Origin of the sequence: Arthrobacter sp. StoSoilB13, from assembly GCF_019977255.1 — a bacterium.
In the GTDB taxonomy this organism is placed as follows: Bacteria; Actinomycetota; Actinomycetes; order Actinomycetales; family Micrococcaceae; genus Arthrobacter.
Genome location: NZ_AP024648.1, coordinates 1,035,522 through 1,093,192 on the forward strand (window position 1 = coordinate 1,035,522; position 57,671 = coordinate 1,093,192).

Below are 57,671 nucleotides of genomic sequence, written 5' to 3' on the forward strand. Positions count from 1 at the left end.
GCCCTATCGGGTTTCCCAGTGGCATGATGGGCAAATGAGCCGAGTGACGTGCGATCTGACCATCTCCCTGGACGGCTTCGTCGCCGGTCCCAACCAGCGAATGTCGGAGCCACTGGGCGACGGCGGAGAGCTGCTGCACCGATGGATGTTTGAAGAGGCCGAAGCCAACGCGGCCCAGGTTGAAGAAATCCTCGCTGCCGGTGCCTTCATCATGGGCCGGAACATGTTCGCGGGCCCCGGGCCGGACATGTGGGACGAGGAATGGCGGGGCTGGTGGGGTGAGGAACCGCCCTATCACGCGCCGGTTTTCGTCCTGACCCACCATCAGCATGAGCCGTTGGAGATGCAGGGCGGCACCACCTTCCATTTCGTGACCGACGGGATCGAATCCGCCCTTGCCCAGGCACGGAAGGCCGCAGGAAGCAAAGACGTAGCCATCGCCGGCGGGGGCCCCGGACAGCCCGCCAATACCTTGACGCAGGGCTGATGGACGAGTTGCGGCTCCACATTTCGCCCATGATCCTGGGTGGAGGCGAGCGGTTGTTGGACGGCGTGGGCAATCTCAAGCTTGAACCCACGGAAGTGGCCGGCACCAAACTCGTCACCCATGTGCGGTATAGCGTGGGCCGTTAAGAGGCCGCGTCACGGCCGCTAAGACGTCCCGTCAGCGCTGGAGCTTGCACCCACATCCAGCCCATTCATCATTCACCTTGAGCCGAACGGCCTCACCACCTAGTCTTTAAGCAACAAGTGCGCATGGGTGCACATGTGTACTTATAGATGAGGTCGGATTTCGATGTTGTCGGTTTTGCGGAACCCAACGTACCAGCGGCTGTTTTCTGCGCAGATCGTGGCTTTGGTGGGAACTGGCTTGTTGACTGTGGCTCTTGGGCTGCTGGCGTTTGACCTGGCTGGCAGCAATGCGGGTGCCGTGATGGGAACGGCGCTAACCATAAAGATGCTGGCTTATGTTGGTCTCGCCCCAGTGATCAACGCCTTGGTGGATCGCCTTCCGAAGAAGCCGGTGCTGGTCAGCGCGGACCTGGTCAGGGCTGCCATGGCTCTGTGCCTGCCGTTCATTACCGAAGCCTGGCAAATCTACGTCGTGATTTTCCTGTTGCAATCGGCATCCGCCACATTCACGCCGGTGTTCCAATCCCTGATTCCCACTGTGCTCAAGGATGCAAGAGACTACACGCGGGCCTTGTCTTTGTCGCGGCTTGCGTACGACATGGAAGCCCTCGTCAGCCCCGCAGCGGCGGCCATGCTGTTGAGTATCACCGGCTACAACAACCTGTTCCTGGGCACAGTCGCCGGGTTCCTGGTTTCCGCTGGCCTGGTGGCCATGACTGCCATTCCCCCCTCTCCGGCTGGCTCCACCACCCAGGGATCTCTCTGGCACCGCACCACCTTGGGTGCCAGGATATTTTGGCGGAACCGGAGACTCAGATCCCTACTCGCCCTGAACGTAGTGGTGGCAGCACCCACAGCGCTAGTACTGGTCAGCTCCGTTGTCTATGTGCGTGAAATCCTTCACCGGCCTGAGGCAGATTTGGCATTTGCCCTCGCCTGCTTCGGAGTGGGCTCAATGATTGTTGCTATCTCGGCACCCAGGATGCTGGAACGGTTCGGGGACCGGACGGTCATGCTCACGGGTGCCACGCTGATTCCGACGGCGATGATTGGGGCCACGACCGTCACCCTTACGGCGGAGCCTGAAGCGGGATGGTGGCTGTTGCTGGGATTGTGGTTCCTGCTGGGCGCAGGCAATTCGACCATCCTCACCCCGGCCTCGCGCCTGCTGCGCGAAGCATCCACGGAGCAGACCCGGCCCTACCTATTCACTGCCCAGTTCTCGCTCTCGCATGCTTGCTACATCCTCAGCTATCCCTTGGCTGGCTGGCTTGGTGCTGCCGCCGGTTTGGGTTGGGCTGCGGGGGCGCTGACAATTCTTGCGATACTAGGCAGTGCAGGAGCTTTCCTGTCCTGGCCACGGCATGACGCCGGGGGAGCAGGTGCACCCGATCTGAAGGAGCGCTACGTTGAGCAGCCAGCCGAGCAGCCCGTTCCCTGACCCTTCGGAGGCGCCCTCGCTGTTCCACCTGGTCACCCCCCACCCGGAACTGCTCGAGAGCGCTGCCGGTACCTTGCGGATGCTGGCCGAACCAACCCGCCTGCACCTGCTCTGGCAACTCGCCCAAGGCCCGAAGTCCGTTACAGAACTCGTCGACGAAGCACTTGTTCCCCGGACGGTGGTCAGCCAGCATCTGGCCAAGCTCCGTCTCAGCGGACTGGTCGATACCCGCAAAGACGGGCGGCACGTGATCTACTCCCTGCACGACGGCCACCTGCTGCGCCTGATCCAAGAGACCATCAATCACGCCGATCACCGGATAACCGGCGAACCCACCCACGACTAACCTCGACAGGAGTCGCGGGCCAGCTGGACACGACACAGATCCCGCCCGGACACGTGTCCGGGCCGGATTCGTCTTTGAGGCCTCTTAAGGTAACTCCGCTTCCTCAAGCTGGGCCCGACTTTCTGCGGGGAGCTGTGGTTGCTTTCGGCCCCGTGCTGTCATCTCGATGATTGCCAAGGCCGCCAGGGTGAGAATCGCACAGGCGGCAAAGACGCCCTGGTAACCAAGGGATGACACGGACCCGACGGCGATGATCGGACCGGATGCGATTGCGCCAAGGCGACGGGTGTTGGTAAACAAGCCCGATGCCAGTCCCGGTCGGGGGATGATTTGTTGGAACAGTGTCAGGCCCACGCCGGCCACCACCCCGAAGAACCACGCGTGGAGAACCTGAAGAGCGATGAGCGTGGCGGGGTCGGCCACAAAGGTCATTCCTGCGTAGTACGCCAGGCCGGCCAAACACCCTGAAGCGATGAGGGCTTTCCCTGAATACTTTCGGCTCAAACGCCCGACGAAGAGTAGCGCGGGGATCTCCAGGGCTGCTGAGGCTCCCAAAGCGACCCCGGCCCAGATGAGTCCTTGCCCCATGCGCTCATTCACGAACAGGGCCATGATGGTCACAGCCGCACTATCGGTGGCTTGGAGCACGATGAAGCCCACCACCACGCCTATCACGGCCAACTTCGCCGGGATAGGCCCATCATCTCCCGCCCTCTCATGAAGTAGCGTGCTCGCCGCCCGGGCTGCTTTACGGTGAAGGGCCGCGGCACCGGTTGCCGTGAGATTGAGGAGCGCAATTGCCGCCAGCGCCAGCAGAATCGCCCGGCTGCCGAAGACACCGACGATGTACGCGGCAAGCGGGGGTCCCCCTACCCACGCGAAGGACACTATTGCCCGGGTGTTGACGACATCGTTAGGGCTTGCCCCCGAGTGTTTCAGGTGTGCAAAGAGAAGCGACATGCCAACGCCCGAGGGGCCACCCAACGCAATCAGGGCGGTCACGGCAACGGGAAGGGTGGTGGTGAGAGCCAGTAGGGGCCGGAAGGGCCAGTGCAAGAACACCACAAAACAGCATGGGCCGTATGTAGTCGTTTTTCCGGTCCGCGTAAGCCGGTATGAGCAGCGAGGCAACGAACCCTCCAGCGTTGTAGACAGCAAGAACCCAGCCAACATCCGCAGGCGTAGCGTCGAACAGATCCACCAGGATCAACGCGAGTGCCGGAGTGAGGAAAGCAAATTGCAAGCCCCACAACAAGGCCATTGAAGAAGTAAGAACGTGTTTCACGGGCAGCACTTTCCACGGCATCTTGTTTTAACCGGCCGATGCCGGCGGTGCTGTTTGTGTGCGGCCGTCTGCGGCAGTCACCGGATTGGCGGTGCTGCTCCAGCTGGCGAGGAAGGCCAGTTGTTCTTCAGCTTGGCTGGCAGGCTCAGCCGTGTAGGCGATCAGTGTCAGTCCATCGCCGGGCAGCTCCAGGGCGTCACCCGTCAGTTCGACTTCACCAACCAACGGGTTCCTCATCCTCTTGTGGGCTGACCTGTGGAAACGCACATTATGCCGGGCCCAGCGCGTGGAAAATTCAGTGCTCCCGGCTGCGAGATCGCCAATCAGGCCATTCAAGTAGCGGTCGCGGGGACGACGACCGGACTCCACGCGGAGGGCGGCCGCAAAATCATCCGCGACAGTCTCCCATTCGACGAAGAACTCCTTGGAGCGGGAATCCAGGAACATGAACCGGGCAAGATTCAGCGGCAGGGTCGCCGGGGCAAGGATGCCGGTATAGAGGGCGAAGCAGAGGCTGTTGGCGGCGACAATATCCATCCTGGCGTTTCGGACGTAGGCCGGAGTGCTGGTCATTCCGGAGAGTATCCGTTCGATGCTGGGACGGATCTCGGCCCGTGGTGTGCGGTTGCCGGAATTCCGGGGCGGCGCCGCCGCCTTGGCCAGGTCCAGTAAATGCGAGCGTTCAGCCTCGTCCAGTTGAAGGGCACTGGCCAGGGAGTCAAGGACGGAATCGGAGACGCCCCTGAGGTTTCCGCGTTCCAGGCGGGCATAGTATTCGGTGCTGACGCCCGTCAGCATGGCTACTTCCTCGCGTTTTAGCCCCGCTACCCGGCGCGTCCCACTGTAGGCGGCCAAGCCCGCTTGGGCCGGTGTGATGCGGGCCCGCCGTGTCATGAGGAAGTCGCGGACTTCTTTGTTGTTGTCCATCGTCCAAGGCTACGTGCGGCCAAATGCCCGTAACAGGCACTGCCAGTACACCGCACAGCAGGTACTCCCTCCCTGGGAAAGGGCTGCTTTTCTTGAAGGAGTCCCATGCCGCGATCAAAGCCAGCGGGCCAACACACTCCTACAGGCAACGTCCAGGACGACAGCAAACGCGCCTTGGCAGGGCCCCGCCCAGCACATGGCCAACTATCCCGAAATGTGATTGACCCGCGCCGTGGAGTTGCGCACCACCAACTGCGGCATGAGGCGTTCGTCGGCGATAGGGGCATCCGGATTATTGAGCCGCTCCAGGGCTACTGTGCCGGCGGTCCGGCCCAATTCAACGGCATGCAAATCCACGGATGTGAGGTCGATGCCGTGCAGGTGTGCTGTCCTGGAATTGTCGTAGCCCACAAGGGACAAATCTTCGGGAATCGAGAGTCCCCGTGCGTAGGCCGCTTCACGGACGCCGAGGGCCAGCTGGTCGTTGTGGGTGAAGATTGCAGTGGGCCGGTGGTGCTGGTTCAGTATTTGTGCGGCGGCCCCGCTCTCCTGCGTCCGGCGTGAAGTCCTCTGCAGCAACCGTCTGCGGCGTGAGTCCGGCGTCGTGCATTGTCTGCTCGTAACTCCGGCGGCGGACGACGTGGCCGTCGTAGACCGGGCCAGAGAGATGGGCGATGCGCGTATGCCCGAGGCCAAGTAGATGTTCAGTTGCCGCCCGAGCCCCCGCAAGGTCATCCGAGTAGACACTGTCCACGCCGGGCACCGGCCGGGTCACACTCACCAACGGGACGATCCGGGCCATCTCCTGCACGTGTTCGTCCGAGTCCAGCAGCGTCGCGGCGATGATAATTCCGACCCGGGCCTCAATAAGCGATTCCAGCGCGCCGGGATCCACACCGTCCACGGACCGCGAAACGCTCAGGATGAGCCGGTTGTTGTCTTGGGGGAGCGCTGTGCGAACGCCGCTGAGGACATCAGCGTAAATCTCGTTGCGGATATCCAGCAGATAAAGCCCGACGGCGGAACGGTGCTTGCGTGCCAGATCGGCTGCTACCGCGTTGGGCCGGTACCCGAGACGCTTCGCGGCCTCGAAGATGGCCTGCTTCGTCTCGTGGCTGACACCTGGCGCGCCGCGAAAGGCGAAGGACACCAAGGTGCGGGACACGCCCACTTCGCGCGCGACGTCGCTTTGCGTGGCGGGGCGGTGTTGAGGGTCAGGAGCCATAGTTCATCCTCCCACGGGCAAAGCGGGTAAATTTATCATTTGTTAGTTTGACCTTACATTTAAGCCTTTCGCGCGTTAGTCTGGATTCAGCGCGGGCGAGTATGGCCCGCAACACACTGACAAAGGAGTCCTGATGTCTGCTACGCAAACGCAGAGCAAAGGAACCGGCAATGCCGCCCTTCCCCCGCTAACCAATGGCCCACACCGTAAGCGGCTGGGCCTTGTTGCCTTGGTGGCAACGTTCGGCGGCCTGCTGTTCGGCTACGACACGGGTGTCATCAACGGCGCACTGAGGCCAATGACGGCCGACCTCGCCCTGACGCCACTCACGGAAGGGATCGTCACCAGTTCGCTGTTGTTTGGCGCAGCTGCCGGAGCAGTCGGAGGTGGCCGCCTCTCCGATAGCTGGGGCCGCAGGAAGACGATCATCCTCCTGGCCGTGCTGTTCCTCATTGGTACCTTGGCCTGTGTCTCGGCGCCGAGCTTCGAGGTAATGGTCATTGGGCGCATCATCCTCGGCCTGGCCGTAGGCGGTGCTTCCACTGTGGTGCCCGTCTTCCTTGCCGAGCTGGCGCCCTACGAAATCCGTGGTTCCCTGGCCGGGCGGAACGAACTCATGATCGTCATCGGCCAGCTGGCTGCGTTCGTTGTCAACGCCATCATCGGCAATGTCTGGGGCGAAGTTGAAGGGGTCTGGCGGATCATGCTCGCTGTTGCCGCCCTTCCCGCCATCGCACTGTTCTTTGGCATGCTGCGGATGCCGGAATCTCCTCGCTGGCTGATCTCAAAGGGCAGAAACCCGGAGGCCTTGGCGGTGCTGAAGACCATTCGTTCGGACGATCGCGCCGAGGCAGAAATGGCAGACGTAAAGCACCTCGCGGAGGAAGAAAGGGCATCGAGGGCTACCTCTTGGGGTGCACTGAAGGACAAGTGGATCCTGCGCATCATTCTTGTGGGCATCGGGTTGGGTGTGGCCCAACAGCTGACGGGCATCAACTCGATCATGTACTACGGCCAATCCGTACTCGTTGAGGCCGGATTCGACTCCAACGCCGCCCTCATCGCCAACATCGCGCCCGGTGTGATCGCCGTCGTCGGCGGTGTCATTGCACTGACGCTGATGCAGCGCGTTAACCGCCGCACCACGCTGCTCCTTGGTTTCACCTTGACCACGGTCTGCCACTTCCTTATCGGCATCGCGTCGATCGTCCTCCCCGTGGGCAATGCAGCCAGGCCGTTCGTGATCCTTTTCCTGGTGGTGGCGTTCGTGGGATCGATGCAGACGTTCCTGAACATTGCGGTCTGGGTGATGCTGTCCGAGATCTTCCCGTTGCACGTCCGCGGCTTCGCCATCGGCCTGTCCGTCTTCTGCCTCTGGATCGCAAACGCCCTGCTGGGTCTCTTCTTCCCCACACTCGTTGCCGGGATGGGGATCACGGGAACGTTCTTCCTGTTTGGTGTTGTGGGCATTCTCGCTCTGGTATTCATCTACACCCAGGTCCCGGAAACCCGTGGACGTACGCTGGAGGCCCCTGGAAGGGGACGTGACCACCGGCGCCATCTACCTGGTGCACAAGAACTAGCCGGCTTTCCAAGACCGCCGCAGGGGAGCGCCGCTTAATGCGTCGTTCCCCTCCGGCGGTTTTTGCGAATATCTATAGACCGAGGTGCCTGTTGAGCTCGTCCAGGGACTTCACAGTGGCGATGTTGTACCCGTCGGCGAAGGGTTCAGCACCACGGTCCAGCATGACAAGGTCCCGGAAGCCCAGGTTGTACATCGGGATGTGGTCATACAGGGGATGCGAGGAGACGTGCAGGAAGTCCTCCGGCCTGGCATCCAGGGTATCGAGCATGTACTCGAACGCTTGAAGACGCGGTTTGTAGGCCCGGGCCTGCTCAGCGGTAAACACAGCGTGCCACTCTGCACCGAGCTTGGGAATGCTGATGTCCAGGAAACTGTCGTCGGCGTTGGACAGGGCCACGAGCTTGTAGTTGTCGCCTTGGAGCTTCAGCGCAGCCGGCACATCCTCGTGGGCGACGGAGCTGCGTACCGCTTCAGCAAGCTCTGCGCCGGCACCAGGGGTCGGTCCAATGCCAAACCGCTTGCACGCGCGGTCAAAGGCACTCTGAAGGATCTCGACGTAGGGCTTGTAGTCGCCATTGACCTCGTCGAACCGGTACGCGCGGAATACCTTCTTGAAGGCAAGCCACTGTTCTTCGGGGATGCGATCGGCGAGCAAGCGCTGGGTGGTGGGGTAAATGTTGAAATTGATCAGCGTTCCGTAGACATCGTAGGAGATGTACTTCGGCCGAAAGTTCGTGTCTGCCATGATTCGTCCGTTCTTAAGGATCTTGTATTTTTTTGGGGGTAGAGGAGGGGATGCTTAGGCTCAACCCAGAGCCAGTGAGGAGAGCCGTGCGTCTGGTCCGAGGAACCTCGCGGGGTTCATGAAACTGACGTCGGTGGCCGTTGTTCCGTCCAGCACGAGGTCTGCGGCAACGGCTCCCAGCGCGGAGGCCATCTTGAAGCCGTGGCCGGAGAAGCCTGCGGCGGCCACCACGCCTTCCATTCCGGGAACCAGCCCCAGCAGCCCGGTCGCGTCAGGTAAGTGACCATCCGCGCACACGGCAACCCGAAGGGGTTCCGGAACCAGTCCGGGAATGAACTCCCGGACCCACGCCCGGATGGTGTTCAAATGCCTGGGATCCCAGGTAGGAGGCTTCTCCATGGACTCAACCTCATCCAGGAATATGCTCGCGACGACTTTCACCGTCCAGCCGTCAGCACTCGGGAATCCGTAGAACTGGGCTTTGTCCGGCCTGCCGTCTTCCTCGGCCCTCCTGAGGAAGACCGGCATGTCTTCCCTGCAGAATGTTGCCGGGTCCGCAGCGGGGAACCAGGTAAGGATCTGCGGCAGGACGGAAAGGTGGACGCCGAGTTCTTTGCAGAGTGCTCCCGCACCGTTGCCTTGGGAGATGATCACCCGGGAGGCAATGATTTCTTCCTGGTCTGTCCGCACGAGGTATCGGTCACCATGCTTCTCAACGCTCTGTGCTTTCCGGTTTCCGAGGAACCGGGCGCCAAGGCGGGCGGCCTCTGCCAGGGCCACCGTCACGGCCTTCTCCGACTTCAGGTAACCGCCCTCCGGATCAAGAATCGTGACGTCAGTGTCCCTAATCACGTGTTCGGGATACTTTGCCCTTGCTTCTTCGCCCCGGAGAAGCTGGTAGTCAAGGCCGTTGTCTTTCCCCGCTGCAAGGAGGGATGCCAGCCGCGGGTTGTGGTCGTCGTAAATCGTGACAGCGCCGGTGGTGGTGAGTAGCTCGGTACCGGTGGCTTTCTCCAGTTCACGCCAAAGGTCCTGTGACCTCTGCAGGAGAGGGGTGTAGTGCCCGCCTTCTGCGTAAACCTTGCGGAAGATACGGGATTCCCCGGCATAGGCGGAGAAGGGGCCCGGGATTGAAAACCTGTCAATTCCGATGACCCGCTGACCGCGGGAGGCGAGCTGCCAACTTGCCATGCTTCCTACGGAGCCGACACCGACGATGACGACGTCCGTTTCGAGTGCAGTCATGCTTTACCTTGCTTTCCCTTATTGCGCGCCGTTTTTCCGGTTTCGGGTTTCAGTTGAAGAGCTCCACCGTCGGCTGTGCTTCCAGTCACTCGAGCGTACGACACAAAAAGAGGCCGATTAGGGGGCTGTGAGACAATGCATTGTTTCCAAAAACGAAAGAAGCAAGAGATGGACCTTACATCGATCGATGATTTGGAGTTTTTTGAACAAATCTCCCGTTCCCAGAGCCTCACGGAAGCAGCCAGGAACTGGGGAAAGTCGGTGTCAGCCGTCAGCAAACGGCTTGCTGCGCTGGAGTCACGGCTTGGGGTAGCGCTGGTCCGGCGCAGCACCCGCCGACTGACCCTCACCGAAGAGGGACAACGTTATGCGACAGGTGCCGTGGCCATCCTGCAGCAGAAAACAGATCTCGAAGACGCGCTGTCCGTGCAGCATGGTGAGCTCAAGGGGCGCCTCCGTGTGCACTCGAGCCTGGGCATTGGACGCAAGCACATTGCGCCGCTGCTGGGGGAGTTCGTCCGGCAGCACCCCCTGATTCAGATAGACCTGGAGCTTTCGCCGCTGCCTTTGAACATAGCCGGCACGAATTTCGACATCGCGGTCCGCGTTGGAGGATTGTCGGACTCCAGGCTCAAGGGAAAACTCCTCGCGCCGAACCGGAGGATTGTGTGCGCCGCGCCGGGCTACATGAAAGGTGCCCCTCCGCTGCGGACCATCAGGGATCTGGAGCGCCACAACTGCATCGTCCTGCGGGAAAACAACGCCGACTATTCGCTGTGGCGCTTTGGCGGACAGGGGCAGGATTACGTCGATGTCAGAGGCAGCATGATCAGCGACGACGGAGACGTAGTGACCGACTGGTGCATCCAGGGCCTCGGCTTGATTATGCGCTCTACCTGGCACGTCAACCCGCTGATCCGTCAGGGAGTACTCCAGCAGGTCCTCCCGGACGTCCCGACCCCAAGCGCCGATATTTTTGCCCTTTACCCTGCCACGGCCAAAACACCCCGCCGGATCACTGCGGCCATTGACCATCTGCGCCAGGGGCTGGCCGCGAGGTTGGGGTCCTAGCTTTCCTCACTACAAGGGGAACCACTTCTTTCGTTTTCAGAAAGAATGGGTTGTCTGAGGCGCCCATAATCATTGGCTTTTTGTGCCATACGCTCATTTGCATGACTAACCCCCCGGTACTTGCAATGTTGCACACCGTCCCCGGCTTGGTGAAGGACATGGAAACCCTGGCCTCCGAGTTAGTCCCGGGCCTTCGTGTCCTGCACTACGTGGACGAATCCCTGCTCCAGGACACCATTGCCATGGGAACAACGCCAGGGCATGTTCGACGACGGCTGGTCAACTATGCGCGCTACGCCGAGGAATCAGGTGCCCAGGCATTGTTGGTGAGTTGCTCCTCCATCGGCGAGGGCCGCAATCGCCGCCAAGGACTTTGTCTCCATCCCCGTCCTGCGTATCGACGCTCCCATGGCCGGGGTCGCCGTCGAATCGGGTGACAGGATCGGAGTGCTCGCGACCCTGTCCGCAACCCTCGGACCAACCACCCGCCTTGTCCGGGACTCCGCCGAAAGGCGGAACAAAAAGCCCGACATCACCGCCAGAATAGTCGACGGCGCTTTCCAGGCTCTGCGAGCAGGTGACCGTCAGCTGCATGACAGCTTGGTGCTCGCCGCGTTCTCGGAACTGGCAGCGGACTGCGATGTGATCGTTCTCGCCCAAGCGTCGATGGCCCGCGTCGTTGACCACACCCAGGGAGAGCTGGGAGGACCTCTTGTGCTGGCTTCGCCGGATTCTGGAATGAGCCAGCTCAGCTCTCTTTTTCCTTCCCACGACTCATCAACAGCGCCGGTAACCGAGAAAGATCCGAAGCATGTCTGACATACCAACGCAGGCCAATGCCCCTTGGCTGGGCGTTATCGCCGATGACTTCACAGGAGCCTCGGACGTGGCCGGCACCCTTGCCAGCGCCGGAATGCGGGTAGTGCAGTCCTTCGGCACGCCTGATCCATCAACGAAGCTGCACGATGTTGACTGCATCGTCATTTCACTGAAGACCCGCAGCGTCCCGGCCGCCGCGGCCGTAGAACAGTCTCTGGCCGCGGCGCGTGCCCTGAAATCCCTCGGCGTGCAGCAGCTCTACTTCAAGTACTGCTCCACGTTCGACTCAACTCCGGAAGGCAACATCGGCCCAGTGGCAGATGCCCTACGCGAAGAGTTAGTCCCGGCCGGCATGGTCACAGTCGTTGCTCCAGGAACTCCTGCATTACGACGGACCGTATACAACGGCGTTCTGTTCGCCGGTACGGACCTCCTGCAGGAATCATCCATGCGTCACCACCCGCTGACCCCGATGACCGATTCGAACGTGCCACGACTTCTCCAGGCCCAAACCAACAACCCGGTGGGTCACGTCGGCTATGGCGTTATAGAAGCAGGAGCATCCGCGGTTGGAGCGGAACTCGAAACCCTGGGCAGTCAAGGTGCCGGGTACGTGGTCGTGGACACACTCAGCGACCACCACCTCGCGGTGCTCGGGACTGCACTCCTGGATCACCCGCTCGTCACTGGCGGATCGGGTCTGGTGGGAGGCTTGGCGGCGGCACGTGGGCACCGTGTCACACCGGACTTGGGGAATGCCAGCCGTCCGACCGGTCCGGCCGCAGTGGTCGCGGGCAGTTGCTCGGAGATGACGAACGCCCAAATCCAAGTGTTCCGCCAGGTGCACCCCTGCTTCCAGGTGGATCCTGTCGCCATCGCCGAAGGACGGGACGTAGTGGCCGAAGCGCTGATGTTCGCCCGGGAAAATCTGCCGGGCGGCCCCATCCTGATCCATTCCACTACTTCTCCAGAGGAAGTCTTGAGTGCCCAAAGGCATCTTGGCAAGTCCAGGGCCGCCGAAATAGCCGAAGACGCCCTGTCCGCGATCGCCGAAGGACTCGTCGGCATGGGCTGCCGGCAACTCATAATCGCCGGCGGAGAAACCTCCGGCGCCGTGGTCCGCAGGCTCGGCATTACGACAGCCCGCGTCGGCAAGGAAGTTTCACCCGGCGTGCCATGGCTGAAAACCGAAACCGACCCAGGGCTGTCCATCCTGCTCAAATCCGGAAACCTCGGAGACCCGCGGCTCTTCCTTGATGCATGGGACCATGGTCGATGACCGGCATGGACAGCCGCCAGGAGCTCGTCCGGTTGGCCAGGTCCCTCCACCAAAGGGGGCTGACCCGGGGAACATCCGGAAACCTTAGCCTACGGGTGGACGGCGGAATGCTGGTCACCCCCACCAACGCCTCCCTGGGCGAACTCAGGACCGAAGATCTGGCCATGGTCTCCGGCGCCGGAGAACACCTGTCCGGGGGCCGCCCCTCCAAAGAGGCCTTTCTTCACCTGGCGATGTACAAGGCAAGGCCGCAGGACCATGCCGCCGTCCATCTGCATTCCACCTACGCCACCGCCCTTTCGTGCCTGGCGGACCTGGATGACGAAGACGTTCTGCCACCTTTGACGGCCTACTTTGTCATGAGGGTTGGACGGCTGGTCCGGTTGCCGTATTTCGCGCCGGGCGACGAGGGCTTGGGCGTGACGGCCCAAAAAGCTGCGGCATCGAGCCGTGCCCTGCTGCTGGCCAACCACGGACCGATCGTTTCCGCGCCCTCCCTGCCACAAGCGGTGGACGCTGTTGAGGAAGTAGAAGAAACAGCCCGACTGTTCTTCCTCCTTCAAGGCCACGCGACACGACCCCTCCAACCCGCCCAGGTGGCCCGGCTTTCCGCACCCCGCGTGTAGTTGGTGCTGCCGTTACTGCACGACGGCGAAGCTCACCAGGTTGGCGCCCTCGCCTTCTGCAAGGAGGGCAAGGGCCGTACTGGAGTCCGCCGGAAAGATTTGGTCGGTGATGGTCGCCCTGCCATCCTGGGCGAAGACCTCGACGGAACAGCGGTCCACAAAGATGCGAAGCCGTATCCGGCCATCTTCCAGAGGTACAGCAACGCGATCCACTGAAGGAAATGCCTCGTGGAATCCGACGTTGCCGGATTCGGTGCGGTCCAGGCTGAGTTCCCCCGTCGCCGGGTCGTAGGCCAGTACTGTGCACTCCATACCTGCGGAAAAGCCGCCCGGTGCGACCCCTTGCCGGGGGTCGGCCCGCAGCACGATGCCGACCCTTCCGGCCTGCCCGGGCTCGAACTCGGCATCGATCCTTAGCACGTCCCCGGATACCTCTTCGGGAAGCCACGTCAGGCCGGGTTCCAGCCGTTGCCGGCCCAGTGCCAAATTCTCCGTCGCATGGTCTTCGAAAGGGTCAATTGCCTCCTGTAACAACACGGGACGCCCGCCTCGGGAAACCAGCTTCACTTCGCGAACGAGCGACATGGCGCTGCGCCAGCCGTCTGAGGGTGTCTCAGCGGCGTACTGCCAATTGTTCATCCAGCCGATCATGAGCCGGCGTCCGCCGGGTACGTTGCTGAAGGACACGGCGGCGTAGTAGTCCCGGCCCCAGTCGAGCCAGCCGTACTCGGCCATCCGGGTGTCGTCAGCCTGGAGGCCTTCGGTGACGGTTGTTTCGGAATGGAAGGTCACGCCGTCGAACGTTCCGAGGAAGTACTGGCCGCCGGAGCCGCCGGCGATACCGCCCGGGCTGAGGTTTACCACCAGAACCCACCGGGTGTTGGAGGCGTCGCCGTCCACTGGAAGTTCAAACAGGTCCGGACATTCCCACACGCCTTCTGTGGCGTTCGCCGGGCCGAAGGTGCTGAGGTATTCCCAGGACAGCAGGTCCGGTGAGCTGTAGAGCACGACTTCACGACGGGCTGCCTCGACGGCGACCATGACCCAGTAACTGCCGGCGTCGCCGTCGTACCAAAAGACTTTCGGATCACGGAAGTCCGGGGAGGGCCCTGTCCAGCACAGGGTTTCCCGAGTACTTCGTCCAGGTGGCGCCGTCATCCGTGCTGTAGGCAAGGGACTGCGCCTGGAGGCCGGCCATGGGCGAGCCGGAGGTGTAGGCGCTCGTATAGATCGCCACGAGGGGCGGGTTGTCTGCGGTGCCGAGACCGCTCGTGTTATGGATATCCACCACAGCGGAGCCGGAGTAGATGGCTTCATCGTCATCGCAGGGGATGGCAACTGGCTGCTCATCCCAACGCAGCAGGTCCACCGAGGTGGCGTGGCCCCAGGACATGTTGCCCCACGTATCGCCGTCCGGGTTGTGCTGGTAGAACAGGTGGTAGACGCCCTTGGAGTAGAGAAGTCCGTTGGGGTCGTTGAGCCAGTTGCGCTGCGCGGAGTAGTGCCACTGGGGCCGGTACCGGCAGTCGAGGTCGGCGGTTGTGTGCATAGGAGTATTTCCCTTTCGCATGAGGGACAAGATGGTCAGCCCTTGACGCCGCTGGAGGCGATGCTGTTGATGAAGGAGCGCTGGAACGCGATGAACAGCACCACCACCGGGACGGTAATGAGGGAGGCATAAGCCATGACTTCGCCCCAGGAGACGTTGAGCTGGAAGAAGTATTGGATGCCGATCATGACGGGCCGGAGCTCCTCGGACTGGACCACCATGAGCGGCCAAAGGTAGGAGTTCCAGGCGGGTAGGAACGTCAGGATCGCCACCGTGGCTGTCGCTGGGCCTGCCAGGGGCATCACCACCAGGCGGTAGATTCTGAACCAGCCAGCGCCGTCAATCCTCGCAGCCTCATCCAGTTCCTTCGGGATCGACTCAAAGTACTGGTGGTACAGGTAGATGGAGAACGCATTGGCGATGAACGGGATGATCTGGACCTGGTAGGTGTCCAGCCAGCCCTTGGAGATCTCGAGGCTGAACCCGTTGAGCTCAAAGAACGGCAACTGGTTCACCCACCACACCAGCGGCAGCGCCAGCGTCTGGAAGGGGACGATCAGCGTGGCCAGGATCGCGGTGAACACTATGCGCTTGCCGCGGACCTCCATCCGGGACAGGGCGAAGGCGCAGAGGCTGTTGATGAAGATCCCCAACACCACTGTCACAGCAGAAACGCCGGTGGAGTTGATCAGGAAGCGGGCGGCAGGCACTCGGTCAAATACAGCAGCGTAGTTGTCGAACGAGATATTGCCGATGGGAAGGAAGGCTGCCACCGAGGACATGTCCCCGAAGATCTGCTGGTCCGGCTTGAGTGAAGACACCAGCATGAACACGAGGGGGAATGCGGCGACGACGGCGAACAGGATCCGCACCAGCATGGTCCCTGCACTGCTGAGACTCTTGGATGTGAGTGTCTCTTTCATGTCAGTCCTTCTCTCGGGTCAGGTAGCGCTGCACTGCGGAGATCAGCAGCACCAGGACGAAGAATACGAGGGAGATGGCCGATGCATAGGATGTTTCCTGCTGCTTGAAGCCGGAGCGCACCGCCTCGAAAATGATGGTGGTGGTGGAATCGAGCGGCCCGCCCTGGGTCATGACGCTGACTTGGTCGAAGAGCCCGAGCGCCTGGATGGTGATGGTCACCAGGATCAGGGTTCGGGTATGCCTGAGGCCCGGCCAGGTCACGTAACGGAACTGGTGCCAGCGGCTTGCCCCGTCAAGCTGGGCTGCCTCATACAGTTCCCCGGAGATGCTCTGCAGGCCGGCAAGCCAGATGATCATGTGGAAGCCGGCGGCCTGCCAGATGGACAGGATGATGATGGCAGGCATGGATGTGGCTGGATCGTTGAGCCAGTCCGGGCCGTCAATCAGGCCGAAGCTGGCCGCGGACAGGAACTCATTGATCAGCCCGTCCTTGCGGTACATGAACAGCCACAGCAGGGACACCACCACCATGGACGTCACCACCGGAAGGAAGTACAGGGTGCGGAAGAAGTTCACCCCACGGAACTTCTTGTTGATCAGGAGCGCCATCGCCAGGGCAAGGCCGGACTGGACGGGCACCACTACAACCGCGAAGTAGCTGACATTCAGCAGTGCGCGCCAGAACGTGGGATCCGTGAAGAGGCGGACGAAATTGTCCGCACCCACAAACTCAACGGGTCGCGGTGACACAAGGCGGGCATTGGTGAAGGCCAGGCCGAAGCCCAGGATCGCGGGGAGGAACACAAAGAGCAGAAGCAGGGCTGCGGCGGGCGCAATCATTGCCCACCCGCTCAGCTGCTCGCGCAGGTAGCGCGGCCGGCGGTGGGGTTTGCTGGGCGGTGCCGCCGGGGCGGGGGGCCGCCACGCGGCGGCCAGGACTTGGGGGAATTTGGGTGGTTGTCATGGGGTTCTCCGTAGACAGTCGGGGGCCGGGAGGTCCGACGACGGCGGCAGGGTGAGTGCCGCCGTCGCCCGTCCGGCTGCCGTCGGCTAGTTCTTGTAGCCGCCGTTGGACTTGATGTTGGCGTCAATCGCCTTGACCGCCTTGTCCAGGGCCGTCTTGGGGTCCGCGCCGGCAAGGATGTCCTGGACAGCCTTGCCATATTCGGTGGCGATGAACGGGTAAGCCGGGGTTTCGGGCCGCAACACCGCGTAGTGACGCGAGAACTCCATGAAGATACGGTTGGCACCGCCCTCGGCGAATGCGGGAATCAGGGCCGCGGCTTCATTGGTGGCCGGGATGCCTCCAGTTGCCTTGATGACGGACGCCACGTTTTCAGGCTTCAAGGAATAGGACAGATAGTCCATCGCGGCATCCATGTTGTTGCAGCCGCTGGTGACGCCCCACTGCCAGGAAGCTCCGCCGATCTTGGGACCGTTGCCCAGATCCACGCTGGGCATGACCACCAGCTCATCTCCCAGGGCAGCCCGGGCCTTGTCCCCGGCCCAGGAACCGGTGTAGAGGAGGCCGCTCTTGTTGTTCAGGAAGTCCTGGGTGGAATCTTTCCCGCTCTTCGTCGCCATGAAGCCCTGATCCGCCAGCCCGCGGAACCACTTGGCCCATTCGACGGCCTTATCGCCATTCAGGGCTCCGTCGGCCGACTGGTAGTCCTCGCGGTTGATCAGGTCTCCGCCGAAGGACTGCAGGAACGGCGAGTACGCATAGGGCAGCCATTCGCCGGTTCCGGCAGTACCCATGTCCAGTGGGTAATCCCATTTACCCAGTGCCTTGAGTTTGGTCAACGCGTCCTGGAACTCGTCCTTCGTCCATGGCTTCTCAATGGTGGCGACGCGGACGCCCGCCGCTGCGAGATCGGATTTGCGGGCAAACATGGACAAAGCGACGTCGCCGTACCCAACCGCATAGGTCTCGCCCTGCCACTTGGCAACAGTGCTGGGGAGGTTCTTGGAAAGGTCCGCGGACAGCTTCAGCGGCGCCAGGTACTTGGCCCATGCCCAGTTGGGAACGTTGGGCCCGTCAATGTCCACGATGCAGGGAAGTTTCCCGGCTGACGCCGCCCCTACGACGGAGTCGTTGTAGGACTCCTGCGGGAAGGCCTGCACCTTGATCTGCGCCTTCGCGCCACTGCTTTTGTTATAGGAGTCAACGATCGCCTGGGTCGCCGCCAGTTCCTCCGGGTTTCCGGCGGCGTGGGTCCACATGGTGATCTCTTTGGGGCCGTCGCTTGAGGACGAGGAACTGCCCTTGCTGCAGGCGCCCAGGCTGCCGACGAGGGCCGCCGCAGCTATGCTGGTTGCCAGGATCCGCGTGAATCGTTTGTTCATGATTGTCAATCTTTCTGCTGATTTTGGGTGTGGATGATTGGCCCGGGTCCTTCGGGGCGCAGCCGCTGCAACGGCTGCGCCCCTCTTCTTGCGGACTTCCGGTGTTGTGACGTGGTGTTTCGTGTGGGTTGGTGGTTTATGTCAGCGTGGCGGTGCCACCGAACCCCGTTCGATGACGGGGCAGATGAGTTTTTTCTGCCCCGGCGGCGTGCCGGGTTTTTCAATGTCGTCCAGGAGCCGCGTAACGGCCCAGCACCCCATCTCGTAATGCGGAAGGGCAACAGTGGTCAGCCCTGGCCACAGCGCATCTGCGATGAGTTCGAGGTTGTCCATTCCCACCACTGAGAGGTCTTCCGGGATGCGAAGGCCTGCTGCCGAAGCTGATTGGTAGGCGCCCATGGCCATGCGGTCGTTGAAGCAGAACAGGGCAGTGGGCCGATCAGGTAAAGACAGCAGTTGTGCCGCTGCCTGCCTGCCGCCGACAGTGTCCGAGACCGCGGAGGCGACGAGCCGTGGATCTTCCGGCAGCCCGTTGCGAAGGAGGGCGTTTCGGTAGCCCTCCAGCCGTCCGTGCGTGGCCGGGATGTCGTCAATATTGTTGATCATCCCGATCCTTGTATGCCCTGCAGCAGCCAGGATTTCCACCGCGCTTTCCGCGGCGGCGATTTCATCCGGGACCACTGAGGAGATTGAACTGTCAGCGGAGGCCGCGTCCAGCAGGACCGTGGGGACTTCGTAAAGCTCCTCGGGAACGGTGACGCCCTGATGGTACATCCGGGCGTAAACGATCCCGTCCACCTGGTGTTGCTGGAGGGTTTGGATTTCGTGTTTCTCAAGATCGTTGTCAAGCCCCGAATTGAGCACCATCAGCAGGTAGCCCCGCTGATACGCGGTTTCCTGGGCGCCACGGATCATGGCCCCGGCAAAGGGCGTGGTGGTGATTTGATCACTGACGAGGCCAATGATCTGCGAACGCTGGTTCCGCAGTCCGCTGGCCAGGCGATTGGGGGCGTAGCCCAGATCCTTGGCCACCGCCCGGACGTGTTCTTGCGTTTTGCGGTTCACGCGATCGCTGGTGGCGTCGTTGAGTGCATGGGAAACAGTGGTGATTGAAACGCCGGCAGCCTTCGCCACTTCGCGGATTCCTACCTTCGTCGTCATCGACAGCCCTTTGCAAAACGTTTTGAATGTTGTTTGGATCACATTACCTAAAACGTTTTGCAACTGTCAAGGACAACGGGCACGCCCTTAAAAGCGAAAGGCACCGCAACGTCCTGGACGTTGCGGTGCCTTCTTGAGCGAGGGTCTGCGGGCGGGCTTGCCCCGGGCTAGCGAACCCAGGGAACCTAAGCCCGCAGCCGGTACCCGCGCTTCACGACCGTTTCTATGAGCTTGCCGTCAGGAAGCGAGGAGCGCAGCCGGCTGACTGTCATGTCCAGGGCGTGCACGGAACCGCGGAGGTCCAGGAGGTCCGAGAGCGATTCACGGGACAGCACCGCACCACCGGCGCCCAGCAGGGCCCGGAGCAAGAGCAGGGGCGCTGGAGCGAGTTCCACTACTTCGCCGTTGATCCGCAGGCAGCGTCCGCGGAGTTCGATGGTGGCGCTCTTGGTTTCCAGGCGGCGCACGTGGTTCAAGGACAGGTGCTCCGTCACCAGGCGAATGAGTGCGCCCATGCGGTAACGGTCGGGAATGAGTGGCGTCAGGCCGGCGTCGAGCAGTGGCTGTGCCGTGACAGGCCCGACGGCGGCAACCGTGACGGGCCCTTTGAGTGCTTCAATGAGCTGCCGGTACAGGCCCATCTCATGCGCCGTGCTCCACATCGCGTCCACTGCTGGGGCGCTGGTGAAGGTCAGGACGTCAAGGTTGCCATTGCACACGGCCTCGATCAGGCGCGGGAGTTTGTCCTCGCCGTCGGGCTTGACCCACCGGTATGGCGTCACCGTCAGGACCGTGGCGCCGGACATCCGGAGGCGCTCCAGCTGGCGTACATCGGTGTACCCGTGCAGCTGAACAGCCACCGTCTTGCCCCGGACACCCTCCGCCAGGAGCATGTCCACAAGTGTCGCTGTGGTTTCGTCACTGCTGATTCCGACGTCGGCAAGGCCGGCCGCGCGGACGGCACCGCGCGCTTTGGGTCCCCGAACGAACATGCGGCAGGCCGAGAGTGTTTCCAGGAGTTGCTCGCCGATGCCGAAGGAGTCCGCCGCCTCGCACCAGCGGCGCATGCCGTAGGCCGTGGTGGCGATGCAGATATCCGGCTTGGCGGCGATGATGGTGCGGGTGTCCTCGATGAGGACCATGTCCTCCTGCACGGGCGCGATCTTCAAGGCCGGGGCATGGAGCACGCTCGCACCCCGCCGTTCCAAGGCCTCGATGAGGTCCCTGGAACGGCGATGCGAGGTAACGCCGATGCGGAACCCGTCCAGCGGCGCTTCGGTAGCTTCTGAAACGTCCGTGGCGGTTGTGACGTCTTGGATTTCAAGGGCACGTGCAACAGTCATTGATTTACTTTCAGGCTTCAAGGAGCGAAGCCGCGAGTCGGCTCAGTTCAGCGGATGCTTCGGCATGATTACGGTTGGCTTCAGCCACCCGGACCACCTCGCCTATGACCAGCACGGCCGGGTTGCTGCAACCAGTGGCTGCCGTTTCGATCGTACCCAGATCGGCGATGGTGGTGCGTTGGCCCGGGCGGTAGCCACGCTCCACTACGGCCATCGGCATGTCAGCCTCCATGCCCGCCCGGCGCAAACCGGCGGCAAGCTGCGGGAGGGTTCCGATGCCCATGAGGACAACGATCGTGCCGCCGAGTCCTGCCAGGTGCGTGTGTTCCTTCTCCGTCAGCGGGGCGTGTCCGGAAACCACGGTGAACATGTGGCTTACCTCGCGGTGCGTTACCGGAATTCCCGCTGCAGCCGGAACAGAGATAGCGCTGGTGACACCGGAGATCACGCGGACGGGAACGCCAGCGGCAACGCAGGCTGCCACTTCTTCGCCGCCGCGGCCAAAGACGTATGGATCGCCGCCCTTAAGCCGGACCACGTTCTTGCCCAGGAGCGCAGCTTCCACCATGAGTTTCTCGATGTCACGCTGCGTGACCTTGTGGTGCCCGGGCTGCTTTCCAACGTCCACCAACTCGCCGGACGTCAGGTCGGCCAGCTCCTGATACGGGGCCAGGCGATCGTAAAACACGACGTCGGCATCGCGGAGGGCGTCCACCGCACCAACCGTGAGGAGATCCAGGGCGCCCGGACCACCGCCCACCAGGGTCACATGCCCCTCGATGCCTGGTGCCGGCTCGAAAGCTACCGGAATACCGGCACCGCCGCAGCGTTCAACCAAAGGCTCCCAACCGGCGTCGCCGTCGTCCACCACTGCTACCAGGAACGGACGCTCGGGCAGAGGTCCGTCGCCGGGTGCGCCGGCAGGGGTGCTGAGGCGGTAAACGTTGGCCCCGGCAGCCTCGTAGCGGCGGACGGCCTGGCGGGCGGCTATTTCGGATCCCGTGACGAGGACGTCGCGGCCTGTGAGATCAATGGTGAGCTGCATGGGTTCCCCTACTTCTCTGCGCCGACGGGTTCTGCGCCGACGGGTTCTGCGCCGACAGTTTCGCGGCGGACCGGGATGGTGGAGGCGATGAGCACGCCGCCCTTTTCCTCGTTCGTCGCAGGGCGGATCTGGCCCCGCTCCGGAACGAAGGAGATGGACTCGTCCTTCTGGTTGGGGGCGTTGACGAAGGAACGGAAACGGCGGAGGCGCTCCGGATCCTTCAAGGTCTCAGCCCACTCGTCCTCGTAGGTGTCGATGTGCTTGGCCATGGCCGCTTCAAGCTCCTCGGCGATGCCAAGCGAGTCGTGTACCACTACTTCCTCGACGTGCTTGATGCCGCCGTCGAGCTCTTCCTGCCAACGCGCCGTGCGCTGCAGGCGGTCGGCGGTACGGATGTAGTACATGAGGTAGCGGTCGATGTACTTCAGCAGTGTTTCGTCATCCAGGTCCTTGGCAAGCAACTGTGCGTGTGCCGGGGTAGCACCACCGTTGCCGCCGACGTACAGGTTCCAGCCGTCAGCCGTGGCGATGACGCCGACGTCCTTGCCGCGGGCCTCGGCGCATTCGCGGGCGCAACCGGACACGCCCATCTTCAGCTTGTGCGGGCTGCGCAGGGCCCCGGTAGCGCAGTTCCAGGGCGATGGCCATGGCTACGGAATCCTGGACGCCGAAGCGGCACCACGTGGACCCAACGCAGGACTTCACCGTGCGCAGGCTCTTGCCGTAGGCCTGGCCGGATTCGAAGCCGGCATCAACCAGTTCCTTCCAGATGTCCGGCAGCTGCTCGAGGCGGGCGCCGAACATATCGATGCGCTGGCCACCGGTGATCTTGGTGTACAGGTTGTACTTTTCCGCGACCGCTGCGATGACACCGAGACCCTTGGGGGTGATTTCACCACCGGCAATACGCGGTACCACCGAGTAGGTGCCGTCCTTCTGCATGTTCGCCAAGGCGCGGTCGTTGGTGTCCTGCAGGGAACCACGGCCGGCGTCCAGGACGTAGGCGGAGTGCTGGCTGGCCAGGATGGAGGCGATGGTCGGCTTGCAGATATCGCAACCGGCACCCGTACCGTACTTGGCCATGATGTCTTCGAAGGAGGTAAGTTCCAGGACACGGATAGCGTCGAACAGCTCCTGGCGGGACAGGCTGATGTGTTCGCACAGGGCCTTGGAAACCTCGATGCCGGACTTCTTCAGTTCGCCTTCGAGGAGCTTCTTCAGCATGGGGACGCAGGAACCACACTGGGTGCCGGCACGCGTGCAGGCTTTGACTTCACCGAGTTCCTGGACCGGTGCGTTGCCTTCGCAGGCACCGCACCCATTGATGGTGTCGCGAATGGTTCCGGCGGACACGTTGTTGCAGGAGCAGAGGATTGCATCGTCAGGCAGCTCGGTTTCCGGAGCCTCTCCGCCACCGGCAGCGCTCAGGAAGGCGCCGGGCTCGGCAGGCAATTCACGTCCCAGCAGCGGACGCAGGCTCATGTAAGGCGAAGCATCGCCGACGAAGATGCCGCCCAGGAGAGTCTTGGCATCGTCAGTGGTGACGATCTTCTGGTAAACGCCACGGGCGGGGTCTGCGTAGACGATTTCGAGGGAGTGCTCGGTCTTGGCGAAGGCATCGCCGAAGCTCGCCACATCCACGCCGGACAACTTCAGTTTGGTGGCGGTGTCGAATCCCGGGAAGGTTGCCTCGCCGCCGTGCAGGCGGTCCGCAACGATCTCGGCCATGGTGTTTGCCGGAGCAACGAGGCCCAGGCACATGCCCTCGAAGTTGGCCACTTCACCGATAGCCCAAATACCGTCCACCTCGGTGGCACAGAAATCGTTGATCACCACGCCGCCGCGCTGGCCCAGGCTAAACAGCTGCTCTTCGCCCTCAGCTGCGCGGAAGAGATCATCGCGCGGCTTTACACCGATAGCCACGATCACGAGGTCCGCATCAATAATGCGGCCATCTGCCATCAGGACGCCGGTGACCTGGCCGTCGTCGTCCGTCAGTACCTCGGACGGGAAGACACCGCCGTGGACTTCGAAGCCCTTCGCCTCGATCAGGCGGCCAAGTGCCTGGCCGGCGCCTTCATCCAACTGCGTGTTCATGAGCCACGGCGCACCGTTGATGACGATCGGCGTGGCGCCCAGCTGCTCGGTGCCTGCAGCGGATTCAAGGCCCAGCAAGCCACCGCCGATGGTGACCGCGTTAACCTTGCGGCCCAGTTTTTCGCGGAGCTCCGCAATGGCCTTGTTAATCGCCCAAACGTCCTCGAGCGTGCGGTAGACGTGGGTGTGCTCGGAGCCAGGGATGGGGAGCCGGGCTGCATCGGAACCAGAGGCAACCACCAGGTGGTCGTATTCGTACTTGTTGCCCGCCGCGGTGAGGACACTCTTGGCAACGGAATCAATCTTGACTGCGCGCTCGCCGGTCTTCAGCGTCAGGGCCTCGTGGTCCCACATGGCAGCATCGCCCAGGGTGAGGTCCACGTCGGTTTCCGTCAGCGCCTTGCTCAAGGCAACGCGGTCGTAGGGGAGGTGCGCCTCTTCCGTCAGAACCGTAACCTGCCAGCCTTCAAGACCGCGGTTGTACATTGCGTCGGCGAAACGGTGGGCCGCAGGGGCCGCCTCCGACGACAACGATGCGGCGCGGGTTCTCTGTACTTGAAGTGTGTCCGGTCACTGGTGGGCCTTTCGCAGATGTTGCAGACGGATCTCCGCAACTTGTGCTTCCAGCCTAGGGACGGGCAGTTTCGCTTCAGTTTCCCCTTTGTTTCGTGATCTTAACTTCTGCATCACGAACGCATTTCGCAAGGTGTGAGGTCTCTTTTACGCACCGGACACAAATGCGGACCCCCGATGAAACACCCGCGCCCTAGCTTTGAAGAGTGGCCGCAAGCGTGGCCCGGTCCGGGGGAGTGAAGGTGGAAATTGCCAGCGCCCGGACACAGTGAGAGGGGCTGAAATGACCGTAATTCTGGACCGTGCCGACGAGCTGACTACTACCGCCGTTGGCGAATGGCACCGTGTGTGCGCAGTGGATGAACTCGAAGTGGCCTGGGGCGAAGCGGCATTGATCGAGGGCCGCCAGGTAGCGTTGTTCCGCATCGCACCCGGCGAAGTCTTCGCCGTCGCACAGCAGGACCCGGCCACCCTGGCCAACGTCATGGCCCGCGGCATTATCGGGTCCCGCGGCAGCCGGCCGACCATTGCGTCGCCGCTGCACAAAGAGGTTTACGACCTCGAAACCGGTGAGTGCTTCACCGACCCCAACCTTAAGCTCGCAACCTTTGCCACCCGCCTTGTGGATGGCTACATCGAGGTTGAACTCTAAAACGCCGGACTCCGGCGGCTACAAACCCAACGCCTCGCGGACATCCCCAAGGACATCGTCCAGGGATGTCCGCGCTGCTTGGCGTGCAGCAGGAAGCTCTGCCGCCGACTCCACAGCCTGGATCACCTCCAGGTAACACTTGAGCTTTGGTTCGGTGCCGCTGGGCCGGATGATCACGCGGCTCTGGTCCCGTGTGAGATACAAAAGCCCGTCCGTGGGCGGCAGGGATTCGCTGCCTTCGGCAAGATCGGTGAAAACCTCGACGGCGGAGCCTCCAAACGCTTCCGGCGGGTTGACGCGTAGTCGGTTCATCATGGCGTCCAGGAGACCCAGGTCCGCCACGCGGATGCTCAACTGGTCACTCGCATGAAGCCCGTGCACCAGGTACAGCTCATCCAGGGTGTCGAAGATCGTCTTGCCCTCGGCCTTTGCGGTTGCCGCCAATTCCGCGATCAGCACCGCCGCCGAGATGCCGTCCTTGTCCCGGACCAGATCCGGTGCCACGCAATAACCCAGCGCTTCCTCGTACCCATAGGTGAGCCCCGGGACGCGCGAAATCCACTTGAAGCCCGTGAGCGTTTCCTCATGGGCATAGCCCGCCGCAGCCGCAATGCGTGACAACAGCCGCGAGGACACGATTGAGTTGGCGAAGACGCCTGCCCGGGGTTCTTCGCCGGCACCGGCGGCCATACGCGCAACGATATGGGCGCCCAGGAGCGCACCCACTTCGTCCCCGCGCAACATCCGCCAGGCTCCCGTTGCGGGGTCAACCGCAGCGACCGCCGCCCGGTCGGCGTCGGGATCGTTGGCCAGGACGATGTCCGCACCTAGGTCCGCAGCAGCCGCAAGAGCCAGGTCCAGGGCGCCGGGCTCTTCCGGGTTGGGGAATGCGACCGTGGGGAAATCAGGGTCCGGCTCGGCCTGTTCCGCCACGAGCGTGACATTTGCGAAGCCGGCTGCGTTCAGCACGGATACGGCTGTTTCACCACCCACGCCATGCATGGGGGTCAGGACGATCTTCAGGTCCCGGGCGGGGAAGTGCTCTGCATCCACCAAGCCTGCCATCGCGGCTTGGTAGTCAGCGGTGATGGAGGTGGGCAGGACAGTCCAGCCATCGTCTGCCAGCGTGATCGACTCCAACGCGCCCACGGCCTCAATCTTTTCGGCAATCTGAGCATCGTACGGCGCCACGATCTGGGAACCGCGCCCGCTTTCAGATACTGCATGGCGTCCCAGATAGACCTTGTAACCGTTGTCCTGCGGCGGGTTGTGGCTCGCTGTGACCATGACACCGCCGTCGCAATCCAGTGACCTGACCGCGTAGGCGAGCAACGGCGTCGGAAGCGCTGCCGGCATCAGGAAGGTTTCAATGCCTGCTGCCGTAAAGATTGCGGCCGTCTCTTGCGCGAAGATGTCCGAGTTGTAGCGGGCGTCAAAGCCGACGACGGCGCTCGGCCGGGTACCCGGCGCAGCTGCGGCTACCACTTCGGTCAAGAAAGCAGCCAAGCCGGCCGCCGCCCGGCGGACCACCACCCTGTTCATCCGGTTGGGACCTGGTCCGAGGGCAGCTCGAAGGCCGGCGGTGCCAAACTGCAGGGTGCCATTGAAGCTGTCGCCCAGTTCCTGGACTGCTCCTGCGTCACCGCCGCTGGCGAGGTCGGTGAGCTCAAGGAGAGCTGCCGACGTCGTGGGGTCCGGATCGTGGGAAGCCCATTCGCGGGCGTCGGTGAGCAGCTGGTTAAGGGCGGCATCGCTTGATGTCATAGGGACAAAACTATCCTCATTGCCCACGTCAAAGGCAACGCGGGGTCAGATACGGCCCATAAATCTCGTCGTAATGGGCCGTATCTGACCCCGCGTTGCTTTTAGAGCGAGCGGGATTGGACAGTGAAGTCGGTGTTCCCATCCATGCTGAACACAGAAGATCCTGTGTTGTCCCAGTCCGGGAAGAAGATGTCCGAAATGACTGCCGCACCATCCTGGGCGAAGACCTCCACGGACGAGGAATCCAGGAGGATACGCAGGTGGACCTTGCTGTCGCTGCCGGAGGAGGGAAGGGCAACCTCGTGATAGGGGCTGAATTTCTCCGAGAAATTGCTTGTCCCGGCCTTCGAACGGTCGACCTTTACCGTGCGCTTTTCCTTGTTGTAGGAGATACGCAGGCTGGCGCTGCCATCAGCCGATCGACGAAGGAGAATACCTGCTTCCCGCGCGGAGGTAAGGTCCATTTCAAGGTCAATGAGCTGCGTACGGGCGGAGAAATCGGCGCCAAGATCCTGCGCCTCCGGCCCGACGGTGAGGTTTTTGCTCTTCACCTCACCACCGGAACTGTCAGCCATGGTGTTAAGGGCCTGGGTGGCGATCGCCGAGCGGAGCTCCAAGCGCTTTTCGCCCCGTACCAGGGTGAGTTCGCGGGGGATTGCCATGGACCCGCGCCACGGCGTGGTGGGAACGTGTTGGGCGTAATCCCAATTGCCCATCCAGCCAAGGAGCACGGGCTTGCCGCCAGGTGCTCCGGAGATGGAGTTTGCCGCGTAGTAGTCGGCGCCATGGTCCAGCCACTGGGATTCGGTGAGCGGAGCATCGGCGGGCGCGGCGTTTTCAGCCGTAAAACGGGTGCCGTCGAATTCGCCGACGAAGTACTGCATGCCTGAGCCGCCCGCGATGCCGCCGGGGTTGATGCTCAGCAGCATGACCCACTTCTTCGCAGTGGAGCCTTCTACGTCCATCTGGACAAGTTCCGGCACCTCCCAGAGTCCGCCCTGGGCGCCGACCCCGGAGAAATCACTGAGGAAGTCCCAGTGGAGAAGATCCGTGGATTTGAACATCTTCACTACCTGCGCATCCGCCACGACTGTGGTCATCACCCAGTATCGGCCGGGCTCGTACCAGGTGATCTTGGGGTCGCGGAAGTTGTTGTTGGTAGGCGCGAGGTTCAGGACCGGGTTGCCCTTGTACTTCTGCCAGGTGCTTCCGTTGTCCAGGCTGAAGGCCACGGACTGTGCCTGGGCACCTTGGGGGAGTGCGCCGTTCTTTCCATATGCACTGGTGTAGAGGGCCACCATGGGTGGGTTCTGCGCGGACCCCAGCCCGGACGCGTTGTTCTTATCCATCACGATCGAACCGGAGAAGATTTCCTCCTGCGGGCTTGCCTCCATGGCAACAGCCTGCTGTTCCCAGTGCACCAGGTCCGTGCTGGTGGAGTGGCCCCAGGACATGTTGCCCCACGAGTTTCCCCGAGGGTTGTACTGGTAGAAGGCGTGGTAGGTCCCATTGTGGTAGACGAGGCCGTTGGGATCGTTGAGCCAGTTCTTTTCAGCAGTCAGGTGGGCTGCCGGCCGCCATGGATCCGAAGCGGATGGCCGGTGCCCGCCCGGGACGGGGGCCGACGTCGGGCTTTCAGGTGCTGGAGCAGTGCAGGCAGCGGCGGAAAAGGCGACCACGACGGCGGCACTTGCGGCCAGCAGATGACGGCGGGACAGGCGGGGATTGGGGTAAGTCATGGGGAGAGATCCTGGGGTTGGGGAGTGGCAGGGGTGCCGGCCCTTGTGGAGCCCGCACCCCCGCCGTGGCCTAAAGGCCGGGGTGTTGCGGCCTACTTGTAGAGGCCTTCGCCGCCAACGCGGAGGTTGGTGGGCAGGTAGCCGAACGGGCCGAGGCCGTTCTTGCCGAAGGTGCGGTCAACCTGCGTCACGCCACCCTGGAAGTTCATCTTCACGGTGGGGGACAGGGAGCCGCCGCGGACGCCGTCCACGTTGTCGATGAACGACTGCACGAGGCCGCCAGGCTGTACGTAGTGCGAGTAAGCCTGGAACTGACGGCCGTTCTGGCGCGGGTCCGGACCCTCCGGCGCGTTGGCCGGCATGTTCAGGTCCGTGGGGGAGCCCAGGGCCAGGCCGCTGTTGTTCACCGGCTGGAAGTCGGAGCGAACGCCGTTGCCCACGAAGCCGTAGACGCCGTCCGGGGCCGCGCATGCCATCTGCGTAGGTGAACTGATGGCTGATGGTGAACAGGTAGTACTTGTTCTTGCCGTTTTCGTTCTGGATGTAGATCTGCGGACGCTCAGTCTGGTCGTTGACGCAGTTGGCGGACAGGATCGGGGGCAGGAAGCTCCACTTGGTGAGGTCCTTGTTGTCTGCAACTGCCAGGCCCACGTTGGCGGTCTGGTACCAGGCGCCGGTGGTGGTGTTGACCTGGTTCACGGTCTCGGCGTGAGGATCGCCCGGACGGTAGCCGAGGTCTTCCTGCTTGCACTTGTAGTCGCCGCGGTTGCCGCCGGTGTTGCCTTCGAAGACCATGAAGGTTTTGCCCGGGTGCGCCGGGTCCGCGAAGGTGTACGGGTCACGGAACGCGAAGCCCGGGTTCTGGGCCTTGTTCTGGTACATCTTTCCGTCCGGCTCCAGCAGCTTGGTGTGCTCGAAGCCGTCGAAGGTCACGCCGTCCTGGTTGGCGTGGATGTTGCCCAGGGCCTTGGCGATGACAGCATCCGGAGCGATGCCGCCGCCACCGGCGTTGCGCTCAGCGACGTCGTAGAACGTGGTTGCAGTGTAGAAGACGTTGATCTTGTTGCCCTGCATGAGGCGCGTCGAGCCGGACCACTCGGTGTTGCCGATGGACGTGTTGTCCAGGAACAGGTGTCCGCCGTAGTTCCACTTGTCCTTGGCCGGATCGGCGTTGGTCTTGCGGAAGAAGTACCCGATACGGGCGTTCCAGTGGCGCTGGTCGAAGCCGTAGCCGGCGTGCCGGTCAGCTACCAGGGAGAAGATGACGTCCCAGCCCTTGTAGCTGATCTGGTTCGCGTTCTCGTCTGTCAGGGACCAGGTGTCCCACACCCAGACGTCGTCGTTCATGGCGGGGAAGTCCTTGGGGATTTCCGGCATGGTGACGTCCGGGCTCATGGAGTTCTGGCCCGGAGCAACGTTGGTGTTGCTCTGTGCCATGATCTGCTTGGCGTCTGCCCGGGTCCATTTGGACGTGAAGTCGGCGGCGGGGTCGTACGCCTCCTGCGTGTGGACGGAGGGCAGTGGGAAGCCGGGCGTGGGTGCCGGCATGGTGTTCGACGGCGGGTCGGCCGGCAGGTTGGCCTGCGCGGCCGGGGTCACCAGCAGGATGCTGCCGGCAACGCTGGCTGCGGCTGCGAGGGCGGCTGCCTGTCGCAGACGGCGGCGCGGCCGTGTTGGGGTTGAGTGCGTGTTCATGCTTGCTCTTCTCGCGGAGTGTTGGACTTCGTGGAGTGCTATCAACTCCGGCGTCCGTCGATCCGCTGAAGGCGTCTTCGAGGGACGCCATCGTTTCGAGGTGCGGCGATCCCTTATGGGGTTCTCGCCGCGGTGGTTCCAGTACGTCGACTTACCGGAACGACTCCCACGCTAAACACGTGTGAGGGGTCAAATCAAACAACATTTCACGGCCTTAAATCACTTGTCAGACATATGTGTGCAAGCGTTTACATTCTCCAATGCGCGCGCTTGCCACAACCCGGCGCCTCGATCAAATATGTCGAAATAAAACTGACTTATTCTGAGAATTAACTGTGCGTTTACGCGGGGTCCGTTTGACTTGACGCCCCGCATTTCCTGGCTTATGCGGCAGTCCCCAGCGGGAAAATCCTTCTAAAAGTCCAATCGGTGGACGTAAAATGTGGTAGCGATTCCGGCCACCCCTGCGAGCCGGACCCCGCCTGGTGTGAGCTGGTGCAGCATGTGTGAGTTACCGAAGCGGCGTTGGCGGTCCTCCCTGACTCCATTGCGGCTGGTCCTCGCGCTCCTTGCGTTGGCAGCGATCGTGGCAGGCTGGCTGGTTCCGGATCTTTTGTCCGCCGTCCCCATCGGGGCAGGCCTGTTGACCCTGGCCGTTGCCGTCCTCATGCCCGCCATCCGGGAAATCGAACTGGGGGCTTCCCCCAGCATCAAACTCGCGCCCGCCCTCAAAGACCGCGAAGACGAGCTCCGCAGCGTCTTCGAACGGCAGAGGGGAGACATGGAGTACTGTGCCCACTTGCTCTGCGACAACCCGGAAACTGCACGCCGCTTGCTGGAGGCGGCGTGGTCCCAGTCCACCAATGCGTGGAAGGGGCCGGTGACACCCCAGTTGCGCGTCTACACGCTGTGCGTCTTCGTGGAGCTGCTGAAGAAGCACGAACATTGGCTGCAGAGTCGTGCCGGCCAGACGAAGAAGCCTAAGGCCGGCAAGTCTCCCTTGGCGCGGTTGCCGTACGACGAGAGGGTCGCCGTCGTGCTTCATGTCTTCGCGAACCTGACCGTTGGCGAGATTGCCGGGATGACTGATCGTCCCGCCCTGGAAGTGGGCAAATCCTTGGCGGCCGCCGAAGAGAAAACCAACCGCCTGGCGTTGGAAGAAGGCCGGCCGTGAGGGACGCGCTGCGGGAGCGGTTGTTGTCCGAGGCCGCGCTTCATGCGCAGACCCACCCGGCCGATCTGGACCGGGCGTTGGGCGAAGGCATGTCCACGATCCGGCGAAGGCTGGTGCGAACCTGGGTGGTGGTGATGGTGGCCGCGGTGCTCGTGGCGGCCGGGCTGGTGGCTGTCCGCGTGCTCCTTGACAGGCAACCAGCAGTGCTGGAATCCATCGCGGTGAGCGCTCCGGCGAGCTCCCTCCAACCCGGGGCCATTCTTCAGTTGTCCGCGGAAGCGACCTACAGCGACGGCACGCGGCGCCCGTTACAGGATGGCGTCGAGTGGGCCTCGGACAACCTCGCGGTGGCCGAAACCACTGCCGATGGCCAGGCGACGGCGGTCGCGCCGGGTGTCGCTGGCCTGACAGCAACGCTCGACGGCGTCTCCGGACGCTTCGAGCTCAAGGTCACCCCGCCGGGAACGGCCTCGCTCACGGCCCTGCGCATCACTCCGGGTGACGCTGAAACAAATCCTGGAGGCAAGGTACCGCTCGTCGCCGAGGGAACGTACAGCGATGGGTCACTCGGAAGGCTCAACGTCACAGCTATTTGGGCGTCCCGTGATCCTGGCATTGCGACCGTGGACGGCGACGGCCTGGTCACCGCCGCAGCGCCGGGCACGGCCATCATCTCCGCGTCGCAGGATGGGTTCGAAGCCACCGCACGCATCACCGTCAACCCGGCACCGCCGGCCAAGCTCTCCGGCCTGGCGATTGAGCCCGCCGAACTCACGATCAAACAAGGGCAGACGCACCAAATGACCGCAGTAGCCTCGTACACGGACGGGTCCACCAAACCCGAGTCCAACGTGACCTGGTCCACCAGCAACCCGAAGATCGCAACAATCTCCGCCTCCGGACTCCTGACCGCGCAGGGCATAGGGCAAGTGCTCATCGAAGCCAAGCACGTGGACGCGGATGGCAAGGAATGGAAAGCGCAATCGAAGGTGACCGTGGAGCATGCGGTGATTCGCGTCGTCGTGGGTCCTGCTGGCCCGCACGCACTCGAGCCCGGCGCCACCGTCCAACTGACCGCCACCGTCACGTACAGCGACGGCAAACCCGGGAAGCCGGTCATTGCATGGGCGTCAAGCCGCCCGGTCATCGCCACCGTCAGCAATGGGTTGGTGCGGGGAGGCCCCGTGCAAGGTCAGGTGACCATCACGGCCACGGTGGAAGGCGTGTCCAGCAACGGGGTAGTGGTCAGCGTTGGTCCAACGATTCCGACCCAGGGGCCGGTAAAGGGCTAGCGCTGCCTTAGAGCTTCGCGATGATCTCCGCCAGCAGCGTGGAAATACGCTTGCCCGCCGCTTGGCCGGCTTCGAGGACCTCGGCGTGGCTCAGCGGAACCGGGCTGATGCCCGCGGCAAGGTTGGTGACCAGCGAGATGCCGAAGACCTCCATGCCTGCATGGCGTCCGGCGATGGCTTCCAACGCCGTGGACATCCCCACGAGGTCAGCGCCGATGCGCTTGGCGTACTGGACCTCGGCAGGCGTCTCGTAGTGGGGGCCGCTGAACTGGGCGTAGACACCCTCCTGCAGTGAGGGATCCACCTCGCGGGCCAGTTGCCGGACGCGTGAGGAGTAGAGGTCCGTGAGGTCCACGAACGTGGCGCCCTCGAGCGGGGAGGTGGCGGTCAGGTTGATGTGGTCGCTGATGAGAACAGGCGTGCCCGGGGTCCATTCCTCGTTGAGGCCACCGCAGCCATTGGTGAGGACCAGCGTCTTGCAGCCCGCGGCTGCGGCAGTGCGCACGCCATGGACCACGGACCGGACACCCTTGCCTTCGTAGTAGTGCGTCCTGGCTCCGAGGACCAGAGCGCGCTTGCCTTCCTTGGTCAGGACGGAGCGGATGGTTCCAACATGGCCCACAACGGAAGGTTGATGGAAACCGGGAACCTCCGAGGCATTCAAGGTGGCGGTGGTTTCGCCAATGAGATCGGCAGCTTCGGCCCAGCCGGAACCGAGCACCAAGGCTACGTCGTGGGACTCTACGCCGGTCTCGGCGGCGATGAAGTCCGCCGCGGCCCGCGCAGCTTCGAAGGGGTCTGTGTTCATCAGCTCAGTGTTACTCACTGGTACAAGCTACCTTGCGTGTGCGGCAATTTGGTAGGGACCCGTCCGCGCCGGCGGGTGAGGCTTGGCTGACTGGCAGCCTGCCGTGCAATGAGCGAGAATTGAGGATTGTGACCACCCAAGTTGACTTCAGTTCCCCCCGTATCGCGATTCTGGGAGGTGGTCCCGGAGGATATGAAGCCGCCATGGTGGCCGCGTCCCTTGGCGCAAAAGTCACCATCATCGAGCGGGCAGGCCTTGGCGGCTCCGCCGTGCTGACCGACGTCGTGCCTTCCAAAACCCTTATTGCCACCGCCGACCTCATGACCCGCGTCGGTGAGGCGGACGAGTTGGGCGTCAAATTCGACGGTGACGGTGGCGGCTCCAAGCCCCGCGCCGACCTGAAGCACATCAACGATCGCGTCCTGGATCTGGCCCGTGGACAGTCCCACGACATCCGCACGGGGCTGGAGCGCCTCGGCGTTGAGATTGTGATCGGTTCCGGCAAGTTGCTGGACAACAACACCATTGAGGTGCTGACCCTTGAAGGCGTCCGCACCATCGACGCCGATGCCATCCTGCTGGCGGTGGGGGCGCACCCGCGCGAACTCCCTACCGCCAAGCCCGACGGCGAACGCATCCTCAACTGGGCCCAGATCTACAACCTCGACGAATTGCCCGAGGAACTGATCGTGGTGGGCTCCGGTGTAACCGGTGCTGAGTTCGCATCTGCCTACAACGGCCTCGGCTCCAAGGTCACGCTGATTTCCAGCCGCGACCAGGTCCTCCCCGGTGAGGACACGGACGCTGCCAAACTGCTGGAAGGCGTGTTCGAGCGCAGGGGCGTACGCGTGTTGTCCCGGTCGCGCGCCAACGCAGTTGAGCGGACGGACGACGGCGTGAAGGTCACCCTTGGTGATGGATCGGTGGTTACGGGCTCGCACTGCCTGGTGTGCGTTGGTTCCATCCCCAACACAGCGGGAATCGGGCTTGAGGAAGCCGGGGTGACCTTGACGGAGTCCGGGCACATCAAGGTGGATGGTGTTTCGCGCACCACTGCCCCCAACATCTACGCTGCCGGCGACTGCACCGGCGTGTTCGCGTTGGCGTCCGTCGCTGCCATGCAGGGCCGCATCGCGGTTGCCCACTTCATGGGTGATGGCGTGAAGCCGCTCAAGCTCAACCAGGTGGCGTCCAACATCTTCACCTCCCCGGAAATCGCTTCGGTGGGCGTTTCCGAGGCCGACCTCGCCTCCGGCAAGTACCAGGGCGACGTCGTGATGCTCTCGCTGCTCAGCAACGCCCGCGCCAAGATGCGCAACACCAAGGATGGCTTCGTCAAGATCATCGCCCGCAAGGGTTCCGGCACCGTGATCGGTGGCGTGGTGGTTGGCCCCAACGCTTCCGAGCTCATCTTCCCGATCTCCGTGGCCGTCACGCAGAAACTGCACGTGGACGACGTCGCCAGCGCTTTCACGGTGTACCCGTCACTGACAGGGTCCATCTCGGAGGCAGCGCGGCGCTTGCACGTGCACATGTAGCTGCAGGCCCCTTGGGCGTTCTGTGTTCTTAGGTGCGCAGGGCGGCGACGGCTTCCGCCAAGGACATGCGCAGCGCTGGGCCGTGCCCCGGCAGGATCACATTGGCTTGGATCTTGCTCAGTGAGCGTGCCGCTGCGAGGGCGGTCTCCGGATCCGAGTGGTACATCCGGTGCAGCATCTGTGGGCCGGACTTCGAACTGATCGGGTGGCCACTGGCAAATGTGTCACCTACGGCGATGGCCTGCGCCCCGGGGATCAGTAGGGCAACGTTGCCTGGGGTGTGACCGGGCAAGAGGATCGCTTCTGGTTGGCCAGGCAGGCTCCGGAGCCTGTCCTCATCCCATGCCTCGGCACGCGTTGCGGGCTCGGCTTGGAGGGCTTTCGCTTGGATGACATGGAGCAGCCAGCGGAAAACACGTGGCCGCCACGCCCGTGCCAGCACCTGGCCGATGGTGACCTGATGCTTTTCCTTGCCCTGCACGTGGGCCAATTCCTCGGGGGAACACAGGATGGGCGTGCCGAACGTCCTGGAGAAGTACGCAGCCGAGCCCGTGTGGTCCACGTGGCCGTGGGTGATGAGCATGGCTTTGGCATCAGCCGGCTCAAGCCCGAGCCCGGTGATCGATTCGAGGACCAGGTCCCTATCGGCAGGGTATCCGCTGTCGATCAGTAGGAACGCGGACCTGTCCGCGGAGGCCGGGGCATCCCGGAGAATGACCCAGTTGGACGCAGGTCCTTCAACAAAGTGGACGCCGGGCGCGGGTTCGGAGATCTTCACCCCGAAAGTCTAGAAGCCCCGGCAACGAATTCGCGGGAAGCGTGCGAGCACGCAGGGAAACTTCCCACGAACCCGCAGCTTTCCCGCGAACCGAGCGAGCTACTCAGGCGGCAGCCGCTTGGAAATGTTTTTCGATGAGCCCCTTGATGTCCTCGTGGCATCCTCCGCAGCCTGTGCCGGCGCGTGTGGCCTTGGAGACCTCGCCAACAGTGCTGCAACCTTCCAACACGGAATCCTCGATGCTGGCGGCACTGACCCCGGCACAACGGCACACCGTGCGCTGGGGATCGTTGCTGGTGGCGCTGCCTGAACCCAACTGGTCAGGGCCGTCCAGGCGAAGCAGCAGGGAACGGTCCGCCGGTAGCTCTGAGGAACGTTCGAAAAGGACGACGAGCTCAGCAGCGGTCCGCGGCATGCCCACGGCCACCAAACCCTCCAACACGCCGCCACGGGTGGTCATCTTGACGTAGCGGCCGTGCTCGGGATCGGCCCACTGGGAGATTTGGCGGCGTGCCCGGCCGGATGCGGCCCCGGCTTCAAGCAGCTCTTCGTCCCACGGATCGGCCTGGTTGTCGCCGGCAAGGGCAAGGTTGATGCCCCGCGCCTTCAGGACCACAACGCCCGGCTTTTCCGTGGGCAGGGCGTCCAGCGCATCCGCGGCTTCCTGGCCGTCTTGTGCCAGGACCACCAAATATTCAGCAAGCCACTCGGCCTGACGCCAGCCCGGGCCTATCAAGCCGGAGGGGCCGGTGGCAGTCCGGCAATCAAGGCAGGAAGCGTCAAGGCAGCGGACCTCTGCACAATCGCCGATCGCGAACATGTGCGGCTCGTGGTAGGTGCGGAGATGGTGGTCCACCAGGATCCCAGCGCCGGTCGGAAGGCCACAGCCTTCAGCCAGCTCGATCCGCGGGCGGACTCCACAGGAGAGGACCAGCAGGTCGCCGTCGATCGCCGAGCCGTCTTCCAGCAGCAGCGCAGAGAAGCTTCCGCCGGGGCCAGCGGTTTCCACGCCGGTAGACCTCGCATTGCCGGCCATCCGGACGCCGCCCGCACGAAGGCTGCTCGTCAGGACGGAACCGCTGCCGCGGTCAATGCTGCGGCCCAAAGGGAAGGGGCCGTTGTGGACCACGGTTGCCTGGGCCCCTTCCTCCGCGGCGGCGAGGGCGGTTTCCAGGCCAAGGACGCCACCACCCAGGACCACGACGCGCTTGCCGCCGGCCACAGCTTCGCGGAGTACCGCGGCATCGCGAAGATCGCGCAGGGCAGTGACACCTGGCGGAAGCACGGGGCCAGAAGGATCGGGGTTCAACCCGGTGAGGTTGGGAATGACGGGCCGGGAGCCGGTGGCAAACACCAGACGGTCGTAGTGTTCATTGGTGCCGTCGGAGAGAATCACCTGCTGGCGTGCGCGGTCAATCCTCTTGACCTTGACACCCAACCGCACGTCAACGCCGTCGGCCTCCAGTTCAACAGCGTCGGCCATTGCCAGGGCTTCAAGAGTGGTCCGTCCGACGCCGAGTTCTGCAACCATGACGCGGTTGTAAGCGGCCTCAGCTTCCTGTCCGACCACCAGAAGTTGCACGAGTCCTGTGCGGACCGCGGGAAGCAGTTCGTCCACCAGTCGCGCAGCAACCGGGCCGAATCCAACAACAACAATGCGCTCGCTCATGATGCCTCCTTGGCGTGCAGGGGCAGCCCGGATCCGGCAGGCACAGCGGCTGGAGCCGCTGACACTGTGGTGGACGCTGCCCGCCGGACCCATACCCGGCTGGTCTTGAACTCCGGCATGCCGGAAATGGGATCGGTGACCGCCTCCGTGAGGCGGTTGGCGTTTTCCTGGCCCGGGAAATGGAACGGCAGGAACACAGTGTCCGGGCGGACCGAATTGCTAAGCTCCGCCCGGCACAGGACCTCACCGCGCTGGTTGGTCACGGTTGCGTAATCGCCGTCGGCAATGCCACGCGCCGCTGCCGTGCCAGGGTGAATCAGGAGTTTGGCCTGTGGCTGGGAAGCCAGCAGCTCGCTCACGCGGCGGGTCTGGGCGCCGGACTGGTAGTGCTCCAGGAGGCGGCCAGTGGCGAGTGCCAGGGAGTCGTCCGCAAACGAACGTACAGCCCGCTTGGAGGGGGTAACCGGGACCATCACGGCGCGGCCATCGGCGTGGGCGAATCCGTCAGCGAAGAGGCGCGGCGTTCCCTGGCTGCCCACGGGGTACGGCCAGTAGGCAGCCTCGCCGCGATCCAGCATGTCGTAGTCGATACCGGAGTAATCAGCCAGACCGCCAGCCGAGGCCAAGCGCAGTTCCTCGAACACTGTCTCGGGGTCGTCACTGAACGTGGAGGGTGCTTCCAGCATCCCGGCGAGCCGGGACATGAGCCACAGTTCGTTGCGAACACCCGGGGGAGGGGTGAGTGCCCGGCGGCGGCGGATCACGCGGCCCTCGAGGTTGGTCAGCGTGCCCTCTTCCTCGGCCCACTGGGTGACGGGGAGAACGAGGTCGGCTTCAACGGCCGTCTCGGACATGAAGAAGTCGCACACCACCAGGAAGTCCAGGCTGCGAAGTCCCTGGGTCACCGCGTTGGTATCCGGCGCCGAAACCACAACGTTGGCGCCATGCACGAAAAGGCAACGGACGCCGTCGGGCTGTCCCAGGGACTTAAGAAGCTCGACGGCGGGCAAGCCGGCTCCCGGGATCAGTGACTCGTCGACGCCCCAGACCTTGGCCACGTGGGCGCGTGCAGCGGGGTCGGTGATCTTGCGGTAGCCGGGGAGTTGATCGGCCTTCTGGCCGTGCTCACGGCCACCCTGGCCGTTGCCTTGGCCGGTCAGCGTGCCGTAGCCGCTGCGGGCCGAGCCGGGCAGGCCAAGGAGCAGGCTGAGGTTGATGGCTGCGGTTGCGGTGTCAGTTCCATCGACGTGCTGTTCCACTCCACGGCCGCTGAGGATATAGCTCCCGCCGTTGCGGGCGCCCTGGGCCAGACGCCGGGCGGTTTCGCGGATGAGGGTGGCCGGGACGCCGGTGATGGACTGGACGCGCTCGGGCCAGAAGGCGTTGAGGCTGCGAACCACGGCGGCATAGCCCTTGGTGTTTGCCTCGATATAGCTCGTGTCAGCCAGGCCTTCGTGGACCACAACGTGGCTGATGCCCAAAAGGAGGGCCAAATCTGTGCCGGGCGTTGGCTGCAAATGGATGCCGCCGCCGTCGCCCGTGAACGCTGCCGTCGCCGAACGGCGCGGATCCACCACGATCAGCCCGCCGGCGTCGCGCGCGCCCTGAAGGTGCTGGACGAACGGAGGCATGGTCTCGGCGACGTTGGAACCGAGCATGAGGATCACGGAAGCGGAGTCCAGATCGGTGACGGGGAAGGGGAGGCCGCGGTCAACGCCGAAGGCGCGGTTGCCTGCTGCTGCCGCCGAAGACATGCAGAAGCGGCCGTTGTAATCGATGCGTGAGGTGCGCAGTGCCAGCCGGGCGAACTTGCCCAGCATGTACGCCTTCTCGTTGGTGAGGCCGCCGCCACCGAAAACTCCGACGGCGTCGTTTCCGTACTGCTTCTGGGTGTCATTCACAGCAGCGGTGACCAGCATGAGGGCCTGGTCCCAGGAGATCGGCCGGTGGACGCCGTCGGATCCTTTGAGCATTGGTTCGGTGACGCGGCCGTTGTGACGCAACAACGACGCCGATGTCCAGCCTTTGCGGCACAGCCCGCCCCGGTTGGTGGGGAAGTCGCGCCCTGAAACTTCCAGGGGCACGGCAACTTCACCGCGCATCGCGGGTGTGGCAGGGCTTGCCGGTGCTGCCTCGGACGAGGACGCCGGCGCTGGGCCGCCGGCTGCCGAAGCAGCCGGGGCCAGCGTCATGGCGCACTGGAGCGCGCAGTACGGGCAGTGGGTATCGGCGCCGTTGGGCATCTAGATGTGTCCGATCGTGTTGCGCTTCTGGGCGGGGCGGATGTAGCAGGCCCAGCAGACGGTGAGCATCAGGACGTAGGCTCCAACGAATCCGTAGAACGCCGGGGTGTAGGAGCCGCTTGCTGTGTTCGATGCGTTCAGCACCTGGGGGATCACGAATCCGCCGTAGGCACCGATCGCCGAGATCAGGCCCAGTGAGGAGGAAGCCAACCGTGCCGTGGTTGTGCTTGGGGCACCTGCGCGGGCTGCCCGGCTGGAGGTCGCGAAGATCACCGGGATCATGCGGTACGTTGCACCGTTACCGAATCCGCTGGCTACGAAGAGCAGCAGGAACAGGGTCAGGAAGAGCCAGAAGTTCTTCAGCGGAAGCGTCCAGATCATGGTCAACGTGATGACGGCCATCGAAGCGAACGAGGTAATGGTCATCCGGGCGCCGCCCATGCGGTCTGCCATGCGTCCGCCGTAGGGACGTGCAAGGGAGCCGACCAGCGGGCCGAGGAATGCCAAGGACAAGGCCACCGCACCGACGTGGATGGAGGAGAAATCGGGGAAGTAGTCCTTGATCAGTTTCGGGAAGACGCCGGCGAAGCCAATGAAGGAACCGAACGTGCCGATGTAAAGGAACGCCATGATCCACAGGTGTGGTTCTTTGAGGGCCGCAACGGATCCGGCCACGTCACCCTTGGCGCTGGTGAGGTTGTTCATGTACTTCCAGGCACCAAAGGCCGCGATCAGGATCAGCGGGATCCAGATGATGCCGGCCATGGGGAGGTTGACCGTTCCAGCTGCAAGCAGGGTGATGGCGATGGGAACCACAAGCTGGGCGATGGCGGCACCCAGGTTTCCGCCCGCGGCGTTCAGCCCCAGTGCCCAGCCCTTTTCGCGGGCCGGGTAGAAGAAGGTGATGTTGGCCATCGAGCTGGCGAAGTTGCCTCCGCCGAAGCCAGCGAGGGCTGCAACAAGGAGCATGACGCCGAACGGAGTTTCCGGATTGGAAACACAGATCGCCAGGCCGCTGGCGGGAATCAGGAGGAGCAGTGCCGAGACGATGGTCCAGTTGCGGCCACCGAACTTCGGCACCATGAAGGTGTAGGGGATTCGCAGCGTGGCGCCTACGAGGCTGGGGATGGAGATGAGCCAGAAGATCTGGTTGGTGTCGAACTTGAATCCTGCTGCGGGGAGCTGGACGACAACAATCGACCAGAGCTGCCATACGACGAAGCCGAGGAATTCGGCGAAGATCGACCAGTACAGATTGCGCTTGGCGATGGACCGGCCTTCGGCTTCCCACTGGCCCTTGTCCTCGGCATCCCAGTTGGCGATCCAGCGCCCGGGGCGGTGTTCAAGGGTGGGAACGGCGGTAGCAGTGGACTGGGTGGGGGCCAGTTCTTCTGCAGTGCGGTCAACAGTCACGGAGTGCCTCCTTTGGGGGACGTTGTTCTTCCAAGGTAGGTTTCACGCGTTTCGCGGACCGTCGCCCTTTGTAAACGTGCTGTGACATTTCCCTATCGGCGGGGTCACCAGCGCGTGAGGCAATGGTGAGGTAGTGTGGCCCGGACCACAGTGTGAGACTTTTCGACTAGTCCGCATAGTGGACTTAGTTGTCCAGTCAATGGACTGCGGGAACTATTATTGAACTCTCGAATAATCCTTCGCCGGGCAGGCCCCCAGGGCCATCGGCCGGTGTGAACGAAAGCTGCTACTACATGTCTTCGACTGCTACGTCCAAGGAAGGCGAGTACACCAAGCCAGTGAACTCGCGGGGCAAAGTGATCTTCGCCAGCCTGATCGGCACGACGATCGAGTTCTACGACTTCTACGCCTATGCCACTGCGTCAGTGCTCGTCTTCCCCAAGCTCTTCTTCCCCGACGCCACTGACATCAATGCGCTGCTCAGTGCGTTCGCCATCTTCGGTGTTGCCTTCTTCGCCCGTCCCATCGGCGCCGTCGTCTTTGGCCACTTTGGTGACAAGATCGGCCGCAAGGGCACCCTGGTTGCCTCGCTGTTGACCATGGGTATCGCAACGTTCCTGATCGGACTCCTGCCCACGGCATCCATGCAGGGGTGGGCGATCCTGGCCCCGATCATGTTGGTAATCCTGCGCTTCTTCCAGGGCCTGGCTTTGGGCGGTGAATGGTCCGGGGCAGCTTTGCTGGCCACCGAGAATGCCCCCGAGGGCAAGCGTGCCATCTATGGAACGTTCCCGCAGTTGGGTGCCCCTATTGGCTTCATCATCGCCAACGTGATCTTCATCTGGATGAACGTTGCCCTGTCGGCCGAAGAATTCCTCGCCTGGGGTTGGCGTGTTCCGTTCATCCTTAGCGCAGTCCTGGTCATCGTGGGCCTCTACGTTCGCCTGAAGCTGGTGGAGAGCGTGTCCTTCACCAAGGTGATCGAACAGGAAAAGGTTCAGAAGCTGCCCCTCGCCGCGACCCTCAAGAGCCACTGGCGCCCCGTCCTGGCCGGCACTTTCATCATGTTCGCCACCTACGTGCTCTTCTACATCATGACCACGTTCACGCTGTCCTACGGCACCAAGCCAACCCTGGCCGGCGCCCAGGCCGCGGCCGAAAAGGCCGGCAAGCCCATGACAGCGGACCAGATTGCGGCTTTTGTTCCCGGCCTGGGCATCACCCGGTCCGACTTCCTCTGGATGCTGATCATCGGCGTCGTGTTCTTCGGTATCTTCACCGTGGTTTCCGGACCTCTGGCTGAGAAGTGGGGCCGCCGCAAGTTCCTGCTCGGCGTCACCGCCGGGATCTTCGTATTCGGTGCGCTGTGGTTCACCATGTTTGGCCCCGGCCAGGCGGCGGCCATGGTTGGCCTCATTGTGGGCTTCACCCTCATGGGCCTGACCTTCGGCCCCATGGCAGCCATCCTGCCCGAGCTGTTCCCGGCCAATGTCCGTTACACCGGTTCTGCTGTGGCGTACAACCTGTCGTCCATGATCGGAGCGGCCCCCGCCTCGTTCGTCGCCATCGCGCTGTGGTCGGCAGCGAACGGCAGCACCTGGCTGGTGGGCGTGTACATGGCCATCGCCGCCGTAGTCACTTTCGTGGCGCTCTGGTTCACCCGCGAAACCAAGGACATGGACTACGAGAACAACGTCGCCTGACCCCGGGACATTAACGACGTCGGCCCCGCACCGGAAGGTGCGGGGCCGACGTCGTTAAGCTCGCTTAGTCCTCGATGCTCGCTTAGTCCTCAATCGTGGCGATAACTGCGCCGGCAGCGACCGTCTCACCGGCGCTGGCCGCGAGGCCACGGACCGTGCCGGACTTATGGGCCGTCAATGGCTGCTCCATCTTCATGGCTTCCAGGACAACGATCAGATCGCCCTCGGCCACGACGTCGCCGTCGGCAGCTGCGACCTTGACGATGGTGCCCTGCATCGGCGAGGTCAGTGCATCACCGCCGGCGGCAGCGGCTGCAGCGCCTGCCGAGCGGGAACGCTTCTTGGACTTGCCCGATTTGGTGCCCGAGCCGCTGGAAACAGCGGCGACGCTGGCGCCCAAGCCGGACGGCAGAACGACCTCAAGCCGCTTGCCGCCAACCTCGACGACGACGCGCTGGCGCTCACCGGCGTCGGGCGTTTCCGCACCTGCGCCGCTGGCCGTCCATGCGGGGATGTTGTTGACGAACTCGGTCTCGATCCAGCGGGTGTGGACCTTGAATGGGCCATCTGCCGGTGCGAAGTCGGGATCGGTGACCACTGCGAGGTCGAAGGGGATGACGGTGGGAATGCCTTCCACCACCATCTCCTCGAGGGCACGGCGCGAACGCTGGAGGGCTTGCTCACGGGTGGCGCCGGTGACGATCAGTTTGGACAGCATGGAGTCGAAGTTTCCGCTGATGACGTCGCCCTGCTCAATGCCGGAGTCCACGCGGATGCCCGGGCCAGTGGGGTTCTTCAACGTGCTGACCGTGCCGGGCGCCGGCATGAAGTTGCGGCCCGGGTCTTCGCCGGTGATGCGGAACTCGAAGGAGTGGCCGCGGACCTCGGGGTCCTCGTAGCCAAGTACTTCGCCGCGCGCAATGCGGAATTGTTCGCGAACGAGGTCGATGCCCGTAACTTCCTCGGAAACACAATGCTCCACCTGGAGGCGGGTGTTGACCTCGAGGAAGGAGATGGTGCCGTCCTGGCCCACGAGGAACTCGCAGGTTCCGGCGCCGAGGTAGTTGGCTTCTTTCAGAATGGCCTTCGAGGATTCGTAGAGCCGCTTGTTCTGCTCCTCGCTGAGGTACGGAGCCGGGGCTTCCTCGACGAGTTTCTGGTTGCGGCGTTGCAGTGAGCAGTCGCGGGTGGAGACGACGACGACGTTGCCGTAAGCATCCGCCAGGCACTGCGTCTCGACGTGGCGCGGGGCGTCCAGGAAGCGCTCGATAAAGCACTCGCCGCGGCCGAAAGCTGCGATCGCCTCACGGACTGCGGATTCGTACAGCTCGGGAATTTCTTCCATGGTGCGGGCAACCTTGATGCCGCGTCCGCCACCGCCAAAAGCAGCCTTAATGGCGATGGGCAAGCCGAATTCCTCGGCAAACTTCAGGATCTCATCCGCGTCCTGGACGGGGTCGGCGGTGCCGGGAACCAACGGGGCGCCCACCTTTTCGGCGATGTGGCGCGCCTGCACCTTGTCGCCCAAGGCGGAGATTGCCTCGGGGGAGGGACCGATCCAGGTGATGCCTGCCTCGATCACTTTGGCAGCGAACTCTGCGTTTTCGGCGAGGAAACCGTACCCAGGGTGGATCCCATCAGCGCCGGCCTGCTTGGCGACGTCAATGATCTTGTCCATGACCAGGTACGACTCAGCTGCGGTGTTGCCGCCAAGGGCATACGCTTCGTCGGCGAGGCGGACATGCAGGGCGTCACGGTCCGGGTCTGCGTAGACGGCTACGGAGGCGATGCCTTCGTCCCGGGCGGCTCGGATGATGCGGACCGCGATTTCGCCGCGGTTGGCAATCAAGACCTTGGTAAGAGGGCTGGAAATGGGCTGCGCCGGGTTAGCTGACAAGTTGTTGACTCCTTCTGTCCTTGAGGAGCCTAGCGTGATTGTGAGGGTTCCGCCCATATTGATGGGGGATTCCGTGTGTGAGGAGATGTTCCTTTGTAGGGTTGCTACAAATCGCTTCTACTCGTGCGCGTCCCACAGTTCGGTGATCCCAACGTTCGCGTGGACCAGCAGTTCGCGCAGGGTAGAGATGGAAAGACCGACGACGGCGTGCGGGTCGCCGTCCACCTTGCGGATAAATGCGCCGCCGAGGCCGTCGATGGTGAACGAGCCCGCGCAGTGCAGCGGTTCTCCGGTGGCAATGTAGGCGTCGATGTCGTCCGCCGTCATCTCAACGAAGTGAACCTCGGCACTCGACACAGAGCCGACCGTGGCTCCCGTTCCGTCCGCGGGCTCGTCCTCGTCCACGTCGGCTGCGGTGTCCCGGCAATCAACAAGCCAGTGACCCGTGTGCAGCACACCCTTGGAGCCGCTCATGCGCAGCATCCGCTCGCGGGCGACCTCCGCCGTGTAGGGCTTGCCGTGGGACTCGCCGTCGAACTCGAAAACCGAATCGCAGCCGATCACCAGGGCGCCCTCGGCTTCGGGGAGTGCGGCCACGGCTTCAGCCTTTGCTCTGGCCAGCAGCAGCGCAGTGTCGTGCGCGTCCGTGACGCCGTAGTGCGCCTGCACCGCGTCCTCATCCACGTCGGAGACGAGGATGTCGTGCTGGATTCCCGCTTCCCTCAGCAACTTGGTGCGGGCAGGGGATTGCGAGGCAAGGATCAATCGGGTCACCGTCCCAGCCTAATACGTTGTTCTCTCACTTCCTGCCGGTTTTGGGGGGATGTTCTCTCACATCGCCTACGCTGGTCGAATGCTGCTGCTCGTGGACCTGGACAACACCTTGGTCGACAGGACTTCGGCCTTTGCTTGCTGGGCTACGAATTTCGTGCGCTCGCTTGGCAGGCCGCATTCTGATGCAGCATGGCTCATCACTGCAGACCGGGATGGTTATGAGCCGCGGGGATCCTTGGCTCTCGCCATCAAACAGCGTTTTCGCATGGACCGTGGAATCGAAGCCCTGGTAGACACCTTGCTCTTTGAGCATGTGGAACTGATGACCATGGATCCGCGTACGCGCATCGCATTGAGGGAGGCGCGGGAGGCCGGATGGAGGATTGGCATCGTCACGAATGGGGCGACGGCGCAGCAGACACAGAAGATCGAACACCTAGGAATTGAACCCTACGTCGATTGCGTCGTGATTTCCGAGGCTGTTGGCATGAAGAAGCCTGATGCTGGGATTTTTCGGCTGGCGGCGCAGGAATGGGGTTGCGATCTGACCGATGGCTGGATGGTGGGAGATCATCCCATCGCCGATATCTCGGGTGGACGCGCGGCGCGATTAAAGACCGGTTGGGTCTCCCGCGGGCAGGAATGGCCCAACGACGTGCCGCCGCCGACCCTCACTCGCCGCACGGCTGCCGAGGTTATCGATGCTCTGATTCGGATCGACGCCAGAAACGCCCGACGTCGGCGCCAAGGTTGAGCGCCGACGTCGGACGTTCTGCAGGATGTGAGAGAGGACCGGTCAGATCGGGGGTGGATGTGAGAGAGGACCGGTCAGATTGGGGGTGGATGTGAGAGAGGGACGGTCAGATTGGGGGTGGATGTGAGAGAGGGACGGTCAGATTGGTGGTGGATGTGAGAGCGGATCAGTGGACCAGTTCCTCGGAGCCGGCCTTGCGGCGGTCGCTCCGGTTCAGTTTGGCGCCTTCGACGTCCACATCCGGCAGGATGTGCTGCAACCACTTGGGCAACCACCAGGCCTTCTCGCCAAGCAGGTACATGACGGCGGGAACGATGGTCATGCGGACGACGAACGCATCGATCAGCACACCGAACGCCATCGCGAAGCCCAACGGCCGGACCATGGTGAGGTGGCTGAAAATGAAGCCGGAGAACACACTGACCATGATGATCGCAGCCGCCGTGACCACTGCTGCGGCGTGGCTGAAACCGGTGCGAACAGCGTGTTTGGCGTTCTCACCATGCATAAAGGATTCACGCATGCCCGATGTTATGAACACCTGATAGTCCATCGCGAGGCCAAACAGCACGCCGATCAGGATGATCGGCAGGAAGCTCAGGACGGCGCCCGGGTTGGCGACGTCGAAAATTGCTCCCAACCAGCCCCATTGATAGACGGCCACGACGGCGCCGAATGCGGCGGCCAGTGACAAGAGGAACCCGCCGGTGGCGAGCAGAGGAACCACAATCGAGCGGAAGACGAGCAGCAACAGGATCAGCGAAAGTCCGACGACGATCGCCAAGTACGGCGGCAGTGCAGCCCCGAGCTTTGCGGAGACGTCGATGTTGCCGGCAGTCTGGCCGGTGAGGCCGATGCTGACGTCGAGGTTCTCGCGGATTTGAGTGCCCTTGTCCCGGATGTCGGAAACTACCTGGACTGTGCTGGCGCTGGCTGGACCTTCTTTGGGAATGACCTGGAAGACGGCCGTGCGGCGATCTTCGCTCAGGGCCACAGGCACGGCCGCCGTGACGTTTTCCACGCTACGCAGCTGCTCCGCGACGTCGAACTGCTTGTTCTTGGCATCGGTTTCGCTGAGCCCCTCGGGGAATTCGGCGACGACGACGATCGGCCCCGTGACGCCTTCGCCGAAGCTGCTGCGTGTGAGGTCGTACGCTTTGAAGGCTTGCGAATCGACTGGCTCGGATCCGCCGTCGGGAAGTGCCAGACGAAGCTGGGAAGCCGGCAGCGCCAGGGCGCCCAACAGCACCACGCTGGCTACAAGGGAAACCCAAGGATGCCGTGTGACCAAGCCGCCCCAGCCGCTGCTGCTGCGCTTTTCTTCCAGGGCCCGGTCCGCGGCTTCGTGGCCCGGCTCGGCATTGTGCTTGGCGGCTTTGGCCCATGCTCGCTTGGAGATGAGTTTGGGGCCGATCAAAGCCAGAACGGCGGGCGTCAAGGTCAAAGCAACGACGACGGCGACGGCAACTGTCGCTGCGGCGGCAACACCCATGACAGCCAGGAAGGGCAGCCCCGGGACCACGAGTGCCGCCAGCGCGATGATGACAGTGAGACCCGCGAACAGTACGGCGTTGCCTGATGTTCCGGTGGCGAGGGCTGCGGATTCCTCGCCGTCCATTCCGGCGAGGAGCTGGTTGCGGTGGCGGTTGACGATGAACAGGGAGTAGTCGATGCCGACTGCAAGCCCGAGCATCAGGGCAAGCATCGGGGAGATGGAGCTCATGTTGATCACGCCGGTTAGCGCGAATGTTCCGCCGACGCCCACAGCCACTCCGATGAGGGCCATGACGAGGGGCAGGCCGGCTGCGATGAGCGTGCCCAGCATGAGGATCAGAACGAGGGCTGCCACTGCGACACCGACGATCTCCGCCACTCCGAAGATCTGGGAGACGTCCTCGGTGATTTCCTTGCTGGCATATGCCGTGACACCGGCCGAGGAGACGCCCTGAACAATGTCCTGAACTTGCTTGCGGACGGCGGGATCAACGGCATTGATGGAGGTCTTGAATTGGACCTGGGCGATGGCGGCCTTGTTGTCAGTGGACACGAAGCGCATCCCTTGGGAGGCCTCCAGCTGGCGCTTTCCCAAGGCCAACGCGGTGGCTCCGTCCGCTGCTTCCTTGGCACCGGCGTCGAGCTTTGCTTTGTTGGCGGCGAGTTCGGCACGCTGAGGCGCAAGTTGGGCTTCGATTTGTGCCGGCGTGAGGCCTGTTGCGGTCATCTGCTGTTCCGCACCGGCAAGCTGGGCTTCGCCCGCTTCCAGCTGGGCACGGGCTGCGTCCAGCTGGGTCTTGCCTTCGGCAGCCTTCGCTTCGCCATCGGCGATTTCGGCCGCGGCTTTGTCCAGCTGCTCCTGCGTAGTGAACGGATTCACGGTTCCCTGCACGTCCGGCATGGCTTCAAGCTTGGTGAGCGCAGTGGCGACGGCGTCCTTCTTGGCTTGGTCAAAACCGGAGTCGCCGGCGTCGAAGGCCACGCTCGCCGAGCCGCCGGACGCGTCGGGCAGGGCTTCTTTGAGTTTGTCGGCCATCCTCTGCGTTTCCGTGCCGGGGATGCTGAAGTTGTTGGACATGGTGCCGTGGAACGCGGCGGCCGAACCTCCCACGGCCAGGAGGACCGCCAGCCACAGCGAGATGACCAGCCAGCGGCGGCGGTAGGAAAACTTGCCGAGACGGTAGAGGAACGAGGCCATGTCAGAACCGATCTGTGGAGGAGGAGGATGATGCTTGTGCAGCTGACGCCGCTTGCGGAGTGGCTTCCGACGACGGCGCGAAGCCGGCTCCCAGCAGGCCCATGGCGTCGATGAGGTACTGGCGCAGAACCGCCAGCGATTCGGCCGATAGGTCAGGACCACGTTCGGCGAACCAAACTGTCATGGCTGCCTTGCCGCACGAGATGACGGATCCGGCCAGGGCATGCAGGTAGAGCTCGCTGGTGTCCGGGCCAAGCCTGCCGCGGGCGGCGTCGATAATCTGCCCCGTGCAGTACTCCCATGCTTCGAGTTCGGAACGGGCCAGGGAACGGTTCTCGTGGGTGAGGCTGAAGAGTTCGGCCATGGGTGCTACGGACATGGGGTCAGCGAGGGCCATCAGCGCGGCCTGTGCGGATTCGAGGATCGACTCGTTCGCTGGCCTCAGGCGGAATTGCTCGAGGGCGCGATCCATGAAGCCGTCGGCCACGGATGCGAGGGCAGCCTCGAGGCTCGAAAAGTAGTTGAAAAACGTGCGCCGCGAAACGCCAGCGCTGGCAGTGATGTCCTCCACCGTGAAATTGCCCGGGCCGTTGGTGCGCAAAAGGTCAAGGGCTGCGGTGGTGATGGAGGCCCGGGTTGCCGCCTTGTTGAGCTCGCGCCGTGAAGGTCCGGCGGGTTCGGCCGACTCCACGGTGCCCGGCTCGCTGCTGATTGAAGTCACATACTTACACTAAGTGCAAGTTTGCACTCTGCGCAATATTTCATCGGGCTTGCCGGTCTTTACTAAAAATTGTCGTACCCCTTGGGGAGAGTTGAGGCATGGACAAGATGCAGGAGCAGCGCGGGAGTACAGTCGCGGCGCTCCCGCCTGTTCACCCGGGCAACGCTGTCCGGGCAGGCACGATTGCAAGTGACCTGATTGACCAACTGCGTGTGTTGGAGGACATGAAGTCCGCCATCTCCGGTCTGCAGGCCAGGATTGCTGTGGCCTTTGATCGGGCCCAGCGTCAGGCGCAGGCGGAGGCCGGCGTTCCCGCCTCGGAGCAGGGCAAGGGAGTGGCCGCGCAGGTGGCGTTGGCCAGGCGGGAGTCGCCGAACCGAGGATCCCGGTTGCTGGGCCTGGCAAAGGCTTTGCTGATTGAGATGCCACGCACCCTGGCTGCGGTGGAGGCTGGCCAGCTCAACGAGTGGCGGGCGACGCTGCTGGTAAAGGAAACAGCCTGCCTCTCCTCGGAAGACCGCTGCGCGGTCGACGAAGAACTCGCCGCCGACACCGGAACCTTCGACTGCGCCGGAGACCGCGCCATCATCGCTGCAGTCAAAGCAGCCGCTTACCGCCGTGACCCCCGTTCCGTCACCCAGCGCGCAGCCCGCGCAGCCACGGAGCGGCACGTCAGCCTGCGCCCTGCACCGGATACGATGACCTACCTCACCGCACTGCTGCCCGTAGCCCAAGGCGTTGCAGCTTACGCAGCCCTCAGCCAATCCGCTGACACTGCCAAATCCAGCGGAGATGACCGCTCCCGTGGTCAAGTCATGGCCGATACTTTGGTTGATCGGCTTACCGGTACCGCTGGCGGCATTTCCAAGGTGGAGGTCCAGCTCATTATGACCGACCGCACCCTCTTCCAAGGCGACACTGAGCCCGCACGGCTCAAGGGATACGGGATTGTTCCTGCCGGCTGGGCGCGGTCACTCATCGAAGCAGGTGAGGGCGTGGCTACGGCCAGCGGGCAGGACCCTCGCGGGCAGACTTCTCAAGAACCGGGCATTGACGTGTGGCTTCGCAGGCTGTTCACAGCACCTGGTACCGGTGAACTTGTGTCGACGGACTCAAAGGCGCGCCTCTTCCCTGCCGGAATGCGGCGCTTCATCGAAGCAAGGGACAATACCTGCCGAACACCATATTGTGACGCGCCCATTCGGCATATCGACCACATCGTTCCGTGGCAAAATCGTGGACCAACCGATCTGGCAAATGGGGCTGGACTCTGCGAACAGTGCAACCACACCAAGGAAAACCCCGGCTGGACGGCAAAGCCGCTGGCGGGGAAGCCCGGCGTGCACACACTGGAAATCATTACGCCTACCGGGCACAGATACCGGTCCAAGGCCCCGCCCCTGCCGGGGCACGCACGGGAACGGCGTTGGCAGTAAGGATCCCGAACAAGATCGAGTCAGGGTCAGAACTGGTGCGGAGGTGTGGGCTGCTGCTGCGGGGGAGCCGGGGGAGTGTTCTGCTGCGGCTGGGCGGCCTGTTGGCCTGCGTTCTTTGTCAGGTACGCCGACTGTCCCGTGGCGCCGGGCTCGCCCTCGCCGAGCGGAAGTACGTAGACGGCCGTGCCATAGGCGCAGACTTCCGTCCAGTTGGTCCCCATTTCGGAGGTGTCAAAGCGCATGGCGACAATTGCGTTGGCGCCGCGCTGTTGTGCCTCGTTGACCATGCGCGCCATGACTTCCTGACGGCTTTCGTAGAGTGCCCTGGTCATTTCAGGCAGCTCGCCGCCACCGAGGGAGCGGAAGCCGGCGAGCATCTGCGAGCCAATATCCCGCGAGCGGACGGTCAGGCCCATGACTTCGCCGAAGACGGCATCAATGCGGTGGCCGGGTATCTCATTGGAGGTGACGATCAACATGGACCCGAGCCTACCCAGAATTTCACCCTTAAACGGACAAATCCCCCGGGGATTCCCGGGGGATTTGTCCGTGAGGCGGTGATGAACCGGCCAGTGTGCGGATCAGGCCTTGGAGTCGGCCAGTTCGCGCGCCTCTGTTGCGGCAGCAGCGGTGTCGTTGGCGAACTCGTCAGCGAACGCGGCACCATTGCGGGGCGCGTTGTAAAGCGACTCGTCCAGGATGCCCTGGCGCTTGGCCACGATGGCGGGGACCAGGGCCTGGCCTGCCACGTTGACGGCCGTCCGGCCCATGTCCAGGATGGGGTCGATTGCCAGCAGGAGTCCGACGCCGGCCAGCGGCAGTCCCAGCGTGGACAGGGTCAGCGTGAGCATGACGACGGCGCCAGTGGTACCTGCCGTGGCAGCGGAACCAAGCACGGAGACCAGGACGATCAGCAGGTACTGGCTGAAGTCCAGGTTGATACCGAAGAACTGGGCCACGAAGATCGCTGCGATGGCGGGGTAGATCGCCGCGCAACCGTCCATTTTGGTGGTGGCACCGAGCGGCACGGCGAATGAAGCATAGCCGGACGGGACGCCAAGGTTGCGCTCGGCGACGCGCTGCGTGAGCGGCAGCGTACCGATCGAGGAACGGGAAACGAAGGCCAACTGCACGGCCGGCCATACACCGGAGAAGTACTGCTTGATGGACAGGCCGTGAACGCGGACCAGAATGGGGTACAGCACGAAGAGCACCAGGGCCAGGCCGATGTAGATGGCGGCAGTGAACCTGCCCAGGGAGCCGATGGTGTCCCAGCCGTAGATGGCAACGGCGTTACCGATCAGGCCGATAGTGCCCAGCGGAGCGATGCGGATGATCCACCACAGGACCTTCTGGATGACGGCCAGCGCGGAGGCGTTGAAGGTCAGGAACGCTTCTGCCTGCTTGCCGACCTTAAGGGCAGCGATGCCTACGGCGATCGCGACCACCAGGATTTGGAGCACGTTGAAGCTGACGGAGGTGCTGACCGTGGTGGCAGCGTTGGCGCTCTCCGTGACAGTGGAGCTTGCGCCGAGTCCGAGGAAGTTCTTGGGGAACAGCCCGATCAGGAATGCCCACCAGTCACCGGTTTTGCCGGCGTACTCGGCCTTCTGCGTGATCCCGGTAGCTGCACCAGGCTGGAGGAGCACACCCAGGCCGATGCCGATGAGCACAGAAACCAGCGAAGTGATGGCAAACCAGAGCAGCGTGTTCCAGGCCAGGCGGGCGGCGTTGGAAACCTGGCGAAGGTTCGCGATGGAGCTCACCACCGCGGTGAAGATCAAAGGAACGACGGCGGTCTGCAGCAATGAGACGTAGCTGGAGCCAATCGTTTGAAGAGTTGCGCCGAGCCCGTTCGGGGCGGCCTTGGTGCTGCCAGTGTACTTTGCGATGAGGCCAAGTACGAGGCCAATGATGAGGGCCGCGATGATCTGGACGCCGAAGGATCCTGCCCACTTGGGGAGCCGGAAGCCGGTCTTTCCAGCTGATGGGGAAGTGTTGGTTGAGGTGCTCACGGGAACACGCTAGGTGCACTTCAAATAACATACCTAACGAACGTTTAGAAATGTTACCTAGCTGTGAAGTTATTCCCGAACCCGGTGTGGCGTGCGTCTCGAAGACTCACCCGAGCAACGCCCGCCGCAGCACGTCCAAGCCGACCGAGCCAATATTTAGTGCCTTGCTGTGGAACGATTTCAGGTCAAACCCTTCGCGGGTTTCAAGCTCGGCCCGGATCTGCTCCCAGAGCCGCTGGCCCACCTTGTACGACGGTGCCTGCCCGGGCCACCCGAGGTAGCGGGTGAATTCGAACTGGAGCTGGCCTTCGCTGATGTCGAGGTTGGATTTGAGGAAGCCAAAGCCCTTCTCGGGAGTCCAGGTTCCGGTGCCCCAGCGTTCGGGGACCGGTAGTTCCAGATGGACGCCAATGTCGAACACAACGCGGGCGGCGCGCATGCGTTGCCCGTCCAGCATGCCCATGTGGTCGCCGGGGTCTTTGAGGTAGCCCAGTTCCAGCATGAGCTGCTCAGCGTAGAGTGCCCAACCTTCGCCGTGTCCGGAGACCCAGCAGGCGTTGCGGCGCCAGTTGTTCAGGAGTTCGCGGCGGTAGGTGGCGGTGGCGACCTGCAGGTGGTGGCCGGGCACGCCTTCGTGGTAAACCGTGGTCGTTTCGGACCAGGTGGTGAAGGTGTCTTCGCCGGCGGGAACGGACCACCACATGCGGCCGGGCCGGGAGAAGTCGTCGGACGGGCCGGTGTAGTAGATGCCCCCTTCGTCGGTGGGGGCGATCATGCATTCGAGGGTTTTCATGACGTCCGGGATGTCGAAATGGACGTCGGCGAGCTCGGATACTGCGCGGTCCGAGAGCTCCTGCATCCACGCCTTCAGGGCGTCCGTTCCCTTGATTTGGCGGGCCGGATCGTTGTTGAGGATGCTTTTGGCTTCTTCGATGCTGGCGCCGGGCTTGATCTGCGCGGCTACCTTTTGCTGTTCGCTGATGAGCCGTTCCAGCTCCTGGACGCCCCAGGCGTAGGTTTCCTCGAGGTCTACGGCCGCGCCCAGGAACGAACGGGAAGCCAGGGCATACCGTTCCCGTCCCACCGCGTCCTTTTCCGGGGCAACGGGGAGAAGCTCGTCCTGGAGGAAAGTACCCAACGATTCGTAGGCTGATCGCGCGGCGGAGGCTCCGGCGTCGAGCTTGGACTGAAGGTCCGCCGGAAGCGGCGAACCAGCCAGTGTGGCTCCGGCCGCCATCTTGGCGAAGAAGCCGTCCTTGGCGGCGTACCGGCCGGTTTGCTCGATGACAATCCGAACCTGGCGGGCGGCGGCTACCTTGCCGTCTTCTTTGGCGGCGCGAATCGAGGAAATGTAGCCTTCGATTGCACCGGGAACGTTGGCGGCACGGCCTGCGATGTGTTCCCACTGCTCAACAGTGTCCGTCGGCATGAGGTCGAAGATGGCGCGGATATCCTGCGCGGGCGAGGCGATGTTGTTGAGGTCTGCAGCATCCCAGCCGGTTTCATGGATCTCCAGCTCCAGGCCGAGCCGCTCGCGCATTGCGTCCAGTGTGACGACGTCGGATTCGTCGGTCGGTTCCAAGGCCGCCAGCGATTCCAGCGCCTGCCGGGTGGCCTGCGCATGGGCCTCGGCACCCGCCGGCGAGTAGTCCTGATATTCAGTCTCGTGCCCCGGCAACCCCAGCGTGGTGGCAAAGCTGGGATTGAGTTCGATCAGCTTTTCCGTGTACGCATCAGCAACGGAATCGATGGCGGTCTTGGGTCGTGCAGGCGTGTTTGCAGTAGTCACCCACAGAGCCTAACCGGGAGTCGGCTCACGTGAAAGGGTTGTTGCACTTTCTTCCCCCTCCCGGGAGAAGCGAAGCTATCCGCGGCTGCGCTTCCACGCGCCCGGACCCGGTGTGGGGTCAAGGCGCAACTGTTGACGGCGCACCCAATGACGAACATTCGGCTTTGCAGGCGCCGACGTTTGGGGTACTCCCACGGAAGCGACGACGGCGGCAAGCGCCGCGAGCTCTTCGGCGGTGGGTTCTCCCTTGACCACGGAGAACATGGGAGCAACAGGTTCGGGCGCCGCAGCGCTCTCGTTTGCCTTGCTCACAGCGGGATGTTTCCGTGCTTCTTGGTGGGCAGGCTGGCGCGCTTGTCGCGGAGGGCGCGCAGGCCGCGGATGATCTGGAGGCGAGTGTCGGAGGGTGCAATGACTGCGTCCACATAGCCCAGCTGAGCTGCCTGGTAAGGATTGAGGAGCTCTTCCTCATAGCCTTGGATGATCTCGGCACGCTTGGCCTCGACGTCGCCGCCGGCCTCGGCAACCGCTGCGAGGTCGCGACGGTAAAGGATGTTCACCGCGCCCTGTGCGCCCATGACACCGATCTGGGCGGTGGGCCAGGCGAGGTTCAGGTCCGCGCCCAGCTTCTTGGAGCCCATCACGATGTAGGCGCCACCGTAGGCCTTGCGGGTGATGACGGTGAGCTTGGGCACCGTGGCCTCAGCGTAGGCATAAAGGAGTTTGGCGCCTCGGCGGATGATTCCCTGGAATTCCTGGTCCTTGCCGGGGAGGAAGCCGGGCACGTCAACCAACGTGATGATGGGGATGTTGAAAGCGTCGCAGTGCCGAACGAACCGGGCGGCCTTCTCGGACGCGGAGATGTCCAGGGTTCCTGCGAACTGCATGGGCTGGTTCGCAACGATGCCCACCGTGTGGCCTTCGACCCGACCGTAGCCAATGATGACGTTGGGCGCGTAAAGCGACTGCATTTCAAGGAAGTGGGCGTCATCCACGATCTGCTCAATGACCTTGCGCATGTCGTAGGGCTGATTGGCCGAATCCGGGATCAGTCCATCCAGGGCGAGGTCGTCGTCGTCGAGCTCCAATTCCTGGTCGTGTTCTACAACCGGGGCCTCCGAGAGGTTGTTGGAAGGCAGGAAATCCAGGAGTTCGCGGACGAATTCGATCGCGTCGGCTTCGTCGGAGGCAAGGTACGTGGACGTTCCGGTGGTGGCATTGTGCTGGCGAGCACCGCCCAGCGTTTCCATATCCACGTCCTCGCCCGTGACGGTCTTGATGACATCCGGGCCGGTGATGAACATGTGCGAAGTCTTGTCCACCATGACGACGTAGTCGGTCAGGGCGGGGGAGTAGGCAGCGCCGCCGGCGCACGGGCCCATGATGAGCGAGATCTGGGGGACTACGCCGGATGCGTGGACGTTGTTGCGGAAGATATCCGCGAACATGGCAAGGGAAGCCACGCCTTCCTGGATGCGCGCGCCACCGCCGTCGTTGATGCCGACTACCGGGCAGCCATTGCGGAGGGCGAATTCCTGGACCTTGACGATCTTCTCGCCGTTGACCTGGCTCAAGGAGCCGCCGTAGACGCTGAAGTCCTGGCTGTAGATGGCAACGAGGCGCCCGTCCACTGTGCCGTAACCGGAGACGACGCCGTCGCCCAAGGGCTTCTTTTTCTCCATGCCGAAGGCGGTGGAGCGGTGGACGGCCAAGGCGTCGAACTCAACGAAGGATTCGGGATCGACCAGAAGGTCGATGCGTTCGCGCGCAGTGTTCTTACCGCGCGCGTGTTGCTTTTCGATCGCTTCCGGGCCGGAAGGCTGTTCTGCACGGGCCTGGCGGTCGCGGAAGTCTGCAATCTTTCCCGCTGTCGTTGTCAGATCGTGGCTCATCAAGTGTCTCCGGCTCTGTAGCTGATTTTCGCTGGCGCAGTTCTGGTGCAAACAAGTAGCTGACTTAAGTAGCTTCCGTACAAAGAACAGGCCCCGCTGGCCAGTCTAGTGACGCCATTGCCGCGAACCGCTGTAGAAACCCTACAATTTTCAGCGCCCAAGCCAAAGCTGCCAGTATGTTACCGGTCAGTAACATACTTGGGTTAGAGTGTCTCCATGACTCCAAGCAACGATGCTTTCCCAGCTTCCGAAGAGAGTAAGCCGAAGGGCAGCACCCCTTATGTAGCCAGCGGTTCGCTCAAAGGCCGCACCGTCATCATGTCCGGCGGCAGCCGTGGCATCGGATTGGCCATCGCCACCCGCGCGGGCCCGCGACGGCGCCAACATCGTACTCATGGCCAAGACCGGGGAACCCCACCCGAAACTTGAGGGGACCGTCTTCACCGCTGCCGATCAACTCGTCGCCGCAGGTGGCCAGGCGCTGCCCCTCGTGGGCGATGTCCGCAATGACGACGACGTCGCCGCAGCCGTGAGTGCCGCCGTCGAGCGCTTTGGGGGAATCGACGTCGTCATCAACAACGCGTCAGCCATCGACCTCTCGCGCACGGACGCGATTGACATGAAGCGCTACGACCTCATGCAGGACATTAACGTCCGGGGAACCTTCCTGCTCTCCAAGCTGTCCCTCCCTGCACTGCGGGAATCCGGGAACGGGCACATCCTCACACTGTCTCCACCCCTGAACCTCGATCCAAAATGGGCCGGGATGCATCTGGCCTACACCATGGCCAAGTATGGAATGAGCCTCACCACCCTGGGGCTCGCCGAAGAGCTTAAGGACGACGGCGTTTCGGTCAACTCGCTCTGGCCTTGCACGCTGATCGACACCGCGGCGATCCGGAACATGCCTGGTGGGCAGCAGATCGTGAAGGCCGCCCGCGGACCGGAGATCATGGCCGATGCTGCCC

40 protein-coding genes and 7 pseudogenes (1 of these 47 only partly in view) are annotated in these 57,671 nt (G+C 63.1%); 17 read left to right on the forward strand and 30 right to left on the reverse strand.

All coding sequences use genetic code 11. The features are described from left to right. Positions 1-34: 34 nt before the first annotated feature. From LDP01_RS17065 to LDP01_RS17075, 3 genes and pseudogenes are all read left to right on the forward strand, one after another. Positions 35-633: pseudogene (locus LDP01_RS17065) on the forward strand (dihydrofolate reductase family protein). 163 nt (positions 634-796) lie between these two features. Next, positions 797-2,074, forward strand: coding sequence for an MFS transporter (locus LDP01_RS17070; protein WP_224091847.1), 1,278 nt, complete (start codon positions 797-799; stop codon positions 2,072-2,074). Further along, a complete protein-coding gene (locus LDP01_RS17075) occupies positions 2,043-2,420 on the forward strand; it encodes an ArsR/SmtB family transcription factor (protein ID WP_224091849.1) in 378 nt (125 codons plus the stop codon). Before LDP01_RS17070 ends, LDP01_RS17075 begins: the two co-directional genes overlap by 32 nt. An 84-nt stretch (positions 2,421-2,504) precedes the next feature. Here LDP01_RS17075 and LDP01_RS17080 read toward each other — a convergent pair whose 3' ends face one another. The 3 genes and pseudogenes from LDP01_RS17080 to LDP01_RS17090 all read right to left on the reverse strand — a co-directional run bounded on the left by LDP01_RS17080 (position 2,505) and on the right by LDP01_RS17090 (position 5,857). Continuing rightward, on the reverse strand, positions 2,505-3,422 hold the full coding sequence (locus LDP01_RS17080; protein ID WP_224091850.1) for an MFS transporter: 918 nt from the start codon (positions 3,420-3,422) through the stop codon (positions 2,505-2,507). A gap of 310 nt (positions 3,423-3,732) precedes the next feature. Beyond that, positions 3,733-4,632, reverse strand: coding sequence for a helix-turn-helix transcriptional regulator (locus LDP01_RS17085; RefSeq protein WP_224091852.1), 900 nt, complete (start codon positions 4,630-4,632; stop codon positions 3,733-3,735). 204 nt (positions 4,633-4,836) lie between these two features. Then, positions 4,837-5,857, reverse strand: a pseudogene (locus tag LDP01_RS17090) (LacI family DNA-binding transcriptional regulator). A 133-nt stretch (positions 5,858-5,990) separates the two neighbouring features. Here LDP01_RS17090 and LDP01_RS17095 point away from each other — a divergent pair. Then, a pseudogene (locus tag LDP01_RS17095) lies at positions 5,991-7,440 on the forward strand (sugar porter family MFS transporter). 72 nt (positions 7,441-7,512) lie between these two features. On the opposite strand, the gene LDP01_RS17100 reads toward LDP01_RS17095, so the two are convergent. Next, the gene (locus LDP01_RS17100; RefSeq protein WP_224091862.1) at positions 7,513-8,187 is read right to left on the reverse strand and encodes a haloacid dehalogenase type II; all 675 of its coding nucleotides are present in this window, start codon (positions 8,185-8,187) and stop codon (positions 7,513-7,515) included. 60 nt (positions 8,188-8,247) lie between these two features. Next, positions 8,248-9,432, reverse strand: coding sequence for an N-methyl-L-tryptophan oxidase (gene solA / locus LDP01_RS17105; RefSeq protein WP_224091864.1), 1,185 nt, complete (start codon positions 9,430-9,432; stop codon positions 8,248-8,250). Between the two features lie 168 nt (positions 9,433-9,600). Between solA and LDP01_RS17110 the strand changes: the two genes are divergently transcribed. The 5 genes from LDP01_RS17110 to otnC all read left to right on the forward strand — a co-directional run bounded on the left by LDP01_RS17110 (position 9,601) and on the right by otnC (position 13,227). Continuing rightward, complete coding sequence (locus tag LDP01_RS17110; protein WP_224091866.1) at positions 9,601-10,503, forward strand: LysR substrate-binding domain-containing protein; 903 nt, start codon at positions 9,601-9,603, stop codon at positions 10,501-10,503. Positions 10,504-10,604: 101 nt separating this feature from the next. Beyond that, on the forward strand, positions 10,605-10,940 hold the full coding sequence (locus LDP01_RS17115) for a hypothetical protein (protein WP_224091868.1): 336 nt from the start codon (positions 10,605-10,607) through the stop codon (positions 10,938-10,940). Next, complete coding sequence (locus LDP01_RS17120; RefSeq protein ID WP_263433779.1) at positions 10,912-11,322, forward strand: aspartate/glutamate racemase family protein; 411 nt, start codon at positions 10,912-10,914, stop codon at positions 11,320-11,322. The genes LDP01_RS17115 and LDP01_RS17120 overlap by 29 nt, the downstream gene beginning before the upstream one ends. Further along, positions 11,315-12,601: a 3-oxo-tetronate kinase gene (otnK, locus tag LDP01_RS17125; protein WP_224091870.1), complete on the forward strand. Its 1,287-nt coding sequence runs from the start codon at positions 11,315-11,317 to the stop codon at positions 12,599-12,601. The genes LDP01_RS17120 and otnK overlap by 8 nt, the downstream gene beginning before the upstream one ends. Then, positions 12,598-13,227 carry a 3-oxo-tetronate 4-phosphate decarboxylase gene (gene otnC / locus LDP01_RS17130; protein ID WP_224091873.1) on the forward strand — a complete coding sequence of 210 codons (630 nt, stop codon included), beginning with the start codon at positions 12,598-12,600 and terminating at the stop codon, positions 13,225-13,227. Before otnK ends, otnC begins: the two co-directional genes overlap by 4 nt. A 12-nt stretch (positions 13,228-13,239) precedes the next feature. Here otnC and LDP01_RS17135 read toward each other — a convergent pair. The 8 genes and pseudogenes from LDP01_RS17135 to nirB all read right to left on the reverse strand — a co-directional run bounded on the left by LDP01_RS17135 (position 13,240) and on the right by nirB (position 24,266). Beyond that, positions 13,240-14,776, reverse strand: a pseudogene (locus LDP01_RS17135) (glycoside hydrolase family 32 protein). Positions 14,777-14,811: 35 nt separating this feature from the next. Beyond that, positions 14,812-15,699 (reverse strand): carbohydrate ABC transporter permease, encoded by an 888-nt coding sequence (locus tag LDP01_RS17140; protein ID WP_224091875.1) that lies wholly within the window; start codon positions 15,697-15,699, stop codon positions 14,812-14,814. Position 15,700: 1 nt separating this feature from the next. Continuing rightward, a complete protein-coding gene (locus LDP01_RS17145; RefSeq protein WP_224093909.1) occupies positions 15,701-16,567 on the reverse strand; it encodes a carbohydrate ABC transporter permease in 867 nt (288 codons plus the stop codon). Between the two features lie 183 nt (positions 16,568-16,750). After that, the gene (locus tag LDP01_RS17150; protein WP_224091877.1) at positions 16,751-18,046 is read right to left on the reverse strand and encodes a sugar ABC transporter substrate-binding protein; all 1,296 of its coding nucleotides are present in this window, start codon (positions 18,044-18,046) and stop codon (positions 16,751-16,753) included. 141 nt (positions 18,047-18,187) lie between these two features. Beyond that, entirely contained in the window at positions 18,188-19,207 is a 1,020-nt protein-coding gene (locus tag LDP01_RS17155) for a LacI family DNA-binding transcriptional regulator (RefSeq protein WP_224091879.1), read from the reverse strand. 185 nt (positions 19,208-19,392) lie between these two features. Continuing rightward, the gene (locus LDP01_RS17160) at positions 19,393-20,550 is read right to left on the reverse strand and encodes a uroporphyrinogen-III synthase (protein WP_224091882.1); all 1,158 of its coding nucleotides are present in this window, start codon (positions 20,548-20,550) and stop codon (positions 19,393-19,395) included. A 10-nt stretch (positions 20,551-20,560) separates the two neighbouring features. Continuing rightward, positions 20,561-21,595 (reverse strand): uroporphyrinogen-III C-methyltransferase, encoded by a 1,035-nt coding sequence (gene cobA / locus LDP01_RS17165; protein ID WP_224091884.1) that lies wholly within the window; start codon positions 21,593-21,595, stop codon positions 20,561-20,563. 8 nt (positions 21,596-21,603) lie between these two features. After that, positions 21,604-24,266: pseudogene (nirB, locus tag LDP01_RS17170) on the reverse strand (nitrite reductase large subunit NirB). 282 nt (positions 24,267-24,548) lie between these two features. Here nirB and nirD point away from each other — a divergent pair. Then, positions 24,549-24,917, forward strand: a complete 369-nt coding sequence (gene nirD / locus LDP01_RS17175; RefSeq protein WP_224091886.1) for a nitrite reductase small subunit NirD — start codon at positions 24,549-24,551, stop codon at positions 24,915-24,917. Between the two features lie 18 nt (positions 24,918-24,935). Here the strand turns inward: nirD and LDP01_RS17180 are convergent, their stop codons facing one another. From LDP01_RS17180 to LDP01_RS17190, 3 genes and pseudogenes are all read right to left on the reverse strand, one after another. Beyond that, complete coding sequence (locus tag LDP01_RS17180; RefSeq protein ID WP_224091896.1) at positions 24,936-26,681, reverse strand: phospho-sugar mutase; 1,746 nt, start codon at positions 26,679-26,681, stop codon at positions 24,936-24,938. Positions 26,682-26,782: 101 nt separating this feature from the next. Beyond that, entirely contained in the window at positions 26,783-28,420 is a 1,638-nt protein-coding gene (locus tag LDP01_RS17185; protein ID WP_224091898.1) for a glycoside hydrolase family 32 protein, read from the reverse strand. Positions 28,421-28,512: 92 nt separating this feature from the next. After that, positions 28,513-30,115 (reverse strand): annotated as a pseudogene (locus LDP01_RS17190) (glycoside hydrolase family 68 protein). Between the two features lie 502 nt (positions 30,116-30,617). Between LDP01_RS17190 and LDP01_RS17195 the strand changes: the two are divergent. Further along, complete coding sequence (locus tag LDP01_RS17195; RefSeq protein WP_224091900.1) at positions 30,618-31,289, forward strand: RNA polymerase sigma factor; 672 nt, start codon at positions 30,618-30,620, stop codon at positions 31,287-31,289. Further along, positions 31,286-32,581, forward strand: a complete 1,296-nt coding sequence (locus tag LDP01_RS17200) for an Ig-like domain-containing protein (protein ID WP_224091902.1) — start codon at positions 31,286-31,288, stop codon at positions 32,579-32,581. Before LDP01_RS17195 ends, LDP01_RS17200 begins: the two co-directional genes overlap by 4 nt. A 7-nt stretch (positions 32,582-32,588) precedes the next feature. Here the strand turns inward: LDP01_RS17200 and LDP01_RS17205 are convergent, their stop codons facing one another. Then, positions 32,589-33,389: a purine-nucleoside phosphorylase gene (locus LDP01_RS17205; protein WP_224091904.1), complete on the reverse strand. Its 801-nt coding sequence runs from the start codon at positions 33,387-33,389 to the stop codon at positions 32,589-32,591. 128 nt (positions 33,390-33,517) lie between these two features. Here LDP01_RS17205 and LDP01_RS17210 point away from each other — a divergent pair, with 128 nt between their 5' ends. Then, positions 33,518-34,927: an NAD(P)H-quinone dehydrogenase gene (locus LDP01_RS17210; RefSeq protein ID WP_224091906.1), complete on the forward strand. Its 1,410-nt coding sequence runs from the start codon at positions 33,518-33,520 to the stop codon at positions 34,925-34,927. Positions 34,928-34,955: 28 nt separating this feature from the next. On the opposite strand, the gene LDP01_RS17215 is transcribed toward LDP01_RS17210, so the two are convergent. From LDP01_RS17215 to LDP01_RS17230, 4 genes are all read right to left on the reverse strand, one after another. Further along, positions 34,956-35,705: an MBL fold metallo-hydrolase gene (locus LDP01_RS17215; RefSeq protein ID WP_224091908.1), complete on the reverse strand. Its 750-nt coding sequence runs from the start codon at positions 35,703-35,705 to the stop codon at positions 34,956-34,958. Between the two features lie 103 nt (positions 35,706-35,808). Next, positions 35,809-37,374, reverse strand: a complete 1,566-nt coding sequence (locus LDP01_RS17220; RefSeq protein WP_224091911.1) for an FAD-dependent oxidoreductase — start codon at positions 37,372-37,374, stop codon at positions 35,809-35,811. Then, positions 37,371-39,617 (reverse strand): molybdopterin oxidoreductase family protein, encoded by a 2,247-nt coding sequence (locus tag LDP01_RS17225; RefSeq protein ID WP_224091913.1) that lies wholly within the window; start codon positions 39,615-39,617, stop codon positions 37,371-37,373. Before LDP01_RS17225 ends, LDP01_RS17220 begins: the two co-directional genes overlap by 4 nt. Further along, a complete protein-coding gene (locus tag LDP01_RS17230) occupies positions 39,618-41,030 on the reverse strand; it encodes an MFS transporter (protein ID WP_224091923.1) in 1,413 nt (470 codons plus the stop codon). Between the two features lie 293 nt (positions 41,031-41,323). On the opposite strand from LDP01_RS17230, the gene LDP01_RS17235 reads away from it, so the two are divergent. Then, positions 41,324-42,733: an MFS transporter gene (locus tag LDP01_RS17235; protein ID WP_224091926.1), complete on the forward strand. Its 1,410-nt coding sequence runs from the start codon at positions 41,324-41,326 to the stop codon at positions 42,731-42,733. An 82-nt stretch (positions 42,734-42,815) separates the two neighbouring features. Here LDP01_RS17235 and LDP01_RS17240 read toward each other — a convergent pair whose 3' ends face one another. Further along, positions 42,816-44,687, reverse strand: coding sequence for an acetyl/propionyl/methylcrotonyl-CoA carboxylase subunit alpha (locus LDP01_RS17240; protein WP_224091928.1), 1,872 nt, complete (start codon positions 44,685-44,687; stop codon positions 42,816-42,818). Between the two features lie 60 nt (positions 44,688-44,747). Continuing rightward, positions 44,748-45,404: a Maf family protein gene (locus LDP01_RS17245; RefSeq protein ID WP_224091955.1), complete on the reverse strand. Its 657-nt coding sequence runs from the start codon at positions 45,402-45,404 to the stop codon at positions 44,748-44,750. 79 nt (positions 45,405-45,483) lie between these two features. On the opposite strand from LDP01_RS17245, the gene LDP01_RS17250 reads away from it, so the two are divergent. Beyond that, a complete protein-coding gene (locus LDP01_RS17250; protein ID WP_224091964.1) occupies positions 45,484-46,158 on the forward strand; it encodes an HAD family hydrolase in 675 nt (224 codons plus the stop codon). Positions 46,159-46,324: 166 nt separating this feature from the next. On the opposite strand, the gene LDP01_RS17255 is transcribed toward LDP01_RS17250, so the two are convergent. Together LDP01_RS17255 and LDP01_RS17260 are read right to left on the reverse strand one after the other, a co-directional pair. Continuing rightward, positions 46,325-48,850 (reverse strand): MMPL family transporter, encoded by a 2,526-nt coding sequence (locus LDP01_RS17255; protein WP_224091972.1) that lies wholly within the window; start codon positions 48,848-48,850, stop codon positions 46,325-46,327. A gap of 1 nt (position 48,851) precedes the next feature. Then, on the reverse strand, positions 48,852-49,571 hold the full coding sequence (locus LDP01_RS17260; RefSeq protein ID WP_224091974.1) for a TetR/AcrR family transcriptional regulator: 720 nt from the start codon (positions 49,569-49,571) through the stop codon (positions 48,852-48,854). A gap of 98 nt (positions 49,572-49,669) precedes the next feature. Here LDP01_RS17260 and LDP01_RS17265 point away from each other — a divergent pair, with 98 nt between their 5' ends. After that, the gene (locus LDP01_RS17265) at positions 49,670-51,007 is read left to right on the forward strand and encodes an HNH endonuclease signature motif containing protein (RefSeq protein ID WP_527249075.1); all 1,338 of its coding nucleotides are present in this window, start codon (positions 49,670-49,672) and stop codon (positions 51,005-51,007) included. A gap of 26 nt (positions 51,008-51,033) precedes the next feature. On the opposite strand, the gene LDP01_RS17270 is transcribed toward LDP01_RS17265, so the two are convergent. The 5 genes from LDP01_RS17270 to LDP01_RS17290 form a co-directional block, all read right to left on the reverse strand. After that, complete coding sequence (locus LDP01_RS17270) at positions 51,034-51,486, reverse strand: YbjQ family protein (protein WP_224091976.1); 453 nt, start codon at positions 51,484-51,486, stop codon at positions 51,034-51,036. Between the two features lie 102 nt (positions 51,487-51,588). Continuing rightward, positions 51,589-53,022: a dicarboxylate/amino acid:cation symporter gene (locus tag LDP01_RS17275; protein WP_224091978.1), complete on the reverse strand. Its 1,434-nt coding sequence runs from the start codon at positions 53,020-53,022 to the stop codon at positions 51,589-51,591. Between the two features lie 106 nt (positions 53,023-53,128). After that, positions 53,129-54,811: a DUF885 domain-containing protein gene (locus LDP01_RS17280; protein ID WP_224091986.1), complete on the reverse strand. Its 1,683-nt coding sequence runs from the start codon at positions 54,809-54,811 to the stop codon at positions 53,129-53,131. Positions 54,812-54,886: 75 nt separating this feature from the next. Next, positions 54,887-55,075: an acyl-CoA carboxylase epsilon subunit gene (locus tag LDP01_RS17285; protein WP_224093913.1), complete on the reverse strand. Its 189-nt coding sequence runs from the start codon at positions 55,073-55,075 to the stop codon at positions 54,887-54,889. A gap of 44 nt (positions 55,076-55,119) precedes the next feature. Then, positions 55,120-56,703, reverse strand: a complete 1,584-nt coding sequence (locus LDP01_RS17290; RefSeq protein WP_216925413.1) for an acyl-CoA carboxylase subunit beta — start codon at positions 56,701-56,703, stop codon at positions 55,120-55,122. A gap of 216 nt (positions 56,704-56,919) precedes the next feature. Here LDP01_RS17290 and LDP01_RS17295 point away from each other — a divergent pair. After that, a pseudogene (locus LDP01_RS17295) lies at positions 56,920-57,671 on the forward strand (SDR family oxidoreductase); it runs 158 nt beyond the window's last position.

Bases quoted from the DNA above. Each gene is read 5' to 3' on its own strand.
- nirD (WP_224091886.1), top strand. From the start codon at position 24,549: ATGACCGTAATTCTGGACCGTGCCGACGAGCTGACTACTACCGCCGTT.
- LDP01_RS17110 (WP_224091866.1), top strand. From the start codon at position 9,601: ATGGACCTTACATCGATCGATGATTTGGAGTTTTTTGAACAAATCTCC.
- LDP01_RS17115 (WP_224091868.1), top strand. From the start codon at position 10,605: ATGACTAACCCCCCGGTACTTGCAATGTTGCACACCGTCCCCGGCTTG.
- LDP01_RS17160 (WP_224091882.1), bottom strand. From the start codon at position 20,550: ATGACTGTTGCACGTGCCCTTGAAATCCAAGACGTCACAACCGCCACG.
- LDP01_RS17270 (WP_224091976.1), bottom strand. From the start codon at position 51,486: ATGTTGATCGTCACCTCCAATGAGATACCCGGCCACCGCATTGATGCC.
- LDP01_RS17290 (WP_216925413.1), bottom strand. From the start codon at position 56,703: ATGAGCCACGATCTGACAACGACAGCGGGAAAGATTGCAGACTTCCGC.
- LDP01_RS17100 (WP_224091862.1), bottom strand. From the start codon at position 8,187: ATGGCAGACACGAACTTTCGGCCGAAGTACATCTCCTACGATGTCTAC.
- LDP01_RS17250 (WP_224091964.1), top strand. From the start codon at position 45,484: ATGCTGCTGCTCGTGGACCTGGACAACACCTTGGTCGACAGGACTTCG.
- LDP01_RS17195 (WP_224091900.1), top strand. From the start codon at position 30,618: ATGTGTGAGTTACCGAAGCGGCGTTGGCGGTCCTCCCTGACTCCATTG.
- LDP01_RS17225 (WP_224091913.1), bottom strand. From the start codon at position 39,617: ATGCCCAACGGCGCCGATACCCACTGCCCGTACTGCGCGCTCCAGTGC.
- LDP01_RS17265 (WP_527249075.1), top strand. From the start codon at position 49,670: ATGGACAAGATGCAGGAGCAGCGCGGGAGTACAGTCGCGGCGCTCCCG.
- LDP01_RS17180 (WP_224091896.1), bottom strand. From the start codon at position 26,681: ATGACATCAAGCGATGCCGCCCTTAACCAGCTGCTCACCGACGCCCGC.
- LDP01_RS17235 (WP_224091926.1), top strand. From the start codon at position 41,324: ATGTCTTCGACTGCTACGTCCAAGGAAGGCGAGTACACCAAGCCAGTG.
- LDP01_RS17150 (WP_224091877.1), bottom strand. From the start codon at position 18,046: ATGAACAAACGATTCACGCGGATCCTGGCAACCAGCATAGCTGCGGCG.
- LDP01_RS17155 (WP_224091879.1), bottom strand. From the start codon at position 19,207: ATGACGACGAAGGTAGGAATCCGCGAAGTGGCGAAGGCTGCCGGCGTT.
- LDP01_RS17255 (WP_224091972.1), bottom strand. From the start codon at position 48,850: ATGGCCTCGTTCCTCTACCGTCTCGGCAAGTTTTCCTACCGCCGCCGC.
- LDP01_RS17240 (WP_224091928.1), bottom strand. From the start codon at position 44,687: ATGGGCGGAACCCTCACAATCACGCTAGGCTCCTCAAGGACAGAAGGA.
- LDP01_RS17085 (WP_224091852.1), bottom strand. From the start codon at position 4,632: ATGGACAACAACAAAGAAGTCCGCGACTTCCTCATGACACGGCGGGCC.
- otnK (WP_224091870.1), top strand. From the start codon at position 11,315: ATGTCTGACATACCAACGCAGGCCAATGCCCCTTGGCTGGGCGTTATC.
- LDP01_RS17220 (WP_224091911.1), bottom strand. From the start codon at position 37,374: ATGAGCGAGCGCATTGTTGTTGTTGGATTCGGCCCGGTTGCTGCGCGA.
- LDP01_RS17285 (WP_224093913.1), bottom strand. From the start codon at position 55,075: ATGTTCTCCGTGGTCAAGGGAGAACCCACCGCCGAAGAGCTCGCGGCG.
- solA (WP_224091864.1), bottom strand. From the start codon at position 9,432: ATGACTGCACTCGAAACGGACGTCGTCATCGTCGGTGTCGGCTCCGTA.
- otnC (WP_224091873.1), top strand. From the start codon at position 12,598: ATGACCGGCATGGACAGCCGCCAGGAGCTCGTCCGGTTGGCCAGGTCC.
- LDP01_RS17070 (WP_224091847.1), top strand. From the start codon at position 797: ATGTTGTCGGTTTTGCGGAACCCAACGTACCAGCGGCTGTTTTCTGCG.
- LDP01_RS17140 (WP_224091875.1), bottom strand. From the start codon at position 15,699: ATGAAAGAGACACTCACATCCAAGAGTCTCAGCAGTGCAGGGACCATG.
- cobA (WP_224091884.1), bottom strand. From the start codon at position 21,595: ATGCAGCTCACCATTGATCTCACAGGCCGCGACGTCCTCGTCACGGGA.
- LDP01_RS17205 (WP_224091904.1), bottom strand. From the start codon at position 33,389: ATGAACACAGACCCCTTCGAAGCTGCGCGGGCCGCGGCGGACTTCATC.
- LDP01_RS17120 (WP_263433779.1), top strand. From the start codon at position 10,912: ATGGCCGGGGTCGCCGTCGAATCGGGTGACAGGATCGGAGTGCTCGCG.
- LDP01_RS17185 (WP_224091898.1), bottom strand. From the start codon at position 28,420: ATGACTTACCCCAATCCCCGCCTGTCCCGCCGTCATCTGCTGGCCGCA.